The organism is Paenibacillus sp. 23TSA30-6 (assembly GCF_014858585.1).
In the GTDB taxonomy this organism is placed as follows: Bacteria; Bacillota; Bacilli; order Paenibacillales; family Paenibacillaceae; genus Paenibacillus.
On the sequence record NZ_SLTL01000023.1, the window covers coordinates 1 to 57,671 of the forward strand.

47 protein-coding genes, 5 pseudogenes and 1 riboswitch (1 of these 53 running past the window's edge) are annotated in these 57,671 nt (G+C 44.0%); of the genes and pseudogenes, 15 read left to right on the top strand and 37 right to left on the bottom strand.

What is annotated here, in order from left to right; genetic code table 11:
* Positions 1-1,443: 1,443 nt before the first annotated feature.
* From E0698_RS19040 to E0698_RS19085, 10 genes are all read right to left on the bottom strand, one after another.
* Complete coding sequence (locus E0698_RS19040) at positions 1,444-5,445, bottom strand: GH32 C-terminal domain-containing protein (protein WP_192512581.1); 4,002 nt, start codon at positions 5,443-5,445, stop codon at positions 1,444-1,446.
* Between the two features lie 190 nt (positions 5,446-5,635).
* A complete protein-coding gene (locus E0698_RS19045; RefSeq protein WP_192512582.1) occupies positions 5,636-7,909 on the bottom strand; it encodes a GH32 C-terminal domain-containing protein in 2,274 nt (757 codons plus the stop codon).
* The gene (locus E0698_RS19050; protein ID WP_192512583.1) at positions 7,906-10,374 is read right to left on the bottom strand and encodes a PfkB family carbohydrate kinase; all 2,469 of its coding nucleotides are present in this window, start codon (positions 10,372-10,374) and stop codon (positions 7,906-7,908) included. The genes E0698_RS19045 and E0698_RS19050 overlap by 4 nt, the downstream gene beginning before the upstream one ends.
* Positions 10,375-10,398: 24 nt before the next feature.
* The gene (locus E0698_RS19055) at positions 10,399-12,024 is read right to left on the bottom strand and encodes an ABC transporter substrate-binding protein (RefSeq protein WP_192512584.1); all 1,626 of its coding nucleotides are present in this window, start codon (positions 12,022-12,024) and stop codon (positions 10,399-10,401) included.
* Between the two features lie 125 nt (positions 12,025-12,149).
* The gene (locus tag E0698_RS19060; protein WP_192512585.1) at positions 12,150-13,046 is read right to left on the bottom strand and encodes a carbohydrate ABC transporter permease; all 897 of its coding nucleotides are present in this window, start codon (positions 13,044-13,046) and stop codon (positions 12,150-12,152) included.
* A 13-nt stretch (positions 13,047-13,059) separates the two neighbouring features.
* A complete protein-coding gene (locus tag E0698_RS19065) occupies positions 13,060-14,013 on the bottom strand; it encodes an ABC transporter permease (RefSeq protein WP_220027953.1) in 954 nt (317 codons plus the stop codon).
* 305 nt (positions 14,014-14,318) lie between these two features.
* A complete protein-coding gene (locus tag E0698_RS19070; RefSeq protein ID WP_192512586.1) occupies positions 14,319-15,287 on the bottom strand; it encodes a LacI family DNA-binding transcriptional regulator in 969 nt (322 codons plus the stop codon).
* 284 nt (positions 15,288-15,571) lie between these two features.
* The gene (locus E0698_RS19075; protein WP_192512587.1) at positions 15,572-16,069 is read right to left on the bottom strand and encodes an SDR family NAD(P)-dependent oxidoreductase; all 498 of its coding nucleotides are present in this window, start codon (positions 16,067-16,069) and stop codon (positions 15,572-15,574) included.
* Positions 16,070-16,202: 133 nt separating this feature from the next.
* Positions 16,203-16,400 (bottom strand): SCP2 sterol-binding domain-containing protein, encoded by a 198-nt coding sequence (locus E0698_RS27715; protein WP_192512631.1) that lies wholly within the window; start codon positions 16,398-16,400, stop codon positions 16,203-16,205.
* Complete coding sequence (locus E0698_RS19085) at positions 16,310-16,873, bottom strand: hypothetical protein (protein WP_192512588.1); 564 nt, start codon at positions 16,871-16,873, stop codon at positions 16,310-16,312. Before E0698_RS19085 ends, E0698_RS27715 begins: the two co-directional genes overlap by 91 nt.
* Between E0698_RS19085 and E0698_RS19090 the strand changes: the two are divergent.
* Positions 16,767-17,089 (top strand): annotated as a pseudogene (locus tag E0698_RS19090) (IS66 family transposase); the annotation flags it as partial. The gene E0698_RS19085 and the pseudogene E0698_RS19090 overlap by 107 nt on opposite strands.
* 130 nt (positions 17,090-17,219) lie before the next feature.
* Here E0698_RS19090 and E0698_RS19095 read toward each other — a convergent pair.
* Positions 17,220-18,359, bottom strand: a complete 1,140-nt coding sequence (locus tag E0698_RS19095; RefSeq protein WP_192512589.1) for an epoxide hydrolase family protein — start codon at positions 18,357-18,359, stop codon at positions 17,220-17,222.
* A 488-nt stretch (positions 18,360-18,847) separates the two neighbouring features.
* On the opposite strand from E0698_RS19095, the gene E0698_RS19100 reads away from it, so the two are divergent.
* The 3 genes and pseudogenes from E0698_RS19100 (at position 18,848) to E0698_RS19110 (ending at position 23,607) form a co-directional block, all read left to right on the top strand.
* A complete protein-coding gene (locus tag E0698_RS19100) occupies positions 18,848-19,753 on the top strand; it encodes a LysR family transcriptional regulator (protein WP_192512590.1) in 906 nt (301 codons plus the stop codon).
* Positions 19,754-20,107: 354 nt separating this feature from the next.
* Positions 20,108-22,270: an amidase gene (locus E0698_RS19105; RefSeq protein ID WP_192512591.1), complete on the top strand. Its 2,163-nt coding sequence runs from the start codon at positions 20,108-20,110 to the stop codon at positions 22,268-22,270.
* Between the two features lie 205 nt (positions 22,271-22,475).
* Positions 22,476-23,607: pseudogene (locus tag E0698_RS19110) on the top strand (LLM class flavin-dependent oxidoreductase).
* A 415-nt stretch (positions 23,608-24,022) separates the two neighbouring features.
* Here the strand turns inward: E0698_RS19110 and ppsA are convergent.
* Both ppsA and E0698_RS19120 read right to left on the bottom strand, forming a co-directional pair.
* Entirely contained in the window at positions 24,023-26,635 is a 2,613-nt protein-coding gene (ppsA, locus tag E0698_RS19115) for a phosphoenolpyruvate synthase (RefSeq protein WP_192512592.1), read from the bottom strand.
* A 303-nt stretch (positions 26,636-26,938) separates the two neighbouring features.
* Positions 26,939-27,211, bottom strand: a pseudogene (locus E0698_RS19120) (transposase); the annotation flags it as partial.
* Between the two features lie 35 nt (positions 27,212-27,246).
* Here E0698_RS19120 and E0698_RS19125 point away from each other — a divergent pair.
* On the top strand, positions 27,247-27,387 hold the full coding sequence (locus E0698_RS19125) for a hypothetical protein (protein ID WP_262384639.1): 141 nt from the start codon (positions 27,247-27,249) through the stop codon (positions 27,385-27,387).
* 22 nt (positions 27,388-27,409) lie between these two features.
* A pseudogene (locus E0698_RS19130) lies at positions 27,410-27,661 on the top strand (PfkB family carbohydrate kinase); the annotation flags it as partial.
* Between the two features lie 323 nt (positions 27,662-27,984).
* On the opposite strand, the gene E0698_RS19135 reads toward E0698_RS19130, so the two are convergent.
* The 3 genes from E0698_RS19135 to E0698_RS19145 are packed head-to-tail and all read right to left on the bottom strand — an operon-like array spanning position 27,985 to position 30,954.
* Positions 27,985-28,215, bottom strand: a complete 231-nt coding sequence (locus tag E0698_RS19135; RefSeq protein ID WP_023988612.1) for a hypothetical protein — start codon at positions 28,213-28,215, stop codon at positions 27,985-27,987.
* A gap of 5 nt (positions 28,216-28,220) precedes the next feature.
* Positions 28,221-29,444 (bottom strand): Ger(x)C family spore germination protein, encoded by a 1,224-nt coding sequence (locus tag E0698_RS19140; RefSeq protein ID WP_149093972.1) that lies wholly within the window; start codon positions 29,442-29,444, stop codon positions 28,221-28,223.
* Entirely contained in the window at positions 29,425-30,954 is a 1,530-nt protein-coding gene (locus tag E0698_RS19145) for a spore germination protein (protein WP_192512593.1), read from the bottom strand. The genes E0698_RS19140 and E0698_RS19145 overlap by 20 nt, the downstream gene beginning before the upstream one ends.
* A 120-nt stretch (positions 30,955-31,074) precedes the next feature.
* On the opposite strand from E0698_RS19145, the gene E0698_RS19150 reads away from it, so the two are divergent.
* The gene (locus E0698_RS19150; RefSeq protein WP_223264124.1) at positions 31,075-32,244 is read left to right on the top strand and encodes a GerAB/ArcD/ProY family transporter; all 1,170 of its coding nucleotides are present in this window, start codon (positions 31,075-31,077) and stop codon (positions 32,242-32,244) included.
* A 124-nt stretch (positions 32,245-32,368) separates the two neighbouring features.
* Here the strand turns inward: E0698_RS19150 and E0698_RS19155 are convergent, their stop codons facing one another.
* From E0698_RS19155 to E0698_RS19165, 4 genes are all read right to left on the bottom strand, one after another.
* Positions 32,369-32,854, bottom strand: a complete 486-nt coding sequence (locus tag E0698_RS19155; RefSeq protein ID WP_238354073.1) for a hypothetical protein — start codon at positions 32,852-32,854, stop codon at positions 32,369-32,371.
* Between the two features lie 79 nt (positions 32,855-32,933).
* Entirely contained in the window at positions 32,934-33,098 is a 165-nt protein-coding gene (locus E0698_RS27045) for a hypothetical protein (protein WP_238354068.1), read from the bottom strand.
* A 351-nt stretch (positions 33,099-33,449) separates the two neighbouring features.
* Positions 33,450-33,782: a chaperone CsaA gene (gene csaA, locus E0698_RS19160; protein WP_134914086.1), complete on the bottom strand. Its 333-nt coding sequence runs from the start codon at positions 33,780-33,782 to the stop codon at positions 33,450-33,452.
* A 57-nt stretch (positions 33,783-33,839) separates the two neighbouring features.
* Positions 33,840-34,745 (bottom strand): EamA family transporter, encoded by a 906-nt coding sequence (locus E0698_RS19165; protein ID WP_192512594.1) that lies wholly within the window; start codon positions 34,743-34,745, stop codon positions 33,840-33,842.
* A 155-nt stretch (positions 34,746-34,900) separates the two neighbouring features.
* Between E0698_RS19165 and E0698_RS19170 the strand changes: the two genes are divergently transcribed.
* Entirely contained in the window at positions 34,901-35,797 is an 897-nt protein-coding gene (locus tag E0698_RS19170) for an AraC family transcriptional regulator (RefSeq protein ID WP_192512595.1), read from the top strand.
* A 794-nt stretch (positions 35,798-36,591) separates the two neighbouring features.
* On the opposite strand, the gene E0698_RS19175 is transcribed toward E0698_RS19170, so the two are convergent.
* From E0698_RS19175 to E0698_RS19205, 7 genes are all read right to left on the bottom strand, one after another.
* Entirely contained in the window at positions 36,592-37,713 is a 1,122-nt protein-coding gene (locus E0698_RS19175; RefSeq protein ID WP_192512596.1) for an acyltransferase family protein, read from the bottom strand.
* A gap of 78 nt (positions 37,714-37,791) precedes the next feature.
* Positions 37,792-38,412, bottom strand: coding sequence for a malonate decarboxylase holo-ACP synthase (locus E0698_RS19180; RefSeq protein WP_192512597.1), 621 nt, complete (start codon positions 38,410-38,412; stop codon positions 37,792-37,794).
* Complete coding sequence (gene mdcD / locus E0698_RS19185; protein ID WP_192512598.1) at positions 38,406-40,079, bottom strand: biotin-independent malonate decarboxylase subunit beta; 1,674 nt, start codon at positions 40,077-40,079, stop codon at positions 38,406-38,408. The genes E0698_RS19180 and mdcD overlap by 7 nt, the downstream gene beginning before the upstream one ends.
* Positions 40,069-40,368, bottom strand: a complete 300-nt coding sequence (locus E0698_RS19190; RefSeq protein WP_192512599.1) for a malonate decarboxylase subunit delta — start codon at positions 40,366-40,368, stop codon at positions 40,069-40,071. Before E0698_RS19190 ends, mdcD begins: the two co-directional genes overlap by 11 nt.
* Positions 40,369-40,396: 28 nt before the next feature.
* Positions 40,397-41,221 (bottom strand): triphosphoribosyl-dephospho-CoA synthase, encoded by an 825-nt coding sequence (locus tag E0698_RS19195; RefSeq protein ID WP_192512632.1) that lies wholly within the window; start codon positions 41,219-41,221, stop codon positions 40,397-40,399.
* Between the two features lie 4 nt (positions 41,222-41,225).
* Entirely contained in the window at positions 41,226-42,872 is a 1,647-nt protein-coding gene (gene mdcA, locus E0698_RS19200; RefSeq protein WP_192512600.1) for a malonate decarboxylase subunit alpha, read from the bottom strand.
* Complete coding sequence (locus tag E0698_RS19205; protein WP_337916353.1) at positions 42,869-43,783, bottom strand: ACP S-malonyltransferase; 915 nt, start codon at positions 43,781-43,783, stop codon at positions 42,869-42,871. Before E0698_RS19205 ends, mdcA begins: the two co-directional genes overlap by 4 nt.
* Positions 43,784-43,908: 125 nt before the next feature.
* On the opposite strand from E0698_RS19205, the gene E0698_RS19210 reads away from it, so the two are divergent.
* Positions 43,909-44,775 carry a LysR family transcriptional regulator gene (locus tag E0698_RS19210; RefSeq protein WP_192512602.1) on the top strand — a complete coding sequence of 289 codons (867 nt, stop codon included), beginning with the start codon at positions 43,909-43,911 and terminating at the stop codon, positions 44,773-44,775.
* A 437-nt stretch (positions 44,776-45,212) separates the two neighbouring features.
* Here the strand turns inward: E0698_RS19210 and E0698_RS19215 are convergent, their stop codons facing one another.
* Complete coding sequence (locus tag E0698_RS19215) at positions 45,213-46,253, bottom strand: NAD(P)-dependent alcohol dehydrogenase (RefSeq protein WP_192512603.1); 1,041 nt, start codon at positions 46,251-46,253, stop codon at positions 45,213-45,215.
* Between the two features lie 304 nt (positions 46,254-46,557).
* Here E0698_RS19215 and E0698_RS19220 point away from each other — a divergent pair, with 304 nt between their 5' ends.
* Positions 46,558-46,971 carry a MerR family transcriptional regulator gene (locus E0698_RS19220; protein WP_192512604.1) on the top strand — a complete coding sequence of 138 codons (414 nt, stop codon included), beginning with the start codon at positions 46,558-46,560 and terminating at the stop codon, positions 46,969-46,971.
* A 326-nt stretch (positions 46,972-47,297) separates the two neighbouring features.
* Positions 47,298-47,399: pseudogene (locus E0698_RS27050) on the top strand (IS30 family transposase); the annotation flags it as partial.
* 33 nt (positions 47,400-47,432) lie between these two features.
* Here the strand turns inward: E0698_RS27050 and E0698_RS19225 are convergent.
* Both E0698_RS19225 and E0698_RS19230 read right to left on the bottom strand, forming a co-directional pair.
* Positions 47,433-47,639, bottom strand: a complete 207-nt coding sequence (locus tag E0698_RS19225; protein ID WP_192512633.1) for a hypothetical protein — start codon at positions 47,637-47,639, stop codon at positions 47,433-47,435.
* Positions 47,603-47,818 carry a hypothetical protein gene (locus tag E0698_RS19230; protein ID WP_192512634.1) on the bottom strand — a complete coding sequence of 72 codons (216 nt, stop codon included), beginning with the start codon at positions 47,816-47,818 and terminating at the stop codon, positions 47,603-47,605. The genes E0698_RS19225 and E0698_RS19230 overlap by 37 nt, the downstream gene beginning before the upstream one ends.
* A gap of 9 nt (positions 47,819-47,827) precedes the next feature.
* On the opposite strand from E0698_RS19230, the gene E0698_RS19235 reads away from it, so the two are divergent.
* The gene (locus E0698_RS19235) at positions 47,828-48,100 is read left to right on the top strand and encodes a hypothetical protein (RefSeq protein WP_192512635.1); all 273 of its coding nucleotides are present in this window, start codon (positions 47,828-47,830) and stop codon (positions 48,098-48,100) included.
* A gap of 101 nt (positions 48,101-48,201) precedes the next feature.
* Here E0698_RS19235 and E0698_RS19240 read toward each other — a convergent pair whose 3' ends face one another.
* The 4 genes from E0698_RS19240 to E0698_RS19255 form a co-directional block, all read right to left on the bottom strand.
* Positions 48,202-48,516 (bottom strand): DMT family transporter, encoded by a 315-nt coding sequence (locus tag E0698_RS19240; RefSeq protein WP_192512605.1) that lies wholly within the window; start codon positions 48,514-48,516, stop codon positions 48,202-48,204.
* 3 nt (positions 48,517-48,519) lie between these two features.
* Positions 48,520-48,861: a DMT family transporter gene (locus E0698_RS19245; protein WP_192512606.1), complete on the bottom strand. Its 342-nt coding sequence runs from the start codon at positions 48,859-48,861 to the stop codon at positions 48,520-48,522.
* 93 nt (positions 48,862-48,954) lie between these two features.
* Positions 48,955-49,053, bottom strand: a riboswitch (guanidine-I (ykkC/yxkD leader).
* Positions 49,054-49,136: 83 nt separating this feature from the next.
* The gene (locus E0698_RS19250; RefSeq protein WP_192512607.1) at positions 49,137-49,655 is read right to left on the bottom strand and encodes a GNAT family N-acetyltransferase; all 519 of its coding nucleotides are present in this window, start codon (positions 49,653-49,655) and stop codon (positions 49,137-49,139) included.
* 26 nt (positions 49,656-49,681) lie between these two features.
* Complete coding sequence (locus tag E0698_RS19255) at positions 49,682-50,134, bottom strand: MarR family winged helix-turn-helix transcriptional regulator (RefSeq protein ID WP_192512608.1); 453 nt, start codon at positions 50,132-50,134, stop codon at positions 49,682-49,684.
* A 114-nt stretch (positions 50,135-50,248) separates the two neighbouring features.
* Here E0698_RS19255 and E0698_RS19260 point away from each other — a divergent pair, with 114 nt between their 5' ends.
* A complete protein-coding gene (locus E0698_RS19260; RefSeq protein WP_192512609.1) occupies positions 50,249-50,893 on the top strand; it encodes a YitT family protein in 645 nt (214 codons plus the stop codon).
* Between the two features lie 92 nt (positions 50,894-50,985).
* Here E0698_RS19260 and E0698_RS19265 read toward each other — a convergent pair.
* Positions 50,986-52,346 (bottom strand): IS1182 family transposase gene (locus tag E0698_RS19265; protein WP_192512610.1). Its coding sequence is split into 2 segments (ribosomal slippage): positions 50,986-51,779 and positions 51,779-52,346, totalling 1,362 coding nucleotides; the frame shifts between segments, so codons are not numbered across the junction.
* A 438-nt stretch (positions 52,347-52,784) separates the two neighbouring features.
* Between E0698_RS19265 and E0698_RS19270 the strand changes: the two genes are divergently transcribed.
* Both E0698_RS19270 and E0698_RS19275 read left to right on the top strand, forming a co-directional pair.
* On the top strand, positions 52,785-53,699 hold the full coding sequence (locus E0698_RS19270; RefSeq protein ID WP_192512611.1) for a dihydrodipicolinate synthase family protein: 915 nt from the start codon (positions 52,785-52,787) through the stop codon (positions 53,697-53,699).
* A 74-nt stretch (positions 53,700-53,773) separates the two neighbouring features.
* The gene (locus tag E0698_RS19275; protein WP_238354069.1) at positions 53,774-54,298 is read left to right on the top strand and encodes an EamA family transporter; all 525 of its coding nucleotides are present in this window, start codon (positions 53,774-53,776) and stop codon (positions 54,296-54,298) included.
* Positions 54,299-54,799: 501 nt separating this feature from the next.
* On the opposite strand, the gene E0698_RS19280 is transcribed toward E0698_RS19275, so the two are convergent.
* Both E0698_RS19280 and E0698_RS19285 read right to left on the bottom strand, forming a co-directional pair.
* The gene (locus E0698_RS19280) at positions 54,800-56,665 is read right to left on the bottom strand and encodes a beta-glucoside-specific PTS transporter subunit IIABC (protein WP_192512612.1); all 1,866 of its coding nucleotides are present in this window, start codon (positions 56,663-56,665) and stop codon (positions 54,800-54,802) included.
* A gap of 106 nt (positions 56,666-56,771) precedes the next feature.
* Positions 56,772-57,671 carry the 3' portion of a glycoside hydrolase family 1 protein gene (locus E0698_RS19285; RefSeq protein ID WP_238354070.1) on the bottom strand. Its footprint extends 561 nt past the window's final position, so the window shows 900 of its 1,461 coding nt (coding positions 562-1,461); its start codon lies beyond the right edge, outside the window; it ends in the stop codon at positions 56,772-56,774.

Consider the following 57,671-nt stretch of genomic DNA (forward strand, 5'->3'; position numbering starts at 1 on the left):
AATCAGTATGAACGGTTGTACCGAAAACCCGCTTGAAATTCTCGACTTTGGGTGTCCATTCTATTGACAGTAGTCCAGATATGGATAAGGTAAACTTAATAGTCTCATGGCAGCCTCAATTCACATAAGTTGAACAGATTTCTTAAGTACTGTTATCTTTTCCGCTCAGAAATAAAAGCAATTGAGCGTGTATGGGGTATGACTTGTCAATATTATTCTTTAATAATCCACCATCTTTTATATAAGCTTGAACATACTTCTTATTTAGATCGTCACGAACGTAAACCACTCTCATATCCGAACCAAATCGAAAACTTGATCCAGATGGCTATCATTCAGAAATTAGTAAAGCCATCAAAGACGTTAAAAACAGGAGTCAAAGGGAACGAAATCAATATCATGACGAAATGGAAGAACACTGTAAATTGCAGAGAAAGGAAGTCAGACAACAAGTATTACGCTTGAAGAAATAATTCCCTTTTTAGTCTGCAATTAAAGCTCGGATGATAAAAATAACATTAACAATGCTTCTTGAAATAAATAAGGGCTACCTTTCATAGGGAATAGTCCCTTTACTAAATAGATTTAATTATTTAAATGGATATACCGAAACCGAAACTTCTTCTTTTCGATGTTTAAGCGTATGGTTACTATCCTAGTTACATGGATCGCTATTTTGCAGAACATAACATCAATCAATCAATCTGTGCAAGAAGGGATATCGAAATACTTATGGCAGGGGCAGTGTGCTTTGTCAGCTTCACTTACTACATGTCCATGATTTCAAGTGCGGAGCCCGAACATCTTGAAAAGACTGCCACAACCTGGTGAGAGGATTAAATAACCCGTATCTATAAAGCCCCGAACTGGGGATGGCAAAGCCGATCGGCATACCTGTAATAAAGCTACCAAGCACTCCTCCTGCTACTGCTAGGTAAACAGTCGTCATAATAATGAGAGGTATGGAACCGAGTAAAACTGCATGATGATCAAGATCAGAATGAGAAAAACAACGATGTTATGTGTTTAGAACTTCACGTAAAATCTCATGCTTTACCTGGAACGAACCTTCTTCTTGATTAGCAAAAAAGGCATACCCTTCAGCTGAATATTAAACAATATCATGAAACCTTTCTCTGACTAAGGTTAGAAGTCATTATTTCTTCATTAATGTGCGCTCACCAAGCTATAATCCCTTGGCTCCGCCAAGGGATTATAGGCTTTTGTTGATTGTTTGTTTTAATCCCAGAGTTATAAAGCACGTCATTTGCTACACCGAATCATTAAATTAAATACATTTTTATCTCCCATCCAAATAAAATTGATTTAGCTTCGTTTTACAAGTACCTGCGTCTCCTTTGCCATTTCGAATGACAAGCTGCTCTGACTATTCGGTTTGCTTGGGGTGACTGTAGGACTCACGGGTGTTCTGTATTGACAAGGTCAGTTGTTGGTCTTCTTCTTTACCTGAACAGGTACGTTGAAATCATCGACGTTAATATGTCCAAACCCGCCTTTGGAGAGGTCAACCACCTTAATGTAAAGCTCCTCTCCGATATAATCCGACGCATCCCAAATTTTCCGTTGATATTCTTCATAATTGGTCGCTGTCTCTTTAAATAATTCTTTGCTATCCGACGCCCGAACCAGCGCAACATACAGATGGTCTATATCCCGACCGCCGCTGATAAGGAAGTTCATCTTACCGTTCCCACCAAGGACGAAATTTTGAGATCTTAGTGTTCCTGTCAAGCTGTCGCCGCCGGCTTGCTCGTTGAAGCCCCACAAATGGTAGCCGCCCGGAATTTTATGCGACGGGTTGAAGTAAATGGTGTCCCAGAAGAACTGGGTATTGGTCACATGGACATTCTGGAAGGCGTCTCCTTCCGTCATCCATCCTGTTAAGTCGCCTGTAGCAAAATCATGGTTAGGCAGCTCTGTAATATCCTTATACACGGAGTTATCCCAGTTATCGGGCACATAGACCGGAGCAGCCGGTTTACCCGTTAAGGCATTCATATCCCATACTTGCATAGACTTGACAGTGATATCGCCATCGGCCCAGATCTGCAAGCCCAAGGAGTCGTATCTGCCTACATAGACACGAGTTGTCAGCTTCTTCTTGTAATTTGCAAAGGCTTCAATGACCGAGCGATCGAGAAAGATATGGAGTTTCAAGTTCTCTCCGTCAAGATCTACATATCCTCCTTGAATGCCGTCCACACGCACATCCGGATCAATGCTGCTCTTGGTTCGATCCACATTGAATGTCCCGTTCTTCTTGTCGTAGTAAATGAGCGTCTCTTCTTGGCCTTTTTCCGAGCGTCGCACCTTGAGACCGAATTTCTGGGCCTCACGCGGATCAATCTCCATCACAATCTCTAGCATGTCGCCTTTGACATTTTTAATCAATTGATTGGCACTCTCCAAATTTTTGTCCGAAAAATCAACCCATTTTTTCCCTCGAAGGCTCTGCAGTTCTTTAATCGGTTCGACATGCAATTTATCATGCTTATCGAGGCTTAGGGAAAACGGCAAAGATAAATTATGAGCCCATCCGGATTGATATTCGGCTTGCGGTGTTCTTACATTTTGCACCATGGAGAATACGACCGTTCTTCCGTCAGGTGTAACCAGACCGCTCTCTGCGGTTAAATAGCCGTCACCTACATCCATTTTGGAGGGTGCCTCCTGATCAGGAATAAATTTAAAGTTATCCCGGTCCCAGGTCCCGATCCAGTAAAAGACCTCAACATCTCTTTGCACATCGTTCGCTGGAGGAACATGCTCCGGCTTTTCATGGGGATTAATCATGAAAATATATTTTTGCTTGCCCGTACTATCCGTGCCTAACGGCAATAACACTGGCAGCTCCCATACCGTACCCAACTCCGGATAACGGCTTCTGTCACTAACGTATAATGGCCCCTTATATTCCCAATTGTACATATCGTCGGATACATACACCAAAGCTGTGCCGCTGCTGAAGTCTGGAAGGCCAGACGTCACTAACTGATACCACTTGTCCACCTCTTTGTCGTACCATACAAACGGATCACGGAACTCGTTATGGATTCCTTTCCCGTTCTGCTCCGTTACCGGCTTAGGATATTTCACCCATTTTTCCAAATAGGGATCGGACAAATCCGCCGGAGTTGCCAGCCCTGTTCTTTGGTTCGGCGACAGGGAGTCGTTGCCGGCGGTATAGAACAGGACAGGATTCCCATTTCGATCATACGCTGCACTGCCTGACCACGTGCCGTCCGGATCAAGGGTGCCCGCTTCGGGCGCAAGAGCAGGTCTTACATTTTCCCAGTTCACCATATCGTCACTCACCCAATGCCCCCAGTGGATTTGATGCCAGTATGGACCTTGCGGGTTATGTTGATAAAATAAATGGTATTTGCCGTTATAATAAATTGGTGCATGTGCTTCATTCATCCAATTTTGCGGAGCCATCGCGTGGTACTGGGGACGGTGCTGATCTCCGTCAAACACACTGGGATCCTCATCAATGTCCGCATTCGGAATTTTCGGAATCGAACCTCCATGAAGCGCCTTCACGCTCTCATATCCAGCAAGTATCTCCTGGTTCGTAAGGGCTTTATTATGCAGCTTCACTTCATCTAGGAGTCCGCTGAACATATTGAAGGAGAACAACCCTGCCAACTCTACAGGTTTATTATTTTTCCCGATGATCAGGCTTTCGGTAGATGGTGTGATCGGAACGTTGACGGGGGTTGCTTGGGAAGCCACTTCCTCACCGTTTAGATATAACTTAATCTTTCCATCTTCTTTACTGAAAGTAGCGGCCACATAATTCCACTTGTATTTTTCCAACGGGTGATCCTTTACCCATACCTGAATCCACTGGCCGCCAATGCCTACCTGCATCGACCATGTACCGTGCCGATACATTCCAAGAGAAAAGCCTTCCGCTTTATCCTGATCGGATTGGTTTACGATCGCAGACAGCTTGTTTCCGTCTCCCCATTCATAGCTGCGCGGTGCAACCCAAGCTTCGATGGTTAACGCGTCGCTTACAGGCACAGTATCCTTTTCATTGACCTCAATATAATTCGAGTATCCATCAAACAATAAGGCGCCGCCTTTTATTCCGCGCGGAGTCCATCTCGGATCCTTCGATGCCATATACCTGGCGGTGCTAAATACATAGTTCACATCGTGCTTAAGATTGTGTACTTTCTCCAACGCTTTCTTTCCTGCGCCTTCATCAAGATTTAAGTAGAAAATGGTACCCCTACCACTTGCTTGGAAACTATCAACGGCAATGCTGGCTTCATTGGAATGATCGACAACCTTTACATAGAGCTTCTTGTTGTAGTGTTCTTGCACTTTCCATGAGATTTTCTCGTTCGCGCTGACATTCCCGGTTTTCATAAGCAATGTGTTGCTGTTCGCATCGTAAAGTGCGACATATGCGTTTTCCGGTTTGAGGATATCCAAAATAGTGAAGTTAATTGTTCCGGTTCCCTGAAGCGTGAAAGTATTGGAGGTGATGGAGCCCTTTCCTTGCACGGAGGATTTGGCATAGAAGTTCCCTTCTTTGCTCGCATGAGCTTCATCGGTCACTTCAAAAGCATCTCCCTCAACCGTCCAGCCATCAAGATTTCCGGTTTCAAAGCTTGGATTATCGATTTCATAGCGTTTGGAATCTGGCTTGATATCCGTAGCAACAATTCCTTCAGCTGGCTCCGATTCATGGTACATGGAGAAAGCGTCCGCAAAAATTATTCCCCAATCCGAGGTTGCATTATCGACGACCTCCACATACAGTTTCTTGCCCAAATATGTGGAAAGATCCGCCTTGTATTGCACCATATTGGCAAGCCGCATGCCCAGCGCGGGATCCGGGAAGCCAACGTCGGCGAATGCGCTATTTCCGTATCGGGCAATAACTTGTCCCGTATCGACTTCCACAATATTTATAAATACCTTGTCTGGGTTCTTCGCACCGCCAAGCCTGAAGCTGATCCAGCCGCTGCCGCCCAGCTCGAAAGTGCTGGAACGAAGTACACCTGTCGCAGATTCGTCATACTTCCAGCCGTTTAAATGATAAGCGCCTTCCTGGTTATACGGTATTTTTTCCGCCCACCAAGTCGTTTCGTCGGTTACGCTATTCGGACCGAACGCATTGCCTTTGACAACAGTCCATCCCGTCAAATCTCCTGTTTCAAATCCAGGATTCCGGATTTGATAGACCGAATCCGTAACTGACAATCCCACGTCATTCTTAGGAATATTTTTGATTTGATAAACCGCATCCGTAACCGATGATCTCACATCATTCTTAGGAATGGGCGTTTCTCCAGCAACAGTTCTAGATTCGGATGCGGCAGAGATTCCCGGAACAACAAGCTGGAGAACCATAGCCCATATAACCATTCCCGATATCCAAGATTTTCTTCTTTTGGTTTTCCTCATTCTCGAGCCTCCTTCGAAACTTGTTATACTTGCGAACATCGATACCTCATTTCGAAATGCTCTCCTTGTACAAAGTGAATAGTCATGAAGAAGGGAGAATATGAATGAAACGTTTCCAATCGGAGGAATGCAAAGTTACTTGATCATTTGCTGCATGACCCGATTGGTAAGGAGCGCCTAAGCAATCGTCTTACCAAATGGACTGCATATCCCATATATCCAAGGATTTAACAAACGCTTCTCCATCTCCCCAAATCTCGAGTCCCAAAGCATCCATACGGCTCGGGTACACCCGGGTTGTCAGGCTTTTCAATCCGTTTGCATAGGCTTCGACCATGGAGCGGTCCAAATAAATATGAAGCTTCAGATTCTCCCCAAGTAGCTCCAGCTTACCGCCCTGAACCCCTCTGCACTTTTCTCCCGGATGCAGCGTCGTTTTCGACCGGTCAACCACGAGCATCGCTTGATTCCAATCATAATACAGCAGAGTTTCTTCCTCTCCGTCCGGCGTACAACGGACCTTGATTCCAAATTGTTTGGCGCTGCCGGGCTCCAATTCCAATTGAATCTCAAGCATGTCACCATGAACATCCCTGAGCTGTACATTAGTTTCAGCCAATGACTGGTCCCGAAGTGATAGCCGCTTGGCGCCACGCAGCGATTGAAGCTCCTGAATCGGCTCTATTCCCAGACGTCCGTCATCCCTCAAATACACGCTTAACGGCAAGCCGCCGTTATGAGCCCAGCCCGACTTATATTCCATCTCGGACGTCCGGTCGCCTTGGGCTATCGTAAAGACGATATTTCTGCCGGTCTTCGGATCAACCATTCCGCTCGGTCCGGTAAAATGGAAATCCCCGACGTCAATCAATTGAGGCTCTTCTTGAACGGGGATGAACGAAAGATTTTGCTTGTCAAGTTGCCCGATCCAATAGAACACCTCGACATCCGCTCCCTTCCCCACAGGGCTGACAAGCAGGAGATGTTTGTTCACCCCCTGCTTGTCACTGCCAAGGGGAAGAAGCACAGGGAGCTCCCAGATGGGTCCAAGGTAAGGAAACTTCTGAATATCTGCTTTAAAAAACGGCCCTTTATACGTCCAATTCAGCATATCCTGTGACGCAAATGCCAGTGCTGCTCCGCCTTCGATTCCGGACCCGACCAGAGCATACCAGCCGTCATCGTCCTTCCATACGAACGGATCCCGGAAATCCCCAAATGCGCCCATTCCCTTCTTCTGCACGATCAACGGCTCCGGATGTTTGACCCAGTGAACCAGATCCGGGTTTCCGTCAAGGGTATAGGTGCTTCGGGCAAGCGCCACGCTCTGATTCGGCGAAGCGCTGTCATTACCTGCCGTAAAGAACAGGACAGGCAGGCCGTCTGCATCATAGGTCGCGCTTCCCGACCAGATCCCGTCCGGTGCGAGCTGATCCTTTTCGGGCGCCAGGGCCACGGGTAGATCACGCCAATGCACCAAATCCTGACTTACCCAATGTCCCCAATGGATCTGATGAAAGAACGGCCCATGCGGGTTATGCTGATAGAACAAATGATATTGCCCGTCAAAATAGATCGGTGCATGGGGTTCGTTCATCCAATGGGCTGGCGGGCTAACATGATATTGCGGTCTGTGCCGATCAAGCAGCAGTGGCGTCCGGTCCAGCTTGATCTCGTCATAGTTTAATTGCGGCCGGATACCTTCGTGAAAGGTATCCAGCACATGCCGATAAGAAGCGGTCACTTCTTCCGCGCTCAGAGCCCGATTATAAATCTTGAGTTCATCAACGATACCGCTAAACATGTGCAGGCTGAACACTTCCGCCAGCAGGCTGCTATGGTTATTCTTGCCGATAAGAAGATCCGAGTCCGTCGCCTCAGCCAGGCGGGAACCACGAGGCAAGGCTGCCGAAGCAATTTCACTGCCGTTCAAATACAGCTTGATTTCCCCTTGGTTCCCATCGAACACAGCATTCACGTATGACCATTCATTCTTGGGCAGTTCATGGCCGTCCGGCGACCAAAGTTCCTTCCAGTCCCCTCCTTCCAGCCCGACTTGGAAGGACCAGGAACCGTGACGGAACATGCCGAGCAGATAACCCTGCTTGCGATCCAGGTTGTAGCGGTTCACAATGGCGGACAATTTGCCATCATCCCCCCATTCATAGGAGCGTGGGGCTATCCATACTCCAATGCTTAGCGCTGATCGATACTCTGGCTCGGTGTTCTGACTTCCCTCATCGAACGAATGCGCAATGTAAGTCGAATAACCATCGAACAGGAGCCCATTTCCAATTACTCCCTGTCTCCACCGTGGAGGGCAAGGTTTAGTAAACTCCGCTTGGTTAAATACGTACTGGATATTATCCTGGACTTGGGATACGCTCTCCAGAGCGCTTGTACCGGTTTCTTCATTGAATGCCCAATACATGATCAATCCCCGATTATCGGTTGCATGGCTCATACCTCAACCCTCCTTGATGTCTGCTCCGTTGGACCATTGGGAATATGAATGGAGTTAAGAGCATGCATATGAAACGAGTTCAGTACAACTTCCCCTGATTTCGTACTTATCTCAATACGATCCATCGGAGCATCAGGGAATATTTGATCCGTCAGTGCAACCAAACCCTCATTCGCGTACACTTCAACCGCGTTGCGATCCAGCCAGATATGCAGCTTGATCTTTCCATTCTCCGGAACCATTCTAGCACCGTGCTTGCACGCAAACGACGGGTGGAAGTCAGTCAGGCCCGATTTCGAACGGTCGATGAATAGCCATTGGCGCACAGGGTCATATCCGATAATAGTCTCACTTTGCCCAGAGGACTTCATTTTGATATGAACCTCATCCCCGGAACGAATGTCGATATCCGCTTCAATCTCAAGCAGAACATCATTCATTTTTTGCGTAAACGGCACCGCTGGCGTAACCTTGACCTCATTCCAGCAGAGCGTTCCTTTTCGCAGCTGCTCTATTTCCCGGACAGGCATTTGAGTCAGAACTACGCCCTCGTCTCGGCTGGTCAATGATAAGACGCGAGGTAGAGTCATTGCGCCTCTCCAGGCTCCGGTAGGCGTTTGGTTGGCATATTTCCAGTTGCTCATCCATCCGATGATCACGCGCCGTCCGTCTTGCTCAGCTATATCCGACCAAGTGACCCCCGCATAATTGTCCCGGCCATAATCCAGCCACAGGATATGATCGGCCGGATTGTCATTGATGAACGTATTTCCGTCGAACTCTCCGATAAAGTATTGCGTGCGTGAGCCTTCCGGACAGTTGGGATTATCCCCGATGCTTATGATAAGTACCCATTTGGAACGCCCGCTGTCATCAATCGGCAATTCAAAGAGATCAGGGCATTCCCAAACTCCGTCATGCGAGCCTTCATTCTTTCCGAATTCGCCTGACAACGACCATTCACGCAAATTGTCCGAACGATAAAACCGAACGTGGTCTCCCGCGACAAGAGCCATAATCCACCGCTCACTTGGCGAATGCCAGAACACCTTGGGGTCCCGGAAGTCAACCATATCATACTCGGCGAGTATTGGATTCCCCTCATATTTGTGCCAAGTTCGTCCTTTATCGCTACTGTAAGCCAGGCTTTGCCGCTGGCGAGGTTGTCCGGTCTCCGGACAGATGTCTGCATGAGTGAAGAGCGCGATCAATCCATGGGAACCATCGAACAGTCCGCTGCTATTATTCCAGTCAACCACACAGCAACCGGAAAAAATTGCGCCATGCTCATCCGGGAACAGAGCGATAGGCATATGCTCCCAATGAACCAAGTCTGGGCTTACGGCATGACCCCAGTGCATCGGTCCCCATTGATTGCTATAAGGATGGTGCTGATAAAACAGATGATAGACTCCCTCGTAATAGACTAATCCATTCGGATCATTCAACCAATGGGAGTGAGGTGAAAAATGAAAACCCGGCCTTAATATATCATCATCGTGCTGTTTATTTGTCTCGATCATCTGTTTAATCTCATCTGTCGTCGGCATAGATTGAAGAGCCCCTTTCCGTGTGGTTACTAATGCACCGCCGGCATTAGCAAAAGTTAGCATGCTGATGATTTGCTGTTTGGTCAACTGATTCAAAGAAACACCGGCTTCCAGTATCTTATATAACAAGCAGCCCAGAAAAGCGTCGCCGGCTCCTGTCGTATCGATGGCCTTCACTTGAAAACCTGGCACATATCCGTCATGACCAGCCAACCGGTAATAGCAGCCTTTTTCCGCTAAAGTTACGACGATCCAGGCGATGCCGAATTGTTGTTGCAGCTCTAAGGAGCCTTTTTCCACATCAGTTGTACCAGTTATAAAGCGGAGCTCATCTTCCGATATTTTCAGGATGTCGGCATACTTCATCCCCCAAAGGATATTCTGTTTCGCTTCCTCTTTACTCTCCCATAAAGCAAACCGGATATTCGGATCGAATGAAAGCAGGACTCCTGCCTCTTTAGCCTTCACAACTGCCGCTCTTGTTGCCGTAAGGGCCGGCTCATGGGTCATCGACAAAGAACCAAAGTGCAGTGCATGGCAGTTTTCAATCCTATCAAACGGGACATCCTGCGTGCGCAAGTATGTATCCGCTCCTGGCTTCCGGTAGAAGCTGAACGATCGGTCTCCGTTGTCATCCAGATGGACAAATGCCAGCGTTGTATTGGCTTCATCTGTAAACGAAAGCGCAGACACGTCGATGCCGCCGTTCATCAAGGTATCGTGTAGCAAGGAACCGAATCGATCATCCCCAACTTTGCTAATCAACGTCGCTCTAGCTCCTAAACGGGATAGAGCAGCTGCTACGTTAGCCGGAGCCCCTCCAGGATTGCATTCAAACTGCTCGTTGCCTCCCGCTGTACGACCTGATGGAGTAAAGTCTATCAATACTTCCCCAATGGTTATTACATCAAGCACAGTTTCTCCCCACCTATCCTTTGATTATTTATTTTTTAAATTTGCATTATAACGGTCCATCCCTTTTTGATAGATCTCCATCAATTCGTTCAGACCCATCTTCTCCAGTGTCTTTAGATAACTATCCCACTGTTCATCCACGCCGCCATCAACGATGAACTTGCCTCTTTGGGTATTTACATATCTAATAAGTTCTGGCTCAATCCGATTGATTTTATCTAGTTCATCCGGCTCAAAAAAGATACTCGGATAGTTTTCATTTTTCATATAAGGTTTGTAATATTTATCTAAATAGTCAGCACGCTTCTGAGCCCGGGGTTCCATATCAACAACTTTTCCGAAGTCATCGATAGTAATAACGCCCGGTCCACCTGTACCTGGAGCTACTTTTTGACGGAATTCACCTGCAGAGGTTCCATCAGGAAGCGGCAGGTTCACCAGTTTTCCTTTTTTATCCTCCTTGAATACGATATCCAACGGACCCCAGTGAATTTGAGTCGCCATGTAAGGATCATATTGTTGATCGATCCAACGCATCGTCAATGCCGGATAACGGTTCTCCTTTGTGATCATGAAGGCGCCGCGTCCCGGACCGCCACCGTTGCTGCGGCCGATCATTTGATCTCCATTCGGACCTTTAAGCGGGGGAAGCAGAACATAATCCTTACTGCGCTCCGGTCCAACAACTTCTTCCACTTCCCACCAGACGTAGGAGCCAAGCGTTTCATCTGGTGTTTTGCCTTTTGCTAAATATTGAGCTGCGTCCTGGGTGAACGATTCAGGGTCTATCAGACCCTGCTTATACCAGTTATCATGGATATATTTTAATGCTTCCTTATATTGAGGTTGCGAAGCGGTAAAGATGACTTTGCCTTCGCGGACGATCCGATGTTCCAAATTATCCGGAAGACCGAAAGCTCCGAATATCCCGCCAATGTCACTACACCACTGCATGTGCATAAAGCTTAATGGGATTTCATCAGCCTTGCCATTGCCATTCGGATCCTTCGTTTTAAAAGAAATTAAAGCTTGCGTGTATTCATCCAGCGTCTGAGGTACTTTTAGGCCCAGCTTATCGAGCCAATTTTTATTTATGACGTGAAAGAAGGGGTTGATGTCGAGATTATTCTCCTCCCATGATGGGAGTCCGTAGATGTGTCCGTCTGGCGCTGTGATGGCTAATTTAATGTCAGGCCGACGATTGAGAAGCGCTTTCAAATTAGGCGCATATTTATCAATTAAATCCTCCAACGGAATGATGGTTCCGTCCTTTCCATAATTGATTAGATCGTAATCTGTGAATCCAGCTCCGTAAAATGCGTCTGGCAAATCTCCGCTGGCCAACAACAAATTTTTCTTCTCTGTGAAGTCAGTATCTGGAATGTTATTCCAATCAATTTTGACATTTGTTTGTTTTTCTAGCCGCTTGAAAATTTCCATTTTTGAGTAATCCGGCGCTAAAGCAGCTTTCGGGGAGACCATCTTTAAGGTCACCGGTTCTTTAACAATCGGAAGACCGGTTTTATTAAAATTCGCATCCTGATCCGGATTTACCATCTGATTTTTTGACTCGCCACCGCCTCCCGAACATCCGCTAAGCGCAAACACTCCGGCCAGCATTAGAATTCCAGCACTTTTGAATAATTTCATCGTACATAACCTCCTTTATGTCATTCCACAAGCTGAAAACTTCCCTTGCCCTTGTTATATATTTGTCTGAATGCTGGATCTATCGATTCTGTTGCACATTCCCCCTTTCAGGCACCATGACAATGTTAGCCTTTGATCGATCCGATCATCACGCCTTTAACAAAGTATTTTTGCAGGAAAGGATACAAAATCAGCAACGGTAGACTGGATACCATGATGACACCATATTTGATAAGCTCTGTAACGCGCATCTTCGCTGCGTAAGATTCCACGTCTATCATCATGCCCGAATTGGCCTGATTCTGGACAAGAATGTTGCGCAGAATCAGTTGCAACGGATACTTGTTTTCGTCGTTCAAGTAGATCAAAGCGTCAAAGAAACCATTCCAGAAGCCGACAACATGGTATAGTACCATTACGGCTATAACTGACTTAGACAAAGGCAATACAATGCTCCAAAAAAATCTGGTATTGGAACAACCATCGATCGAAGCTGCCTCCCACATTTCATCTGGGATGGTCGACTGAAAAAAAGTCCTTACGATAATGACATTGAACACACCTCCCGCTCCAGGAATAACAAGTGCCCAGATCGTATTCAGCATGTGAAGATCTTTGATCAGCAAATAGGTTGGGATCAGCCCTCCACTAAAAAACATGGAGATCAGTAAAAACCACATAATCGCCGATTTTCCCGCCAGTCCTTTACGAGCTAACGGGTAAGCTGCACATACGGTCACGGCTACTCCGATTAATGTTCCTAGACCCGCATATAAAATCGAGTTGGCATAACCAATCCATATAGATGAATCACTGAATATCCGCCCGTATCCATCCAGCGTAAAACCCTTTGGAAAAAACCATACTTCTCCTGAGTAGATGAGATTGGGGTCACTGAGTGAAGCAATCAACACAAAATACAACGGGAATAATACAAGCAGCATAACTATGGTCAACATGACGTAGTTGACGATGTCAAACCACATGTCTCCCTTGCTTTTTCTCTTTAATAATTGATTCAAAATGAACTCCCCCTTACCACAGGCTGGTTTCAGTCAACTTTTTGGCGATCCGGTTGACGGTGATTATCAGGATAATATTTACAACTGAATTAAACAGACCAATTGCCGTAGAAAAGCTGTATTGTGCCTTTTGAATCCCGATTTCATAAACATAGGTCGGAATGATATTGGAAGTGGCATAATTCAAATCGTTCTGCATAAGGAAAGCCTTTTCAAAACCGATGCCCATAATGTTACCGAGTGCGAGAATCAATAAGATGACGATCGTCGGCAAAATGCTTGGAATATCCACATGCATTACGCGCTTCCATTTGCTTGCTCCATCCATTATCGCGGCTTCATGCAATTCTGGATTGACCCCTGCCAGCGCAGCAAGGTAAATGATGGTAGCAAAACCTGTCTCTTGCCAAACCCCTGATAAAATATACAAAGGACGGAACCAACCTTCGTCGGCCAAAAACATAATGGGGTCTCCTCCGAACAAGGTGATGATGTGATTCACGATTCCGCTGTTTGGAGACAGAAAAACATTAAGCATACCGACGAGCACTACGGTAGATATAAAGTGTGGTGCGTAAATTACAGTTTGTACAATTTTCTTGTATCTTTTGGCCAGCATCTGATTCAACATAATCGCTATAATAATCGGAGCTGGGAAGCTAAACACAAGCGATAGAACACTGAGTGTAAGTGTATTCGTCATAATCGTCCAGAAGTTATAGGAATCGAAAAAATCAATAAAGTGCTTAAAGCCTACCCACTCGCTTCCCCAGATCCCCCGACTTGGTGAAAAATCCTTAAAAGCAATTTGTATTCCATACATCGGATAGTACTTAAATACGAGATAAATAATAATGATTGGCAGCAAAAACAGATACAGTTCATAGTCACGTTTGATCTGGTTCCATATTTTGCGATTTGGCTTGATCGTGGAATGATCCAACTCACTAGTTCTTGAATTCACCATTACACTCCCTTTCTTGTAAAAGGATATTTTCATTTTTGAAACGTTTCCAATTTATAATAAGAAAAACGTCAGTCGGTGATCCATACCATAAATCCACCGAATGAGCTGAAGTTTTTCCAATGTAAAAAAACTTGCCTAAGATAACGGGAGACGATACATTTGCTGATCCAAACTTATTCCTTCGATCTTTTAACAGAGTAGTCTGATTGTCAAATGAAACGCTTCCAATTTTCTATAAGAAAAAGTCAAGTTTGCATATCCAGACTGTGATCCGACTTTACGAGCTAATATTTTTACAATTAAAATCATGTAGTTTCGCCTTGCCTGAAGATAACGGGGAGACGATACACTTGCTGATCTAAAGTTTTACCTTCGATCTTTTGATACAGTAGTCTGATTGTCATACGTGCCATCTCCTCCACTGGCTGCCTGATTGTAGACAATATCGGATGAAAATAACGATGATCCTGAATGCCGTCGTAACCGATGACCTTTACATCTTTTGGAACACGAATACCCTGCCTACCCGCTCTTTCTATATATTTTGCGGCAAACATATCGGTAATAGCAAAAATGCCGTCCACATCCTGATGCTTAGATAGAAATTCGTCAAAATAGGCTTCGTCGTCCACAATAGGATCTGGTTTCTCGTATATAACATAGTCTACACCTAATTTTTTCGCCTCATCAATGAAACCTTTTCTTCGATTCATGGTTTCACTAAAAACGGAAGTTACACTTCCCATAAAAGCCGGTTTCTGGGCCCCTGCTTTAACAAGTTCCCTCAAAGCTAGACGGCCTCCCTCATAATTATCTGAGGTCACACAAGTGATTTTTTTGTTGAAATGTCTGTCAATACTTAGAATCGGAATGTCATTGCTTACGCTATTTTCTATATCATTGTAAGTAATGCCGACAATACCAGCCACTTTGTTTTGCCGTAGCATATCCAGGTAATACAGTTCCTTTTCTGGCTTGCCGCCGCTATTACATAATATGAGCTTAAAGCCTTCCCGATCCAACTCATCCTCAATGTAATAAGCCAGTTCAGAAAAAAAAGGATGCCAGATACTTGGAAGCAGCAAGGCTACCATCTTGGATTTCCTCATCTTAAAATTTCGAGCGACTTCATTAGGAAAATAATTCAGTTCTTGTATAGCTTTTTCCACTTTCCTTCGTGTATCTGGTTTTACAGAGCCCGAGTTGTTAATAACGCGGGACACCGTTCCCACAGCAACACCAGCTATCTTAGCTACATCTCTAATACTTGGCATTTAACCCCCCCATCTCTCTTATGGGAATTATAATAGCACGAAGTTGGAAACGTTTCAATAATTTTTGAAGCTACTATTACAACAAGTGTTGTTTTAGTAATTCAAGTGCATCCTTAATATCTTTGAGAGACAACCAACACTATGAGTGATTTGTTGGCATAAGCAAATTGAGACATGAGCATGGGCGATAAAGTAAAACAGATTCGTATGACCTGAACGAAGGAATCGATATTTGAGTCATTTGTTGAGCTGATGAATGAAAAAAAATTTGAAATTGCGTATTGTTAACTCTTGGTTTGAGTCAGCATAATGTCAACAGTTTTGCTCATCTGATTTAAAATAAACTGAGGTGCAACACGACTCATGAACTTCAGCAGACTGCTCTGGCCCGGCAGTATCTCAAAGCGATCCTTTTCCAAACTCTTGATTGCGTACTTAACCATCTTTCCGGCATCCATTGGCTTTACGCCTTTGATCTCATAGCCATCAAGAGCTTTAATCAAAGGGGTCTGAATAGTTGGAGGAGCCAATTCAAACACTTTAATATTAGTATTTTTTAGCTGCATTCGCAGTGATTGTGTAAATGAATGAATACCGGCTTTTGTCGCACAATATACCGGAGATACCGGATATGGAACAAATGCAAGTGCGGATGAGACATTCAAAATCGCAGCGGATTTCTTCGCCTTTAAATGCGATAAGAATTGTTTCACCATGCGGATCGAACCGCTGACCAAAACAGTTACGTTTACGTTATGGCGGCTTGTCAGTTCGTTCGCCAAAGCTTCCAGGAGATCTTTCCGGCAAAAGATTTGTCATTGGCTTTTACAAACCATTCCTACAATCAAGGAGATATACTTCCAACTTTGCCATCATTCAAATCCCCCTATGCATAATAGTGTATACACACTCTTATTAACTAAAACATCTCTCAAATTTCATCAACAATTTGGGGTTCCCTTTGATCCGCAGTTTTCTTGTCAGCAATGCCGCCACCACGTTTTTTTCCTTCGCTACGATTCCTATCCATGTTTTGCTGTCCACCGTAATCCGAATATCAGGCTTGCAGTGAAAACCGTCCCTAATCTGGAGCTTATTGTCCCGAATGTCGATTGTCTCGTTTCATCTCCGGTGAATGTAAAATGATAGGTGCAGTTTAAACCCGACGCCTGCTTCGGCTGGAATGCATGAGGCATACCGCCGATCAAAAGGCGAATCGTGCCGGGCCTGAGTCCATTCCCGACGCGTTTTGCCGTTTTATGGGGAAAACGTTTCATGACATACGCTTCCGCATCGGAGCCAGGAGTTACATACACCGTCTCCTCTTTGCCCTGCAACGGCTTTAATACATCATTCATGAACCCTTTACGGTCTTTCAGAAACGGCCCGATCACATCTTCGCCCGCCGGACAAACCGCCAAGCAATAAGAACATTTGTAGTTAGCCTCGAAACTCAAACTTTGCCACCAGGAAGTCGTCTGCTGGGCGCACGCGCGACGCAAGTATGACGAAGCGTTGAAGGCAGCGCCGCCGCAAACACGGGACGATCCCACCAGCATAGCGGCACAAGGGTTGGCCTGGTGCAATCGGTTGTTTGCGGTGGAGCAAAGCTGTTGGAAGCAACACCCGGAGAACGGTTGTCTGCACGCAAGGAACAAAGCCAGCCGATTCTGGATGGGTACGGGGCCTGGCTGCGCCAACAACGGTCGCGCACGATGCCGAAAAGCTTACTGGGTCAAGCGATTACGTACAGCTTGAACCAATGGGAGAAGCTGACGGTCTTTCTGGTTCAGGGCCAACTTTGTGTCATTTCCCTTTTAAGGGATAAATATATGTCTGGTAAAAAAAGCATCTAAAGAGTTGCATTCTGAAGACGGTAACCAATTGTACTGGTTGTTCATAACCCTCTCAAGGATAGAGACTATCAGATGCTTAATGAATGAAAAAATGATTTAGATGGTCGGCAAACAATTTAGGATTTTCCATAGCTGCGAAATGACCGCCTTTATTCGCTTTCTCCCAGTACGTAATATTATAGACGCGTTCTACCCAGCTTCGGGGAGGTGTAGGCAGCTCCTTGGGAAATAAGGAAACCCCTGTTGGAACAGTAACACGCTGACCTTCGGTGAAATGCAGTGGCATTTTGGTACCTTCAGTATATATTCGTATGGAAGAAGCTATCGAATTGGTAAACCAGTAAATCGATATGTTGGTGAGGATATGATCAAGTGAAAAAGACCTTTCCATATCTCCGTCACAGTCACTCCAACCTCGAAATTTTTCTACTATCCAGCTGGCAAGACCGGTTGGGGAATCACTTAGTGCAAAAGCCAGTGTTTCCGGCTTCGTTCTATGAAGAGCGCTATAAGCACCTTCTCGGTCCAACCACTCAGCTACGATGTCAAAGTAAGCTTGCTCTTCTTCGCTAACAGATGGTGTATTTTGAGTGAGGGGTGGCTTGTAGCTTCCAGGAATATAATTGAGATGAAGTCCCCTCACCCGTTCAGGGTACATGAATGCTAACCATGTTGAGACCCCTGCTCCAATATCCCCTCCCTGAACCAAATACCTTTCATAACCCAAACGATCCATAAGTTTTGCCCAAAGCGTGGCTACGTATTTGGACCCCACTCCCGGCCGTGAGGGTTTACTCGAAAATGCAAAGCCTGGCAAAGAGGGAATAATAACGTCAAATGCCTCTTCAGCATGTCCACCATATAGCGATGGGGCTGTTAGATAAGGTATTAGTTCTAACATCTCTACAAATGATCCTGGCCACCCATGAGTCAGCAACAGTGGTCGTTCGGATGTCCCTTCACCCCGAACGTGCACAAAGTGTATATCGAAGCCGTCCACATGTTCAATAAACTGTGGGAAACGGTTTAACCATGCTTCCTGTTCACGCCAGTTGTATTCCGAGCCCCAATAATCAACTAATCCCTTCAAAAAGGAATAGTCTGTCCCCAGAACCCATGGTTCTATAGAGAAACTTGAAGGCCATCGAACCTGTTTTAGTCTGAAAGATAGATCGTGCAATTGTTGCTCTGGAATTGAAATTTTGAACGGTTCCATTGATTGTTTCCTCCCTCTATTCGTGTTAAATAAAAATACGTATCGCTGAATATATCAATAATAAACACATAATCAATCGAAATGACTTATCGTGTATAGCAAAGAATGTTTTGAACATGGAGCCGAACCCTGACCATAAAAGTAATGCCAGACATCCGATTACAATGGATAAACTCAAATAAAAAACGATGGTTCCATACGAATGAGTAAATGGCAAAATAAAGGCACTCATGAACGTTAGAAAAACAAAATGCTTTTGACGTTGATGAGTTGAAGCATGAAATCGGATAAGAATGAGGATTGCGCCTCTCTATAATCCTTTCCTGAACTTTTATGCCAACCAATCTGCACTCATAGATTCCTCCCTTGTAGATTAATTTACGATCAGAAGGATTCTATTGTATGATGGATCTGTTCATTAATAAAATTGAAATATTCAAAATCATTATCATTTTTATCGATAGAAATTAAACCTAAGGAGAACCCCGATGGAAATTAGACACCTTATTACATTTCAGACGATTATCGAAATCGGAAGTTATATAGGGGCTGCATCGCAATTGGGATACACTCAGTCCACGATCACTGCCCATATGCAGTCGCTTGAAGAAGAGATTGGCGGGGAGCTTTTCACTTACGAAAGAAGGCATTTGAAACTTACTCAATTAGGGAGAGAATTAATACCTCTGGCAGAAGACCTACTGGCTACTCATGACCAGATTAGAAATATACGAAGCAACCAGGAGGTTAAAGGTGTTGTAAAGGTGGCTGCACCAGAGTCTTTAACGATTTCTAGATTAAGTCCGATTATAAGGGAATTCTCTTTGAAATATCCTCATGTCAAATTCATCCTTATCAACGGTACATGTGAACAAAACCAGGTTGACTTAATCAGTGGACGTGTAGATGTGGCTTTGATGGTCTACCCGGAAATACATCCGGAAAAATGCATTCATTATTCTTTGGTTGAGGAGAACATTGTCCTGGTGTGCAGCAATGACGGCCCAGACCATTTCGATGAATATAAGCGAGAGAACACCAACCATTTTTTTATTACGAATGAAGAAGGCTGTAGTTATCGGACCATGTTTGAAAGATATCTTGTAAAGCATGATATTCATCCATTTCAAACCATGGAGTTATGGAGTATAGAGGCGATTAAACAAACCGTTATGAGTGGGCTTGGATTTTCTTTTTTGCCTTATATTACAGTTAAAGAAGACGTGGATAGAGGAAAACTTAAAATTGTAAGCCATTCCGAAAAGTTCGATCCGATATACTCCCATATGCTGATTAAAAAGAAAAAGTGGCTATCTCCAACAGTGAAAGCTTTCTCTGAACTTGTCATAAAGTCGATCCGTAAAACGGATAACGAGATCGAAAGATCAAGATGACCACCATTTGTTGGATAATTGGTATTATCTACTCGGATCATAATATTCTTTTTGCCTTTGGCTGCATGAGATGTCGTATCAGGTAATGAAATGACCATGTATTTATCTTAGCCTAGCGAATGATTTATTTAGAACAATCACTTTATCGTATCTGAGATACATATGCTGTTCTCAAAGAGGACAAAAACTTCTTGTATCGTTAGCCGAACTTCCCCGCTTTTTTTCATTACAAAAATTGACATTTCACATGAAAATAAGTAGTATAATTAGAAACAATTATACTGTAAAAGAGGCCTTTTCTCATTCCCCTCTATTCAAATTCCTGATCCTACCTATTTAAGGAGTGAAAATGCTATGTGCGCACGAACGCTAAAAGCGAATACAAGGTATGTAATCGGTAACTATTGCAAATGGATCGCAGTTGGTATGATTTTAACTTTCACGGGATGCCCGCTTGCATCCGCCGCTCCTTCACCCTCATCCTCTAGTAAAACTAGTGAACCCACGTCCTCCCTAGTTACATTTCAATTGCAAGAGGCTACGATTGCTCAAATGCAGGAAGCGATGAAGTCAGGGGCACTGTCAAGTGTCGAGCTCACCGCCCTGTACCTTAACCGGGTATATGCCTATGATTCTAGTGGCATTCGGCTGAATTCCATCCCTGTTCTGAACCCCGACGTACTAAAAGAAGCTGCTCAGGCTGATCAACTAAGGGCACAAGGTATTAAGACCGGGCCTCTGCAAGGCATCCCCTACACGGTTAAAGACAGCTACAAGGTTAAGGGACTCACTGTCGCTTCTGGATCTCCGGCTTTCAAAAACCTAATGGCAAAGGACGATGCCTTTACAGTAGAGAAGATACGCAAATCCGGTGGGGTGCTCATTGGTAAAACCAACATGCCGCCAATGGCAGCAGGGGGAATGCAAAGAGGCGTTTATGGCCGTGCTGAAAGTCCGTACAATTCAGATTATTTGGCTGCAGCCTGGTACTCTGGCTCCTCTAACGGATCTGGCGTATCAACAGCCGCCAACCTCGCTGCCTTCGGTATGGGGGAAGAAACGGTATCTTCTGGAAGATCACCAGCATCTAACAATGGTTTAATTGCCTACACGCCATCGCGGGGCCTAATCTCCATTCGGGGGAATTGGCCGCTCTTCCCTATACGGGATGTCGTTGTCCCACATACGAGGACTGTCGAAGACATGCTCCGCTTGCTTGACGTGATCGTTGTAGAAGATAAGATCACCAAGGGCGATTTCTGGCGAGAACAGAAAGCCGTTCGGCTCCCTTCTGTCAACAGTGTCCGTCCCAAATCCTATTTAGAGCTGCGAGACATTCAAGCTTTGAAAGGCAAACGCATTGGCGTTCCGAAAATCTATATCGGTAAGGACCATGAAACCACAACTCCGATCAAATTCAGACCTTCGATACAGGCATTATGGGAAAAAGCTGTAAGGGATTTAACTGCTCTTGGAGCTGAGGTTGTGGAAGTTGACTTCCCCTTGCAGGCGAACAGCGAGAAGGACCGGGCAACAGCGAAAACACCTGAGGAACGTGGTTTGATGCCGGCAAAGTGGGTTGAAAAGGAATTCGGGCTGCTTAATCCTTATGCAGCTGAGGAATTCCTTAAAAGTGTGGGCGATCCGAATTTCCCGTCATGGGCTAATATCGACCCTGCAACCGTCTTCCCGAATCCGCCCGGTTCGGTAGATGCCAAACGTGGCAGAGACCTTGGCCACTATGACGTATTCATTGAAACCATAAAGAAAGGCGTCACCCCTTACGAACAAATTCCTCAGTTTTATGAAGGGCTGCGGGGGCTTGAAAATGTACGAAAGATTGATTTTGAAGATTGGATGAAGCAAAACAACCTTGATTTTATTGCATTCCCGGCAAATTCGAATATCGGCAAAGCTGACTCCGATGTGAATGAAACATCCTATGAGGAGGCTTGGGAGAATGGCAACTATTTCTCCAATACGAATTTCATTCTACGCGAGTACGGGATTCCAAGTGTATCTGTGAGTATGGGCGCTATGAAGGATACCGGTATGCCCGTTAATCTGACGATGGCAGGTGCCGCATACAGCGATAATGACCTGCTTCGTTACGCTTATTCCTATGAGCAGGCGACCAAAAACCGTCCTATTGCAGCACGCACGCCAGCGCTTGAGGATGAAACCTTTTCCTATAACCCGCAAACTGCTCTTCCACCCTCTAAACGTAAGGAAACAGGAGCCCCTGCACTTAAGTTGAATGCTTCGATCAAGGACGATGTTCTCGCTTTGGAAGGTTCAGTCACAGATCAAAGCGATATCGCACAGCTTAAAGTTTATGTCAATGGCATTCGTGCCGTTATTACAGAAGATAAAGCCAATTGGTCAGCAACGCTTCCAACTACTAAATACAAACAGGGTGGTGCCTCCCAAGCCGATACGCTGCATATTCTCGTGCTGGCCAAGGATATTTACGGAAATACCTCTGCTCAAGTCAAGTCTGTCACTTTACCCCAATGACGAAGGACATCATAGAACTCACTATAATTGCGGGTTCATTATTAATATATTCGAGAGGATCGCATTATGATCACCGAGCGCTTGTTGCCCTGGAAAGGCGTCGATGCTGGATATTAACTCGGTTGGCTTCGCCTACTTGAGCATGCACTGATCGGAATATTTCCTAGGCGTAACATTATTTTTCTATAGAGAAAGGTTGATAGAGTTGACTTCAAATAGTCAATTATGCATTGGATTATCCTTATCTGCAACTTGGATGAAAGGAGACGGTTGGCGGCGCCCAGACAGCGGTGTGGAAAAGATGGGGTCAATTGACTATTACATTGATTTGGCAAATATGGCGGAGAAGGCAAAGCTCGATTTTCTTTTCAAGGCGGATTATCTTTATGTTAGCCCGCAGATGCTGGGCGATTCCGCTAATTTTGGCAGTCCCGATCCTACAATGATTTTTGCGGCGATTGCTCGTGAAACCGAGCGGATTGGATTATTAGTGACAACGGTTTCCACTACTTTCAATTCGCCGTATGTGTCCAAATGAAGCCATTGTGATTGACCGCGAGTCAGGCATTTTTTCTGATAAGGATAAGGTTTCTTCAATTAATCATTCAGGTGATCTTTTCAGTGTCCAAGGACCGCTTACTTTGCCTGCCCATACATCGGGATCTATTCCTATATTTCAAGCAGGCGCGTCAGATACAGTACGAAATTTTGCCTCTTCAATAGCGGATGCTATTTTTGCGGCGATGCCAGACCTTGAATCCGGAGTGGAATTGCGAAATGATCTAAGAAAAAGAGCCAAAGAACATGGACGCCATCCGAACGCCATCAAAGTTTTGCCTGGATTATATTTTTTCTTGGCAGAAACTCGCGAGGAAGCGCATGAATTACATAAGTCAGCACATGCGCATTTGAGTATGGAGCGCAGACATGCACTGCTCAAGTCAGTGCTTGGCCTTGATTTAAGCAGCTTTGCTTTGGATCATCGCGTAACTGCCGATATGCTTCCCGATCCGAATCAGCCAGTCCGTAGCCGGACACATGCTGAACTTTTGCGCCGGTATATTATAAACCATCAGCCTACAGTGGAAGATATGTTGGCAAGGCCCGAGGTCGTCGGATCTGCTCATTGGGTTTCCGTTGGAACGGTTGAGGACGTATTGAACGATATTATTGAGCGGTTTGAGGCTGGGGCTATAGACGGATTTATAGCTCTTCCGGGCGGTTCAGAAGAATCTATGAAAATATTTTTTAAAAAACTGATACCGCAGTTGGTTGAAAGAGGCTTGTTCAGAAGCGAATATGCAGGTTCGACTCTGAGGGCACATTTGGGTATTTAACACCTGATACTGTCGAGGGACAAGAACATTAAAAGTCGCTATTTTAGCGGCCATTTTGTTTTAACGGTACAAGTTCTTGTCTCGAGTCGAGGACAAGAACTTGTACCTATCGCCGTAAAGGACAAGAGATTTAGATCGGATCGGCTATGTATAAATCATTGTGTTGTTTTGAGAATAATATTATTATGCTTCATTAAACTACATAGAATCGCAGCAAGGGAAACCGTCGATAACTCCTAAAGTCTCCTGATTATTGTTAAAGTACAGCCCCAAATTAAAATCATTTGGTTTTTTTGGGGTGCTTTGTGTCATGGGTAGATAAAAGGACGAACAGGGTAACCGCCCTTTTATCCATGACAGGTTGCATTTAATGCCGTCCATTATGATAAAGGCTCTTACTTGACGAATTCAGCCATTACAATATTTCGATATACCCTTCTGTTCCATGCACGCGAATTCGTTGCCCATCTTTTATCAGTTTGGTAGCATTCTCCACTCCGACAACTGCTGGTAAGCCATATTCACGTGCGATAACGGCTCCATGGGTCATCAGTCCACCAACTTCGGTGACTAGGCCTTTTATGGATACAAATAATGGTGTCCAGCTGGGGTCAGTAAAGGAGGTGACTAATATATCTCCAGCTTCTAGATCAGCATCGTCCATGTTTAAGATGACACGTGCTCGTCCTTCTATAAGTCCGGAAGAAACAGGTAGACCTACAATAGCTTCGGCTGGGAGATTTTCTCGTTTGTACTCACCTGCAATGATTTCACCATCAGACGTGATAACACGTGGTGGAGTTAGTTTTTCATACAATTTGTACTCGTCTTTTCGTTTGCTAATGATCTGGTAATCTAGTTTATTTGTGCGTACGACTTCGTGAAGTTCTTCAAAAGTGAGATAGTATATATCTTCTTTTTCATGAATAACGCCCGCTTGTACGAGTTGTTCGGCTTCTTTCAGTAAAGCCTGCTTATAAACAAAGTAGCGATTAACCATGCCGTATTTTGGATATTCCCGATAACCGATGAAATTTCGGATGAGGTCGATCATTCGTTTTGTTTCTTTGGCTTTTTGTTCACCATCCGGTAATTGCTTCAATCGATCTAATAACTCTTGTTCTTTTTTCAAAGCTTCCTGTCGCCCTTGCTCAAATTTCCGATGGCTAGCATTAGGCTCAAAGTTTTTGATATTACCAAGAATCATGGGGACAAGTGTAGTTGGTTTTTCGCTCCAACGAGTTCTCGAAATATCGATTTCACCGGCACATCGCATTCCGTATTTGTTGAGATAAGCATAGATAGCGTCTTGAGTTTCCTGTCCACCATCAAACTTAACCAGTTCATCCAAAAAATTATCATCTTTTACATGTTGTAAATAATCAATTACTTCCGGATAAGGACGAATCACATCTGCGACATCCAATAGCGCCAGACCCATTTCCGAAGTAATGTTGTTTGGTACAGATTGAGAAAGCGTATCTGCTGCGTTTTTTTCACCTAACCACTCGTACATTTTTTCATTGATCCATGACGAAGCATTCATAGCAGTCATAAAAACCTTTGAACTTTGTGGGTCAAATAAGATCTTCTTTAATTCCTGGAGATCTTCCAGAATAAAATCAAATAAATCTGCTCCTGATTTCGTTTGGATGTTTTGTTTTAATTCTTCTATCGATGTTTGACTGTTCTTAATCAAATCAGAAACGATTGCCGGATCGTTTTCGATTTGTGCTTGAAAACCTGCAGCCGACCTACCTTTACTGCTATTACCGGGACTCAGTTCTTTTCTATCATCTGGTAACGATTTTATAAAATCTCGCTCTATTAGGGTCATAAATGCATCTTTTATGAGCGGATCGGATTTTCCCAGGGTATTTAAGAAAGTTTCTCTGCTGACAGGTGAAGCCAGCATATGTGTAACATCAACAAACAACCTTCCACCGGCTTTACGCATGGGTGCAGGAGTTATTAACAGGTAAAAAGACAATCCCAATGGTTTTATCGGGTCAGTCATCATTTGTTGATGACCGACGGATACATAAACGTGATTTTCCTGATCATTTACTTCAGGGATCGGGTATAAAGTCGTGATTGGCCGACTCTGGACAATATAAAATGTATCATCAACCAAACACCATTCGATATCTTGCGGGTAACCAAAATAAGCTTCGATCTGTCTTCCGATGCGTGCCAGTTGCAAAATTTGTTGTTCAGTAAGTGTTTGAGTCTTTTGCTGATCAGGATCGATCTGCTTTGTCTCTGTTCCGCCTTCTTTTCGTCCGTAGATAGCTATTTTTTTGGTTGCTATCCTCTTATCGACAATTTCCCCATCCTGTACTCTATAACAATCGGCAGATACCAAGCCAGAGACCAGCGCTTCTCCAAGTCCAAAACTGGCATCAATTGATAGCAGCTTTCGGTTGGAAGTAATCGGATCAGCGCTAAATAAAATCCCCGAAGCCTGTGGGAAAACCATCCTTTGAACGATAACGGACAAATAAACCTGACTGTGGTCAAATCCATTTTGCATACGGTAGATTACCGCACGGTCCGTAAATAGGGAAGCCCAACATTTGCTAATATGCTGCAAGATCGCTTCTTTGCCAATGATATTTAAATAGGTGTCTTGTTGACCGGCAAATGACGCATGCGGCAAATCTTCAGCAGTCGCACTAGAACGCACTGCATAAGCATGTTCCTCGCCAAACCGGGAAAGATAGTGAGTCACTGCTTTCACAACATCGGAAGGAATTTCTACTTCCATAATGATTTGTCGAATCTTCCTGCTAATTTCACCAATTTGATCTCGATCTTCTACTTTTAGCATTGTTAGTCGATCCAACAAAGTATGATACGTTTCGTTTTGTTCGATGGCTTTTTGATATCCCACTGTTGTAACACAAAATCCTTCTGGTACTTGTATTCCTTCAATTTTTGATAATTCCCCTAAATTTAATCCTTTTCCGCCAACGAGCAAAAGCTGCGTTTTTTCCATTTCCTGAAAACCGAGAACCAAAGAACTCATTCAATATCTCTCCTAACCATTAAATTGAGAAAAAACATTTGACAAGAGTTTACCGGCATGGTACACTTAAAGTGTAAGATGTAATAATTATATCAATTTAAAATGTAAAAATCGTATTCTGATTATATCATCGTGTCTGTTTATATGCAATATAAAAGAACCTGATAAAACTACGAGGCCACTGAAAAACTTCTGTTTTTCTGGTGAGTAACCATAAAGGACAAAACAAAAGACGACCCTTATCCAGATATTTGGATAAAAGGTCGTTTTTTGCTGTTCCAGAAGGTCTATGGATCCGTTATTTTATTTCATCAGTTTCAATATTCTCTTTAGGTTTACAGTGAAAATGGCCATGGTACCTTGTAACTCCATGCCAACTAGACCCGAGGAAGACGCTACGTCATACCCGTGTCTGTGTTTAAGCTCGCTGTTCTTCGCTTCGATTTTGTAGCGTTCTTTGGCTTTCTCCTTGAAGTACTCGCTTTCTTGAAATGCCATTTGTTCGGTATGCTCGGCAGATTTAATACTCACGGAATAGGTTTTGCTTTTTGCTCCTTCTTTGTAGCACTGATGCTTCGGAATCCCGGGTTGTCGAGCCCCATCTTACAACCGTGCATATTTACAGTAGTCAGATGGGTATTATTTCAGCCGAAATGTTATTGTCCAGAATCAAAGACAATACCATGCCATACCGAGTGACCCATGTTGCAACGGATATCGTATACCGGGACTCGACGCCCGTTCTAAACTAAATCTGCCAAGAGGTGAATCAAAGTGAAAAATGTCGGAACGGTTCTTTGTGTGGGCGAGCTGCTCATTGATTTTTTTTGCACGGATATTGATGTTAATCTTGCCAAGGGTCAGCATTTCTCCAAGCAGGCCGGCGGCGCTCCAGCGAATGTAAGCGCAGCCGTAGCCAAGCTCGGAGGAAAAGCGTCATTCTTGGGGAAAGTCGGAGCCGATCCCTTCGGTATGTACCTGAAGCAAACGTTGGATGAGCAGCATGTGGATACGTCCATGCTCCTTTTTATGATAGAGTTGCAAATTTCTTCGATTCGACGAAAAATTTCGCTTGAAGTTTCTGTGTCCATAGGATCATTCATCCAAGCCTTGTGAAAACAAATTCTTTAACGAATTCACTTTTAAAGAAATGATGAATCATCTATACAATTAAACCTGCACGTTTAGCAATGAATTCAATCTTCGCACAGCTGTTGCCTTTCCAAACTCTTCCTTCTCCGCATCGAGTATTTCACCCAATTTTTCATAGAGTTTCAACTCAGAAGCAACTCGGGAAATCTTCTCTCAATTACAGTATTCATTATAAACGGCTGTGATTCCCTTACAACCTAATAAAACCAGGATGTAAACAGATTGTTAACCGGTTTATAGATCATCATGACCAGAAGCAATGGGCTCGGCACATTGATCTTGTACAAGGAGCAGACCACCACACCAATGCCCGTGATCCAGAACAAGCCCCAGACCAGAAGGTCGCGGCGCCTGCTTCCTCGTGTCAGCAAAGGCACATCGATGACCGCACAAACCGCCGCTGTTGCCAGAAAAAGCAGTAACACCATTGCGCTCACTCCTTGATATCTTCAATAAAAGATTTGTCTGTAATGCCAATTCGGTTAATCGACACGCTGGCTTGGTAATGGATAGGTAGCGATTTTAGGTAATTGTCCCCTTTTTCCTGTTGTAGCCTAGCCCAAGCTTGGGGGTTGGCACGGTAGATCAACTGTCCAAAGCCCATAATATCAACATTATAGCGCTCACTAATTTGCTTAACTGCAGTTTTCATCCGCAAGATAATTCGTTCTTCCGATTTCCTTTCCAGCTCTGTAATCACGCGCTCTGCCTCCAGATTATCTTTGCTCATTACCTCTTCCACATTACACAAGGCCTTTACATGGATGTAAATATGGGGTTCGCCGTCAATCATCTTGACTTTACGTTTGGTCTCTGTATGTAGTGCTTCAATGACGATGGGCCGTCCGTCGTCTCCTGTTACAGGACCTGAGCTTTTGACAACGTTATTGGTGATATAATTGTAGCCGATCGTCTCGTTATCGCTTAACCACCCGATCATCTTATCCTTCCGAAATACGGCTACATTACTGTAATGTAATCTGGCTGTGGGCGAGCTATCTTCCACATTGCCCTTATTTTCGCCCTCACTAACACTGCCGGACATCTTCACTCCGGTCAACACCGGGTTAATCCCCTCGTACAGCAAATCTTCAATAAATTTGTTCAAAGAAACAGCGACTGTTTTTGCTGATGACTTATATGATTTGTCCAGGGAATTATACAATTTACTTGCCGGCAATCTCTCTAGCGGGGTAAGGACCTTCAGGACATCTTCGGCAGTGGTGTCTTTGGCGACCATAGCGTAGAAGTCATTACGCGGCTCTCGGCTCCGCTTCAGCATATCAAGTGCCTCGCCAATTCCGGCCCGGGCAAGCTCCTCTCCGATCACCAGTATACGTATATGTCCATAGTAGCCAGCTCTCGCACTCTCGAGACTGTACTTGCGCTGGGCTTCATAAATCGTGGGGACCGTGAAGGTAGATACAATCACCGGCACCCCGGGCCCTCCCGTCCCTCCTGCCGCCTGCGAGGCAATTGCTGAAGGAATAACTACCTGCAGTGTAACCTTATAGCCAGATTCAGCCTTATCTAGCCCCATTCCCAGCACAAAGGCCATTTCATTTAACTCCTGTCTTTCCCAGCACCCGCTGAGCAGCATAGGGACCAAAAGGGCAAGCAGCAGTCGCGGAACAGTTTTACGGTTTTTTGGGCTCATCTGCCGACTCCTTTCGCCTGTTTGTGCTTTGACGGTCAAGGTTTTGAATCATACTATCTGCTGGCCTTGTCTTTAAAAGCGGCCAAGGAAAACGGAAGATGGAATCCTTCAGATCATTTGAACGGTATGGCCCGATCGGGCTCATATAGGGCATGCCGAAAGAACGCAGACCCGCTAAATGCAGCACAATCAAAAAGACACCGAATAGTATTCCGTATAGTCCAATAAAGCCAGCTAGCCCGATAAGAACAAAGCGAATGATTCTTGCAGCGATCGACATGCCTGTCTCTGGTATGACAAAACTGGATATGGCCGTAATAGATACAATGATAACCATTGCTGATGAGATAAAGCCCGCTGCAACCGCCGCCTGGCCTATTACAAGTGTTCCAACAATGGATATCGCCTGTCCTATATTTTTCGGAATCCTCACTCCCGCCTCCCGCAGAATCTCATACGTTAATTCCATGAGCATCGCCTCCACAAATGCGGGAAAAGGAACGTTTTCCCTCTGTGCAGCAAGGCTAATAACCAGATTGGTAGGGATCATCTCCTGATGATAAGTCGTAACCGCCACATAAAAAGAAGGGGCAAGCAACGTAATGAAAAAGGAAAGAAAACGGATAAACCGCAGCAAGGTGGCAATATCGGCCCGCTGATAATAATCTTCGGCAGATTGAAAAAAGGCGACAAAAAAGGTAGGCACCAACAGGACAAATGGTGTTCCATCCACAAGAATCGCCACTTTGCCTTCTAGGATTCCCGCTGCGATGGTATCCGGCCGGTCGCTGTTATAGATCGTGGGGAACGGCGTAGCAGCCGTATCTTGAATAAACTCCTCAATATATCCGCTCTCCAGGATACTGTCCGTATCTATTTTGGCCAATCTGCGCTTCACCTCCTGCACCAGGTCAGGATTTGCGATGTTGGCGAGATACATAATGGATACACTGGTTTGAGTCACCTTACCAATTTGGAAGGTTTCTAGCCATAGCTGGCTATCTTTAATTTTCCTCCGGATCAGCGCCGTGTTTGTCCGCATATTTTCCGTGAACCCTTCCATCGGCCCACGTACAACTGATTGTGAGCTTGGTTCGCCTACATTGCGGTCCTCCCATCCAGGCAGTCCGATCCGTAGGGCGCTGGATGTTCCGTCAACTAGCACCATGATATTACCGGATAACAGCTCATGAACAAATTGCCCAAGGTCACGGGTGACAGACAGATCCCCCGCAATCAGCATACGTTTTTGCAAAAGTTCAATCTTCTGATTGGCATCAAGATCTCTCATCTGATCAGGGGTACAGCGTTCCTGAAGCGAAAATAATATGGAGTTATGCAGAACCTGTGTATCCACTAGACCATCAATATAAAGCAAAGCGATATGCGTAGACTCATCCAATTCCAGCTTTTTAGTGATAAAGTCCGTGCTTGTCCCGAGCAGTTGAACCAACTGTACCAAATTGTCCTCCAAGCGGTGTGATAATGTGCCAGTAATTGTATCCTTCATGTCACAACCTCCGCATTCCGTGAGCAAACTAAAAATAGTATGACATTAGAAGTTGATAATTATCCCCTTACCATTCCTTTTCGACTATCAATTATAATTATGTTATAAAATCACATACTAATGGAAATGACAAAAGAAAACTTGAGGGGCAGTTTGCAGCAGATTTGGAGGAATCTCATGAATCTTGAAAAAGACCGGATCAGTACGGCTCAAATGATAATGCTTGGGTTTTTCTCGCTCATCGGGGAAATGGCACTTGTTTATCCTGCGGCAATGACAACAGGAGCCCACGAGGACGCGTGGATTGCCGCCTTGATTAGTATTCCACTAGGACTTGCATGCGTAAAGCTGATGGTATCTACATCAAATATTGATCCAACTAAAACGATTATTGAGCTTTCATTACAAATATTAGGAAAATGGGTGGGTGGAGCTGTAGCGTTGAGTTATTTATTCTTTTTCCTGATCGCAGCCTCCACCTATGTCAGAGAAATGGAAGATTTCATGTGCACACAGATTTACGAAGGGACACCCGGCGGGGTCATTCGCTTCATGGCGATTTTTCTGCTGGTGTATGGCTTGCGGCTGGGTCTTGAAACGCTGGGCAGAGCAGCCCAGATTTTTTTTCCTTTCTTTGCGTTTTTTCTGATTTGCCTAATCGTTCTCCTGTTCCCCGATGTCCAGATAGAGCGTATCTATCCTATTTTGAATACACCGTTCCCTGACATGCTACACACCATTATGTTCGGCGTATTTTATCCCTTTGGAGAAATGTGCGTGTTCTTCATGGTGTATCCCTATGTCCAAAAACAAAGCAATACGAGCCGCAATATATTCATCTCCCTGTTGATCGGGGCTGTTGGACTCAACCTCATTTTGTTTCTCTCCCTAACAGTACTCGGGGCATATTTCTCAGAACACGAATTTTACGCTGCCTATATTCTTGCCCAGAGAATCAACATTGCTAATTTTCTGCAGCGGATTGAGGCTTTAATGGCCACCACGTGGATCATTAGCACGTATTTCAAAACAGCGCTTTTCTTTTACGCATTTGTTTTGGGGACAGCTCAGCTACTAAAGCTAAAATCCTATCGGCCATTGATCTTTCCAGTGGCGTTTCTGATTTACGGACTGTCGCATCTGATTGCAAAAAATATTATTTTCTACGTCAAGGAGATCCCAACCTACTGGGTAGATTGGGATCTCACCCATGCCTTCGCTTTCCCTCTAATTCTGCTCGTTGTTTATCATATCAGGAAACGTATCAGTCACAACAACCAGCTAACGTAACCCTCGGGGCAAAGAAGAAATGCCGTTAAAACAAAGCAGGTCTTAAGAAATTTCAACGAAAAATGAGGAAGACAACTGAAAATAATCCTTCATTGGCGTGAAGGATTATGGATAATTGTGGGAATTAAATGTGGTAGGGTTGGTCTTTATTAAGGATGGCGTAAACGTGATGGAGTAGCTTGTTGGCGCAAGCAATCACAACCACCTTGTAGGGCTTGCCCTCTTTTCTTTTCATATCATAATCCACTTCCGGTAATGTCGCGGAAATTTCCTCCATGGTTTCTTCCAGCCTACTTAATTGCTTCTGGAACTCAAGTAGGAGGGATACCATCCCCACAAGGGCCATGCTTTGCGTTATGCTCCTTTTATTATTGGCCCATTCAAGTAATGCTTGTCTCAACTGATTTGCCTTCTCTCCTACCCCATCTTTCGAATGAGACTTCCCGGTTTGTTCCTGAATGATAGATTCTACCTTTTCAAACTCGTCGTTCAGACAACTCTGCAGCACTCTAAGTGCAGTAGCTGAGAAGAGATTACTGAACACCTTCTCAAACGCGGGAAATACCTGATCCAGTAAAGCTCTCGAGTTTAGCTTTGCCTGAACATACATCGAGGTTATAAACTCATGTTGTCTTGTCACATGCTGTAGCTCGGTGTACAACTCGTCCCATGTACGATGTGGCGTTACATCACCCCGAGAGTACCTTCAATTCATCAAGCAATTCTCCCAATCGTTCAAAACCGCTCTCCTCGTGCGTAATACTCTCCAATATTCCGTAAGGTTCATTCCTTCCTAGAAAAGCCTGAACGACGCTGGCTCCTTTAGCTACATCTAATCCTACAACCGGCTCCATAACACACTCCCTAATTTTAAAGTTGCCGTCACTCCCACGATGGTTCCAAACCCATAGCTTCGCTTGTGATACGAGATCCCTGTCTCAACCAGCTCAAACATGGTCATTGGGGGCAGTGAGAGAACTGTTTTCACGACGGGGTTGACCCCAATAAAGTCCACGTTCTCTCGGCTACCGCCATCATATGACGCCTAAGAAAAAAGGCCAACCAGAAATCTCTGGTTGACCTAATAATACGAAATAAAGTCCTAGACTGCCGCTGTTTTATTGAACTATCGTTTCTCTTAGTTTCAATGTCTTGCCTTTGGTGAAGTTGTATATTTTTACGCTAATTAAAACAGGAACGATGTATCACCCAATTGGTGTTCCATCAGGTAGTTTAATATCTGGTTTCAATAGAACCACATCTCCCTTTTCGGGTATTCCTCCAAGGACTAATACCTCTGAATTAAAGCCTGCTATCCGTCGAGGAGGAAAGTTGACTACACCTATTATTTGTTTGCCTATAATATCTTCAGCCACATATCTTTTTGTAATTTGTGCACTCGAAGTTTTTATTCCGATATCTTGTCCAAAATCAATTTCAAGTTTAATAGCAGGTACTTTTGCTTCTGCAAAAAACTCAGCTTTAATTATTGTTCCAACACGAATATCGAGTTTCAAAAAATCATCAATCGTTGCCATTTAAACATTCTCCTCATCTATTGTTATCTTAAATTTCGCGAATAATCAGTTACAATGTTAATATTTTGCAACTGTAGTATACTTTAAAGATTTTGCCCAAAAATACATCCCCATACCGAATAAAGTCATGATTCCACCTATGAATTGAAATGCAGAAATTATTTCTCCCAAGAATAAGTAGGCGAGAATTATGGCAAGAACAGGCTCTCCAATAATACCAACTGAGACAGTAGTTGCACCCATTGATTTCAACAACAGATTAAAAATATATTGTCCAAAAATAGTTGGGATTACTGCAAGTAACAAGAAATACATCCAATCCGACGAGTCATATTCGATCAAGGAATAATTATTCAACAAATTGTAGACCAGCATGACGCTGCCACCAATAAAAAAAACAATAACACTATATAAATTTGCATTTATTTTGTGGCTTACTTTCTGTCCTGCCAACATATATGCTGAAACCAAGATTGTTCCTAATAAAGATAATCCATCTCCGATTAATGCCTCTCTCGAAATCCCTATGTCTCCCCAAGCTATAATGATTGAACCGACAAGAGCGGCGATCAAACAAAGAATGGTCAATATGTTTGCTCGTTCTCTGAACATAAAGTATGAACCCATCATTACAAATAAAGGCTGTAAGGATAAGATGACCATAGAGCTCGCAACTGAGGTATATACTAATGATTCCATCCAGAATAAGAAATATAACCCGAGAAAAAGACCAGCTATGAAAACGGTACTCCAATCTTTTTTGTTCATTTCTAAGGAACGGAACATTTTCCAAGGTACAAAAGGAAGCATTATTAGTACTGACATATACAATCTGTACATCCCAGCCACAGAGGTTGGAGTATCTGAGGATTTTATCATGATGGATGAGATAGAAACAGACAGTATGCTGATTAAAAGTAAAATATACGGATGAAACGGTAACGACGATTGATTTATTTTCACATGTACGCCTCCAAGATGTCTTATCCATCGCCTGTGCACAGGATTGTAATGATAAGCCGAAGATCTGGTATAATAATATCACCACTTTTATTTTATTTGTGTAACTATATCTTTAATTATATAGAAATATCGTCATCAGAAAGGACCTCGCTAAAATGGAAAAACAATTGCACGAGACCATTCTATATCCCGATGTTTCATTTCCATACATCATGTACACCCATACTATTCATGCAAGTAGTCCTGAAGGTAGAGGATTCAACGATTTACATTGGCATGAGGAACTACAAATCACTTTGGTTACCAAAGGAAAGCTAGTGATACAAGTTAACGGGATTGATCATGAATTAGAAACAGGTCAGGCCATTTTAATTAATAAAGGTGTTCTTCACGTTACTACACACCTTACACATAACGGTCAATATGTCAGTTTTAATTTCCCTGAGAAGCTGCTGGCCTTTTATGCAGATAGTGCGATGGAAAAAAACTATGTACTGCCTTATACAAACTCTCTCTTATTGTCATTAGTAATCAAAGGAGATGTTGAATGGCAAATTCAAATACTGCAAATGCTTTGGGATATGAAACAGAAATTTGATATGAAAAAAAAATGGGGCTGGGAATATGAGGTTTCCATCAAAACGGCACAATTATGGTTAGTCTTAATATCTAATATTTCGCTTTCTTCTGAGGAAGCACCTAAATACATGAAATTGCAACAAGAGAGGCTTCAATTGATGCTCAGCTTTATCCATCAAAACTACTCAAACAATATAACACTGCAAGAAATTGCTGATGTAGTACATCTGAGTGTGTCAGAGTGCAATCGTAGTTTTAAGAGAACAATCCATATGACACCTTACGATTATTTGATTAAATACCGCATCAAGAAAAGCAGTGAATTATTAATCTCAACACATTATACAATAACTGAAATAGCCTACAGAGTGGGCTTCAATAGTACAAATCACTTCATTCAATCTTTTAAAAAACATCATAAAAAAACACCTAAAGAATTCCGAAAATTTAGAAATGATGAAGTCATTGAATAAGGAATGAAGTAGCCGATGGAATGTTGGCACTTCGTTCAAAAAGGCAGCCGGTTTAACTGACCGGCCGCCTTCTCTAAAACCTCACCCTTAGTTTTCTATAACAAGCTCTACCCTCGTTAAACTATCCTGTACGTTCGTATTATGAGGTAACCATTTCATTCTGGTTGATCCTTTTTGCATTTGCTTTGAGGATTAAGTACAGTTAAATTGCAGGTGAAGATCGGCTCTTCTTTATCCAGTCTTGTCTGGACATTTACGGCCGTTCTGTGTTCGCTTACCATATTGGCTTGCGATGTGAGGAGCAAAGACGTCATTCGCACGCTTCAAATGGCCTTTTTTAAGCGACACGGGCTATTTTTAACCTGTGATTTGCTCTAACAATGGCCCTCAGTTTATTTCTCATGGGTTTGAAACTGCCTGTGAAATCTTCTGGTAATACCTTTATTTGCGAAGATTGCTCTTGAGCTGATTGCTGCTGATGGGTCTTCTTCATTCGTTGGATCATTGATCAACAAACAGATTTCTATGGAATTATACTTCCTGAAAAATATGCATACACAATTGTTAAAAATATAAAATTCTCTCGACCGAGCCTGAACCAGGGTCCGCGAAAGTGTATGTTCGTTCCGTATGAACACATTCAATATGAAATGGGAGGAACACAAAAAAGGTATCTCTTCAATCATCGAGATACCCTTTATGGTTGCCGTCTTATATATCAATAACTTAGATACACCCAAATTATAGCGTCATATACACGATGTTACGTGAATTATTTGTATTAAGCACCTATCTTAGTGATTAATGCTGTGTGCTCCTTTTTGTTTTAAGAATAACCGCTCACCCCATACCTTTAGCTGCGCAAAAGCATAAACGACGCCGAACGAGCATGCTAAAGTCGAAAGATAAACCAAGAGCAGCGCCACGAAGAAAGGAAGCTGGCCTATCAAATTACCGAACAAGCGCAGCACGATGACCAGAATGAACACGTTCGCTGTAAAGGCCCGATACGCGTAAGTAGAGAGCCATTTATAGTATGGAAGTGAACGGGAATTCAGGTTGATCAAATGTCTGGCCAGCATGTATATCAGGAAGATCACTAACAGACTGTACAAGGTCATGGACGGCTTCAGATAAATCAGATTTCCGAAGGACATATCCTCAAATCCAAAACTGAAAAACTCGCGATTTGTCCAAATGAGAATAAGCAGCATTACCGGAATGAGTATGAACTGAATCCGGCGAATCACTCCGTCAAACTGTTCCTTATATACCCAAGCGATTCCACCTAGTAAAGCATAAATAAAATAACTGACGAAAAAGCGGTCAAGGTAACGCAGACTAATCGCATATGCTCCTTGGAATACGAAGGTATCGTACATCCATAGCCACGCTCCGAAGATCACGAAGCTCACAATAAGCAGCGGAATGACCCGCTTAGGCTTAGCCAGGTATTTGTAGCAGATGAAAATAAGGACTGGCATCAGCAATTGAAATTGCAGCATCATCACGGTGTACCAATACTGTGATGATGCATTACCGAGCACAAATGACTCGATGAGCGTCCAGAATGATGTAACGTGCTGATTAGCCTGAATTTCGGGGAAGAAGATTAAGCCAGCCGATGCCCACAGTAAATAAGGAATCACGAGCTCACCGAATTTTTCCTTATAAAAATGGGATACCTTAGTATGCTGATTATTTTTCACCATCCCATATACGATGGCAAAAATAAAGACTGGTGCAGTATACTTCACTATATTGAAAATAACGCCTAATAAGGCTAGATCATCATTAGTGTGTGCATGCTTCAGAAACATTCCCAGAACGCTTTGCAAGACCGCTCCGCTGACGGCAAACACCTTTAAGATATCGCTCTCATTAATATTAATATTCCGCTCTTCAGTGTTTTCCATAATACGCACTTCCCCTTTGACAGCTTGCCTGAAGCCAAATGGTCGTGCATTCCTCCCTTTTGCCGTTGATTATAGCTCCTATTGCCAAGGATTACGGACGAGCTTGGGGCCCGAAGAAGTTCGCAGCACCACAGTGCTGGCCCGTCTCTCAAAAATTTCGTGCAGGACGTAGGCACCGTCTCTTGTCTCCAATTGAATATCAATTCGAACATCCAGATGCTCCAACTTGTGCACAAGTCTTTCAGCTGCAGCATAATCAATAACCTCCGAACCATCTAAAACAAGGTCAAGATCACTCGTTTCCTTCACAGTGTGGTCTTGCGTCACTATTTCGAACCCCGCACTTCCCACTGGTCCCCAGCGCCAATCCAGCATGAGTTCCGCTAATAAATCCATCACCTGCAGGACAGGCTGTTGCCGTCTTGTTGTAGATAAAGAGCTCCACATCTGACGCTCCGCTATCGCATAAGGAGACACGAGCTGGCATACGCCCTCCGGGTCAAGGAAGGCCGCTTCCCGTTGATTCCGCTCTGGCCCACGTATTCCGACGGGAATACAACCATTCGCTAACAGTTCAGCCCTACGAACGACTACAAAGGGGGCCCGCCTCAGCGAGGCGGTTACCCACTCCTTGTCTTCGTAGAAGGAGAGATATTTCAAATTGGACACTTCAATCAGATCATGTGGCCGAATTACCATTGCTCCAAAAGCGCTTTTCGAACGTTCCGAGTTGCCGTACGTCCGCCTGCCAGAGCTTCCTTCGTCTGTAAGCGGAAGCTAAGGTCACGAGGCGCTCCTTTCGTACTCTCAATGGCCTCGAAAATGGTCCGTTCCACAATGGCTACATCACTGTTCTGTGGATCGTCCGCATGGATCCCGCTCAGCAGCTGATATAGTGCTCCCAGAGTACTGTAGCTGCGCACATCGTAGGCCATGGCTGGGACTTTCTTGGTAGCTTCATCCAGCTCTGCAATCGTCCGCTTGGTGATTCGGGCAGCAGAAGCCTTGGACATGGCCTGGATGTTGACCTTGCTGTCATCCAGTGCGATCAAGCGATTCGATTGCAATCCATGTGCAAGGAACCCTCCAGAAATCGCGTTGCCAACGATTACACCGATGACTGGATGTCCTTCTAATCTAGCGGTTGCATAAGCGTCTGCGCTTGCTGCGAGAGCAAGACTAATACCGACCAATTCCTCCTTATAGCCATAGGCTTGACTCGGTACGTCGATGATAGCGATGATCGGACGTTTGATGGCTTGATGCTCATCCTGACGAATAGCGTCTCTGACGATTTGGGCCACTGTCCAAGCTTCGCGCATACCGACCTCGCCATTTCTGACACGCGGAAAACGGTTAGAGGCATCTGGAACAATCGCAATATATCTACACAATTGTCCATTCTTCTCCACATCAGTCGCTAGCACAGAAGGAACATCACTGATGGGGTGATTTATGCCCGTCAAATGTGAGAACCAGTAGTAACCTCTGCTATCCGAAGCGTCAGATGTACCTTCTCTTGCCAGCGGAACAGGCTGCTGTACTGGCTGGATCTGCTTGTAAAATTCACGATAGCGCTCAGGTGTCCAAAACTCTGTAGGATCAAGGTCGCTTAGCAGGGTCAGATAGAAATCGATTTGTTCGGTTCTAGCAGGCTTCGTAGGTGCCTTAAGTGCGTTATCAATCGCTTCGATAACTGCATCCGTCGTATCTTCCACCACTTCGTCAATCAATCCGGTATGGAAGCGCTGGTTGGCTCCGATTGTGTTCCAAATCAAGGCCTTATCGCTGGAATCGAACTCCATGACCCCTGCTTCCTGTTCGATTACCTCCGGCCCATTGAGGCCAAGACGCGCCTTCTTCGTAGCAAGCAAAGTGGTGAACAACTCAGCAGTAATGGACATTCCCCCGAATGCCCCTACGCGGCCTGGGATCAGCCCGATAACCGGAACGTATTTACGCAGACCGACGATCTGTGTCGCAATCTCCGAAATCGACAACAACCCATAGTTCGCTTCCTGTAGCCGAACACCCCCTGTATCGAAGATCATGATGGGATATAGTTTGTTTCCGCTCTTATTCGCCTCCAGTGCTAGTTCGAGCGCTCCGGAAATTTTGGCCCCGCTGACTTCTCCAATGCCCCCTCCTTGAAAAGCGCCTTCCATCGAAATGATCAAGACTTTCTGCTTGCGTATTTCGCCAAAAGCCAGAATGATTCCGTCATCGCTCTGAGGAACAATACCTTGCGGTTCAAGGTGCGGGGATTGGATTTTGTCTAACGGCCCAAGCAACTCCCTGAAAGTCCCCTCGTCCAGTAGCGCCCTGGCTCTCTCGCGTCCATTCAGCTCCACAAAACTATTCTGCATAGTCAAGCACCTCCAGCACTTGCGTAAATCTAAGCATTACTACCCCCGGAGTGGCTCCGAAGTCATGAACCGTAATATTGGCAGTAATCGGATAACGGGTAAAAAAACGTGTCAGCACATTCTCCCATACTTGTCCAAACCCTTCACTGCCTGTTAAAATGCTGACGTTGGTGGTCTGGCCCTCCACAGGCTCTACAATAATCTCCAAATCCCCCGAACCGACGACACCGATATGTGCCGGCTTACGGATGGGCTTCGTCGTTTGATATTGAAACTGTAATTTTTCCATCCTTCAGGAACACCTCCAAGTAAAAGTATCAATCGATGAGAAACAATGTGGCGGCTAGCAAGTCGGCGCTGCCTCCAGGTGAGAGCCGTCTAAATTTACAATGCTCGGACAATCGGTAAAACAGCTTTCTGCCCGACTGGGTTCTGAATCCGTCTGCAGCAAGGAAGGCACCGGACATTCGCTTGATCGTTATCAGGTCTGACCAATGGCCGCGATGTAGGATGCAGGTATCGTCCACACTTGCCATCAAAGCCAATAATGCCTCGATGCGTGCTTCCTCCTCCGTCTTGCCACAAGCTCTGGCGTGCAGCAAAGTGGGCAGGGCATTATCACGGATGTGCGGAAAACCGAGCCTCGCCTCTTCCTCTGCTCCCATTACCGCGTATCTCTTCTTCACCGATTGTCCATTCGTCTGCTGCACAGGGCGATACCGGTCATGGAACGACGCGATTCTTCCTGCAATGCTCATAATTTGTAATGGGTCCTGTTCTTCGGGCAAGGCTGCCCGTGCACTCACTAGAAGGCCAAGGGCCCAAATGCCCCCCTTATGTGTATTCACTCCATTGGTTGCACGGAGCATCACTTTCTCGCCATCTCTCCCGATTTGAGCAATTTTCTCGCGCAATGTCTGGTTCACCGGATGTTGGTAGGACACATTGGCTATTTCCCGAAATGTATTCTCCAATGATCTCGCGGATCCAAGCATCAAATCAATGGACATGTCGCTATGAGAGCCATTGTCCCTGGCATCCACAAGCCCAGGCTTGGGCGTAAGCAAAGCCTCTTCCATCAGTGCCTTTACAGCCTTGGCAGCCAGGGAAACCGCAAGAGCTGTATGTTTGGTCGCGAGCATGGCTTTAAGACCAGCTCCGGAATTTAGCAGGCGGATCATATAACCCCTCTGACCAATCCACGAGATCGTTAATCGTCTGCGCAGCCAGCAGCGAGCGCTTAGCTTGTCTACGCATGATCCCAAGATCCTCAGGGTAGGCCACAATTCCTCTGTCACGCAGCAAGCTTACATCGCTCTCATGGCTTTCCATACCCAATGGCGTTACGCCTGCTATCGCCGCTAGTGCCTTCGTTCTCTCCTCAATGCTGTCTGTTTTGTAGAGATATGCAATACCTTCCTCTGTGAGGACGTGGGTGACATCATCCCCATAAATCATGACTGGAGTAGTGGCGAGGCCAGATTCATCCTTCACCTTGATGGCATCGAGCGAATCGACGAATACTGGCTTTTTGTTGGCACCATAGGTTTCAACCATCTGCACGACCAGCTTGCGTCCTTTGGAGAGTTCCGTCGGACGCTCAATCATGTCAAGCCAGGCAGGAGTCGCATGTCGCCGACCACGGGGATCATGTCCCATATTCGGCGCTCCTCCAAAGCCGGACAGTCTGCCGGAAGTAACAGTAGACGAATTGCCTTCGCCGTCCATCTGTAACGTCGATCCGATAAACATGTCCACTGCAAATTGGCCAGCAACCTGACACATCGCCCGGTTGGAGCGCATAGACCCATCCTTGCCGACGAAGAACACATCCGAGCGAGCGGCAATGTATTTCTCCATGCCAACCTCGCCTCCAAAGCTATGAATGCTTTCAACCCAACCGGATTCAATCGCCGGAATCAAGGTTGGATGCGGATTTAGGGCCCAATGCTTGGCAATTTTCCCTTTCAAGCCGAGCTGCTCGCCATAGGTCGGCAGCAAAAGCTCAATCGCTGCAGTATTAAAGCCGATACCATGATTAAGCGACTGAACCTGATGCTTTCCATAAATGCCCTTGATCGCCATCATGCCCATCAGGATTTGCAGCTCTGTAATGTTTTGCGGATCGCGGGTAAAGAGTGCTTCCAGCGCATAAGGTCTGTCAGCTTGTACGATCACGTCAACCCAGGACGCCGGAATATCCGTTCTCGGCAGCACGTCCACAATTTCGTTGACCTGTACGATTACAATGCCATCCTTAAAAGCCGCCGCCTCAACGATCGTTGGAGTTTCTTCTGTGTTGTTTCCTGTATACAGATTGCCCTCACGATCCGATTTGTCCGCCGCTACAAGCACTACATCTGGTATAAGGTCAATGAAGAGACGACCGAATAATTCCAAATACGTATGGATGTCGCCGAGCTTCAGCGTTCCGTCATCAATCATTTGTGCGACACGCAAGCTCTGGGAGCCACTATAGGAAAAATCCAACTTCCCGGCAATGCCTCTCTCGAAAATATCCAAATGCTCAGGTCTTGAAATGCTGGACATAATCATGTGCAGGTCATGCACCTTGCCTGGATCGACCTCCAGCAGCTTTTGGGACAGATAGGACGCCTGCTTCTGGTTATCCCCCTCCAAGACGACCTTCGCACCTGGCGCGATCAATGTCTCCAGCAGATCGACGATCCGGGATGAGTCAACGTATTTTCCATCCAGCCATTTGCTCACCTTTTCTAGCTTTTCCCGTTTTTTGTCACGATTCTGTGACCAGGAACGCAGCACCTTATTCATTCTTCTTGCTCCTTCCATTTTCTAATCAGATACTGGGTCGCTTCCAGACCAATCTCGTCCACGGCTATTTGCCGGGTATCCTTGTGGGCCTGCTTGACGAGTACAGAAAGAGTCTGACCCGGAGGCATCTCGATGAAACAGTCAGCTCCCGATTCTACACAGACAGCCGCCATATCCATCCACAGGACGGGATAAGCTACGTTTAGGGCAAGGTCCTTCACAATTTTTTCCCTGGCTGTCGTCTTTCTGCCCGTATGATTCACCAAATATGGAATCTGGGCATCCTGCAAAGGAAAAGTGTGTATTTGCTCCAATAGTTTCTTGGCTACCTCTGACATCAGCGGGGAGTGTGAAGGAATCGGAACCTTTAGAAGCACTGTCTTAGCGGCCCCAAACTCCTTCACATGCATAAAAGCTTTATTTATCCCTTCCAATGAACCGGATACGACGATTTGCTGCTCTGCGTTCATATTCGAGAGGTAGACAGGCGTCGCCTCGCTATGAGAAAGATCCACGACTTGTTGAACCTCTGTCTTCGTAAGTCCGATAATCGCACCCATTCCATAGCCCTCAGGGAAAGCTTCTTCCATCAACCGGGCACGGAGCCACACGATCCGAAGCGCATCCTCGAACGAAAGAACTCCCGCGATGACCGCCGCAGGAAATGCACCAATGGAATGCCCTGCCACGAATTGGGGCCGGATACCCTGCTCGATCAACCGATAGGCTATTGCCGTCTCCTTAACGAAGAGTGCAATCTGAATCCAGACCGTTGAGCCCATAGCCTCCTCATCATCACGCAGTTCAGTTTCGATGATACTTGTTGCCTTTTTCACATACTCGGGCACATCTTGGAGCATTCCAGGAACCTGTGACCCCTGGCCGGGAAATGTAAAAACGATGTTCAGAATCTCACCACCTTTAGCGGATTCATTTTCTTTACATTGTCAATTGTAATAAGTGAGCAAATACCTGTAAAATATATATATTCACATATGATCGATAACTTAATGGTTATAAAGGGGATTACTTCACTATGGATTATTTGCAGCTTAGGTATTTTCAAGTCACCTCCAAGTATGAGCATGTCACACGTGCCGCGAACGAGCTGTTTATCTCACAGCCTGCCTTAAGTAAAATGATTAGAAACCTGGAGACGGAATTGGGTGTGCAGCTATTTGACCGCGAAGGAAAACATATCGTGCTGAATGAATATGGGAAAAAATTCCTAAAGAGAGTAAACCAGTCGCTATCAGCGCTAGAGCAAGGCATATCCGAAGTCAAAGAAATGAAAAATGAAAAGGTAGAGGTCATCACGTTATACGTAGCCGTCGGCTCTATGCTATTGCCCAAGATTGTCGGTAAGTTTCGCGATCTCTACCCTCAAATTAGATTCAACCTGACCCAGCACCCTGCGAAGATGAAGAAAGGACTAGCGTACGATTTTGCGATTACGTCCGAAGAGTTGACGGACAACGAGCATGCGATCCTGCTGGAGGAGGAAATTTTGCTTGGCGTACCCACATCTCACCCTCTGAGTTTTCAGGACACCGTATTCCTGAAAGATCTAGAGCATGAGAAGTTTATCAGCCTTACACCTGGCAATTCGCTTAGGAAGACAACAGACCGCTTTTTTACTCACATCCCTTATGAACCGGACATCGTCTTTGAAAGTGATGATCCGGCTACGGTAAGAGGGTTGATTCAGACAGGACTTGGCATCTCCTTTATTCCTTCTATCCTGTGGAGGAACGTCGTAACCGAAGGCATCAAACTGCTTCCAATCAGCGAGCCTCGATGTATGCGAACGATCTATCTGTCCTGGCCTACTGGGGAACTGCACACCGATATAGAGAAATCGTTCTTCGAGTTCATCATTAGATTTTTCCGAGATATTGCTTAGCATTGACAGTGACGTTTAACCAAGTGGATAGTCTGTAGCTTACGTTTATTTCATAACTTAGTCATAACCACCACGATGGTTCCAAACCCGTAGCTTGGCTTGTGATGCGGGGCCACCAGCCCCTACCAGCTGAAATATGGTCTTTTGGAGGGTTGTAGGAGAACTGTTTTTGTTACGGGATCACTGCCCCTAAAGCCACCACGTTTTCTCGGCACCCTATCGTAAAACGACGATAAAAAAGGCCAACCAGAAGATTCTGGCTAACCCGATAATACGAGAAGACACTAAATTAATGACTTTCAATGGTACCATGATTTTGTCCCTCAACAGCATCAAAGATTTGATAAGATCATAGATAGAATAAAGTGAAGTTGTCTCAAAAACTTTTGTTTTGAGACAACTTCACTAAAATCAATTATAGAACTTATCAACACAACTCATATTGTGCTAGTGTCAATCACGAATCTGTACTTCACATCTGAAGCTAACACGCGTTTGTAGGCTTCGTCAATTTGGTCAGCTGAAATGACTTCGATCTGAGGAACGATGCTATGTTTTGCACAGAATTCCAGCATTTCCTGAGTCTCACGGATGCCTCCGATCATTGAACCTGCAAACGAACGACGGTGACCGATGAGAGACATCACGTTTACTGACAACGGCTCCCCAGGAGCACCCACGTTAACCAGAGTGCCATCCAGAGTGAGCAGTGCGAAATATGCATTGATGTCGATATTCGCACTTACTGTGTTAATAATCAAATCAAAGGACCCAGCGAGTTTTTCGAAAGTTTCTGGTTCGCTTGTAGCGTAGTAGTTATCTGCCCCGAATTGAAAGCCATCATCCTTTTTCTTCAATGACTGTGACAGAACAGTTACCTCTGCACCCATTGCATGTGCAATTTTGACAGCCATGTGACCAAGACCACCCATACCCACAACCGCTACTTTCTTACCTGGTTCAGCTCCCCAATGATTTAGCGGCGAGTATGTTGTAATACCTGCGCAAAGTAGAGGTGCAGCGACATCAAGCTCGATGTTGTCAGGAATTCGGACGATGAAGTCTTCCGTTACGACAATGTGGGTGGAATACCCGCCTTGCGTAGGTTCGCCGTACTTGTCAACACCCGCGTAGGTAGGAATATTTCCTTTGAGACAGTACTGCTCTTCTCCTTGGCGGCAGTTTTCACATTCGCCACAGGAGTCAACCATGCATCCGACTCCTACTCGGTCACCAACCTTGTACTTTGAAACTTCGGCTCCTACATCTGTGACAATTCCTGCGATCTCATGTCCAGGTACGAGGGGATAGTTTACTGGGCCCCATTCGCCGTGAGCAGTATGGATGTCAGAGTGGCATATGCCAGCATATTTAATTTCGATCAGGACATCATACGAATCAAGATCACGTCGTTTAATCTCAGTCGCCCGGAACGATTGGTCCGGACCGTCAACAGCTCGTGCTTTAGCAGTTATCATAATAAAACCTCCTAAGGTTATCATTTTCCAAGAGAATTACGCTCATAGGGTACAAGTGCAAGACTCGACTTGAATTTCATTGAATTCATCCCTACTTTTTCTCTTGTAAAACCATCTTAATCCCTCTAGTTAACTCTAGGTCAAATATCTTTGGAAAATTGATGTTCTTAAGAAGCTTAAAAATGAAACGTCTATATTGCAACATGTTTATGTTAACTTTGACATCCCGCATACAGCATGGTAGAATTCCCACATATCCTAGAGTTAACTCGAAGTCTATGCCAATAAGAAAAGGGGAAAATGAATGTCGTATTCTATCAGCGAAGTTGCAAAGGAACTGGATCTCACAGTGTATACCTTGCGTTACTACGACAAGGAAGGACTCATTCCTTTTGTAGAACGTACCCCTAGCGGAACTCGAATATTTAAAGAATCAGATATCGACTTTTTAAAGATCATTCAATGCCTGAAATCTACCGGGATGCCGATCAAGGATATCAAAGATTTCATTGAGTGGTGTTCCGAGGGCGATTCCACCTTACAGGAAAGATATGACATGTTTACAGAACGTAAAGCTAGTGTAGAAGCACAAATGGAAGAACTAAAAAAGACCATGGAAGTCATTGAACACAAACGTTCCTATTACAAGACTGCCCTTGATGCTGGTACGGAAAAAATTCATAAAAACAATAGAATCGGGAAATTTATTACTAGTTAATAACATCATACTAACACTCATAAAAAAGCTTAAGTCTGTAGACTTTAGGATTTTGGTCAAGTGGTTATTCAACTATTGTTTTTATCACTTTTGCAGGTACATTTTTTGTACTAACGCTCCTGCCGTTATAATGGAATTCTCACCGACTGTTACAGCCGGTATGATGGTTGCCTTAACCAATTTATGCTCTTTTTTAATGACAATAGGATTTGAAACGATCAATCTTCTTTTTGAGGGGTGACTGAATGATTAATCGTCATGAGATTGACTTTGGGAGCAATCAAAACATGATCTTCACCTCGATCCATGAAGGTGTAACCCTCGGATTAGAGCGTTCGCTTCCTTTAATCAACTATCGCCCCCGAAAATGTCTGGGTTGGAATACCGCTCATGAATCTTTCTCAAGGGAACTCTCTCACTTGGTTTAGCAATCCGTCATATAAAAAGTGATTAGGCAATCATCAAATCGGCAATAGTACCAAGTTCTTGTCCTTTACGGCAAAGGTGGACTTGTCATTACAAGATATGGACGGTGTAATCAGACAAGTAAAACGGATGCGTTCATGTACCCGACTTTGAATGGGACCATGTTTTAGTCTCCTGACCAGTGCCGTGGTCGCTTCATCGCGGATCAGGTTCTCAGAAACATGCGGGCGATCACCAGCCACTGCCTTTGTCCGCCGGACAGCTTCACGCCCTGCTCGCCGATCATATTCATGTCGTTCGTCAGACAGCGACCAGATGCTGGTTTTCGTGTTGTAAAAAAACGGAACGACAGCTTTGGAATATGTGAAAACAGCTTACAGTGCATATCCGTTTCGATGTTGATGCCCAGTATGTTCCCCAATAATTAACGATGCATATCTTGGTTCCGCTCAAGAAATACAGAGCGATCGGACCAAACGAAACCCAAATCAGCGTTCTTGCCGATATCAGGCGCAAATTGATACGAACCTCCATATGGGACAACGCTCAATCCGACCCAACTCCGCATCCAATCGGCGATCCGCTGTGTAAGAAGAAAGAGATGACAGGGAGTAAGCTCCATCAGTTCTGCGCATTATTGTTAATTCTTTTATTAATTCATCTTTCTCATATTCCAGAATTATTCCAGAAGGATCTGAAGTGATTTCTAGCGACCCTACAGCAAACCATGTCGTTGCAGTCCATGAGCATTCAGATAGTTCGCTGCTATTCTGAAATGACCAATTTATCTAATACCATCATTATTCAGCTTACCAGCTTTAAACCAACTGCTGAACCGAGTACCATCACGATGAACAGAATTCTCGCGGTATTACGCGGTTCACCGTAAAAGATCATGCCCAATATGGCCCCGCCCGAAGCTCCAATACCGGTCCAGACAGCGTAGGCCGTTCCCATTGGTAGTGTTTCCATGGCCAGGGTTAGAAACAAAAAGCTCAATCCAAAGCCTCCAAGCAAGTAGCAAGTGGACAGGAAATTCCGGTCTTTATGGAGCTTATTAATCATGAGAACTCCCATCATCTCAAATACGCCTGCCAAAATTAGAAATACCCAGTTCATACGTCAGTGCACCTCTTTTCCTTGTTTCTTCTCTTTGCTCTGTATTTTGAGCCCTATAACTCCGAGCAGAAGCACCCCGATCAGCATCAATTTAGATCCCTGTACCTCGGCACCAAACAACAAAATTTCTCCCAATACAGTGCCGGCCGTTCCCAAACCGACAAACACTGCATAGACTGTTCCTACCGGAATCGTACGGGAAGCCATAATCATGAGTATGAAACTTACTAAAATGGCAACTAAAGTGCCTCCCCACTCTAACCATCCACTGGCATGTTTCAGGCCGATGACCCATCCAACTTCAAATAATGCCGCAATTACAACAGATAACCATGTCTTGTTCATTCTGTGCTTCCTCCTTTTTGATAATGCTGCTATATAGTATGGATTTAAAGCAGCAATAAAAAAAGCCTGAGAGAATACTGCATACAGCAGTTTTTCTCCCAGGCTTTTATCCCTCCGTGGCACAGTACGACGACTGTGAGTTTTCTCTCGGACCAGCCGATATTACATCGCGGAACCCTAGAAAACATTTTTGAATTCATTATAGTTAATATTATACACATTCGTTAATAAATTACAATATAAAAATTAATAAGGATTCGTATATCATCCTAAACTTATATCATTGTTTTGGTCATTATGAAATCAATTTGTTCTTCATCACCCATATAAAAAGAGTGTGCGCCAGTTTGAACAAATCCCATTTTCTTATAAAAAGCAATGGCGTTTTCATTTTTTTCCCATACGCCAAGCCAGATTATCTTTTTATTATGTTCCATCGCAATTTCCATAGCTTTATTTAGCAGATGTTTACCAAGCCCATGTTTTTGAGATTTGTTTTTTATATAAATCCTCTCTATTTCGAGCGACTCATCACCCATTTTTTCGGATTGGGCCTCATTCATATTTACCTTTAAATATCCAGCAAGTTCTTCATTGAAATAAATGAAAAAGATTTCTGAAGAATCGTTGGACAATTCCTCCTCCAACTGTTTAAAGTTAAATGCTCTTTCTAGATAAGCTTTCATATTTTCAGGTGAATTCTGATCTTTAAAAGTATCGTTGAATGTTTCAATACTTATTTCTTGGAGTATTTGTAAATCTTCACGGCTGCACTTTATTATTTTTACAGTCACTCTAATGTATCGCTCCTTCATGTGAATCAATAATTTCTCTTGTTCCCCTTTTTTACAAGTTCCCAGTCTTCCCCTATATTTTCTCTTACTCTTTGAAGAAGATTGAAAATGGTTTCTACTTCTCTTTCCGAAAATCCCTCTAATGCAACGTTATTGGAATAATCATTTTCTCTTTTTATAAAAGGATAAACATTGTTCCCTTTCTCTGTTGGAAAGAGTTTTTTAATTTTTTGGTTATGATTATCTTCTTTCTTTTCAATAAAGCCATTAATTACAAGTTTTTTTATAGCACGAGATGCAGTTGTTCGATCTACTTTTATCATCTCAGCTAACTTTTCTTGAATGATTCCTGGGTTTTCACATATTCGCACAAGGTACAAATACTGCCCTTTTGTAAGATCATATTCTTTAAATTCTATATTACTTATAGAATCTAATGCCCTTGCGATCATTCCAATTTCACGAAGTACTTTCTTCATAGTTAACTCCTTTGCACCTATTTTGTTGCAAATGCAATAAAAATGGTATATATTAAATTTACCCTAATTTTGTTGCATTTGCAATATGAAATTATGATAAAGAGGTCGAGTAAAGTGAAATATGTTTTTTTTGTGTTAGGAATTTTTATATTATCCCTTGGTATTTCGTTCACTATACAATCAGACCTTGGGACTTCACCTTTTGATGCACTTTTGGTAGGACTGTCCATAAATGTGGGGCTTACTGTGGGAAGTTGGGAAATCATAATAGCTATAATATTGATATGTTGTAATTCACTTTTAAAAAGACAAAGACCAGAATTTTTAGGGTTGTTAACAGCATTTATAACGGGTATTGGTATTGATATGTGGCTTTTTTTATTGCAAAATTTGATAACACCTGAACTATGGTACAGCAAAGTTGTTTGTTTTGGAATTGGTTTAGTTGTTGTAGGATTAGGAACTGCAACATATTTACAGACAAATTTTGCACCCATTCCAGTTGACCGGTTAACATTAATCATACAAGAATTAACTAGAACAAATCTATTTTTTTCGAGAACATTCATCTACCTTATATTCTTGATCATAGCAGCCATTTTAAATGGACCCATTGGCATTGGAACTTTGTTAACCGTTTGTTTAGGGGGGCTAATACTCAATTACTTTATGCCACTTACTGAAAAAGTACTTGACCGCATATTAACACACTCTGATACATCACCAAATCATGAGAAAGATAAAAAGCATTCTATATAGAATGCTCAGAGTGTCGAGAAACCCACGTCTTTGAGACGTTGGGTTTCTCTCTTTTCCATTCGTAGTTGCTTGAAAACCCAAAAGGGAGGGGATTACCCCCTCGTTTCCAGGCGATCCAGGTGGATCGCCATCTTCTTCATGTTCTGCACGGCGGCCGTCATCAGTGCTTGTTCCTTGACGTTAGCCAATCCGCGCAAACGGCAATAGCGAAACCCATGGAGCTCTTTGACATCCGCGAAGCTTCGCTCAATTGTTTCTTTTCGTTTTCGGTACAGCTGCTTGCCATCCCGGCTTAGCCGGTTGTTCCGCACCCAATCTTTGCAGTCTTCCCAGACATGCCGGGTCAAAACCTTTCGGTGGTTCTTGGAATGGGTGCATTGCGCGAGCATTGGGCAAGTCCTGCAATGCTCTGGGTCTGATGCATATTGTCGGTAACCTTTCCGGTCGGTTGTCCGGTACGTCAGACGGTGTTTCTCCGGACAGATATAGGAGTTACTCTCGGCGTCGTATGTAAACTTCCACTTGGCAAACAAACCTTGCTTAGGGTGAAATCTCGGGTGAGCAATAACGGCAAATATCTTTCGTTTTTGTAAACCTCGGCAAATCGGTGTTGTTAAGTAACCGGAATCCAGGGCAACAGCTTCAACCTTAAATCCAAAACGTTCTCTTTGACGGTCTAATCGGGACAAATACGGTACCGAATCATGGACATTTCCCGGTGTGACGTGGACATCGGTAATTAGATTGTATTTAAGATCTACCGTCCGGTGATCGAGATAAAAAAATCCCTCCGGTTTGCCGTCACGAATCATATAGCCGCTATCCGGGTCGGTGGTGCTCACTTTAATTTCCTTGGTTTCACTCACATCCTCTCGTGCTTTCAGGACTTTTTTCCATGCGCTTTTCGGTCCTCCGCCACAGCTTCATTGAGTTCGTCAATGTAGTCCTTGGTGTTCTGCAAGACTTCCTGTTTCGTATAGTGGTGCTTGTTAGCATTGGCTTTTACGTGGGTCGAATCCGTAATGAGTACGCGCCCGCCCACCATTTTGTGTGAAATCGCTTGGAGGACAATTCCGTCAAAAATGTCTTGAAAAATGTCGGTATCCTTAAACCGAGTCCGCCGGTTCCAGCTAATTGTAGAATGATCTGGGACTTTATCCGTTAGACCAAGACCTAAAAACCAGCGGTAAGCCAAATTGGTTTGAATCTCGCGCTCCAACTGGCGTTCCGAGCGAATGCCGTAAAAATAACCGAGAAAAATCATCTTAAACAGAACGACCGGATGAATAGCCGGACGCCCGTGATCTGAGCAATATAAAGGACGAACCTTATCTTCAATAAAGGAGAAGTCAATATACTTGTCCACCTTCCGCAACAAATGATCTTGCGGAACCAACTCTTCGATGGACACAAACTCGTAGCTTTGCTGTTTTTCTCGGTTAGATCTCAGCATTCAAAACACCATCCGTTATAAGTAGTTATTTATAGTATACAACATTAACGTGGTGTCGTTTTGAAATATGTGAACATAAAGAAGGCTGTCGAGACTTTCTCGACAGCCTGAGCATTCTATATAGAATGCTTTTTATCTTTCTTGTTCAACTAACCTGATCCGTTAAAAGATGTAATATTATAACGTTGATTTCGATACAGAATTGTACTTTGTACTTAGTTCCAGACCTACGGCAGAGGAAATTTCCTGTGTATTGAACCTCATTTTTTTCCAAGTTGACACTGAAGCTTGATGCTCATATTTCTTTATTTCGATCTTAAGTTTCTCTAGAAGAATTGGTACTATTATTTATCTCTCAATTGGTACTTTAATTGTGTCTAATTCATTTTTATAATGTGTTTGTATTTTGAAGGTCAATTAATAAAGGAGTGTAGCTTTATGTTCCATGGATTATCTGCTTTTCCACTCACCCCAGTTAACGAGACAGGTATTAACGAAAAAGCATTTGTGACACTGATTCAACGATTAGTTGCAGCTGGTGTAGACTCAATTGGTGCATTGGGTTCAACTGGAAATTATGCATATTTTAATCGAGAAGAACGTTTACGTGTGCTTCGACTTGCTGTCCGTTCAGCTGAGGGGATTCCCGTAATGACAAGTATAAGTGCGATTCGTACTTCTGAAGTACTTCGATTAGCGGAAGATGCACAAAGAGCAGGAGCAAGCGCAGTGTTGCTAGCCCCTGTCTCCTATCAAACACTAACGAATGAAGAAGTATTTTCACTCTATGAACAGGTGACCAGTTCACTCTCCATTCCACTTTGTGTATATGATAATCCGAGTACCTCGCATTTTCATTTCAGTGATGAGTTGCACGGTCGGATTGCTGAGCTGCCTAACGTTCGTTCTATCAAGATTCCTGGAGTACCTTCTGATCCTGAAGCAGCCAAGGCACGCATTAGAAAACTACGAACGGCCATTCCTCCACATGTAACTATAGGGGTAAGTGGAGATTCATTTGCAGTTACTGGCTTGAATGCAGGCTGTGAAGCATGGTACTCAGTTCTCGGTGGTTTGTTTCCAAATGCGTGCCTAAAAATGACCCGTTTGGCCCAGGCCGGTTTTGCTGACAAAGCGAAACGACTCTCGGCGCTACTTGAACCGATTTGGACGTTATTTCATCAATATGGTAGCCTTCGTGTCGTTTCAGCAGCAGCAGAAATAAGTGGCTTGATCTCAAGTCCCAGTCTTCCTTTGCCCTTACAACCATTGAATCAATCGGCTAGAGAACACTTGGAATTTATACTAAAGGATATTCAGTCTACAGAAACATCCTGTTCCCCATTCGGCTAATACCTTTTCGAAGGGGAGACTACTAAGCACGTTTGCTGTAAAATTTTTCGTTATGAGTGTTGGAGGAACAACAGATGTGGTTCACATTTGCAATTGGCGCTGCTTTTTTCTTTGGCTTACGCGGCATCCTCTATCAATGGACGTCTCAACGGTCTATTGATCGGAATCTGCTGTTTGTTGGGGTGTATGTATCCAGTACAATTCTAGCGTTAATAATGAATCTGTACGCAAATCAAACTTGGAGTTGTGAGGCCTGGCTCGGTTTATTAATGGGTATTTTCTCTTTTATGGCCAATACGTTCCTATACAAAGGTTATGCTGTTGGTCGAGCTTCAGTCATAGCATTTTTTTCGGGACTAACGCCTGTGCTTGTTGTCCTGCTAGCTGCTTTGCTTTGGGAAGAGACGCTTACTTTAGTGCAGCTAGTCGGATTCTGCAACAGTATCCTCTCTCTTATCGTCGTTAGATACAAGCAATATCTGCAAGTAGGACAGTATCAAGGCTGGCAATGGGGCATACTGGCCATCTTGTTTATAGTTTCACAGACCTTTCCTCGAAACAAGCTTTACTTTACGGAGTATCCATTTTGCCTGTTTTGACAATTATGTTCATGACAAGTAGCATGTTATTTGCTGGAGCATACTTTGTAATTAAGATTAGACAAGATCCTTCTTCAACAGATGTAACTTTTCCGATTAAAGGTGTAAACCAGGCTCTACCACGGCTTTGAGGCATGTCTCCTACATTGTTGGCACGCTGTTCATTTACAGATGAAAAGTTCCCGTTTGATTGATTTCCCTGTTCCCACAAGGCCTGATACAATTGTGGGTTTCTTTTTTGTTCTGGATCAACGTGTTCCAAGAGGCTTTGAATTACATTGTCCTGGAAGCAGACTCATTACCTCTAGAAGTCGATAAGGCTATTTCGAGACTTTATTGTCCAATACTTTACTGAACTACCCAAGCATTCGTAATATCTCAATCCTTTTCTTTGTTAGCAACAGAACTATCTACTAGAAAAACAACCAGCTATAATAGCTATAGCTGGTTGTTATACGTTTTTTCAATTTACTTTCAAAATCAAATCCATGCTGTCTTGTGTTAAACTGGATTCGAAGACGAATTCCCAGGTTCTGCAGGAATCACATGTAATAACTGTTTTGAATTTGGATCCTCCAGATTCACATGCACTTGATCATAATTAAATGAATTCGTAACAATAACCATTACCGTAGGATCATAACCTGCAGCCTTGATTTGCTCTAAGTCAAACTCAACTAATTTGTCACCAATTGTAATTCTGTCATTTTCCTTAACCAAGGGTTTGAAGTGTTGTCCCTTTAATTTCACGGTATTAATACCGATATGGATCAAAAGTTCCACACCGGAATCAGATACAATGCCGATCGCATGCCCGGTTTTGTACACGCTGCTTACCGTTCCGTTTACCGGAGCTGTAACAATTCCGCTTATTGGAATAATCCCTGCTCCTTTACCCATCGCTTCAGAAGCAAACACCTCATCGCTTACACTGCTTAAAGGAACAATTTGGCCATCCACAGGTACCACAACGTCGTTTGGATTTGCTTGAACGCTTATGGAATTCGTCCCAGACTTGTTAGATACACCGAAGAAATACGTTAAAATGACTGCTCCAAAGAATGCAATAATCAATCCGATGACTTCTCCAATAAAACCTTGTCCTAAATACGTTGGAATTGCCAACAAGCTAGGAAATGTGAAAGTGGATGCATGTACTTCAAACGACCCAATGACAGCGCCTCCAATACCGGCAGCGATCATTGCACAGTAGAATGGACGCTTTAACTTAAGGGTTACGCCGTAAATTGCCGGTTCAGTGATACCAAAAATGGCTGTGATCGCTGCAGAACCCGATAGGCCTTTGATTTTGGCATCCTTGGTTTTCAAAAATACGCCTAGAGCAGCACCAGCTTGGGAAAGTACGGCTGCACATACGATAGGTAGCCATTGGTCGTATCCTTGATTAGCAACATTGTTTATCATTAGCGTAATCAACGCCCAATGGATTCCGAAAATAACGATCGATTGATGGAAAGCCCCTAACACTAACCCAGCGAATAACGGCGAAAAACCGTATATTGCTAACAATACCATGGCGAACAGATCACTGATCTTTGTGCCTACAGGCCCAATTACAGCCAAAGTTAAAGGCAACATAATCATTAGCGAAACCAGAGGGGTTAACATGTTACGAATTGATTCCGGAAAGAATTTATTCAGCACAGGTTCCAGGTAAGAGAGGCCCCAAATCGATAACAGAATAGGAAATACAGACGCCGTATACGTAATTGGAACAATCGGAATACCGAAGAAATCAATCGTTTGTGAATTGGATACGATCTCTACTAAAGATGGATGAATGAGTGCACCAGCTAACGAAACGGCTACGAATTGATTGACTTTCAGCTTCTTGGCCGCAGTAAATGCCAAGAAAATCGGCAAATAGTAGAAAATGGCATCACTTGCTGCGTTCCATATTTTATATGCACCACTGTTGGTCGATATCCAGTTCATTGTTATAAATAAAGCCAGAATACCTTTTAAAATTCCGGCTCCAGCCAAGGCTCCCAGAAATGGCGTGAACACGGCCGAAACAAAATCCATCAACTGACTGACAGGATTAAATTTCCCAACTCTTTTTTCTGAAGCGCTTTCATTGTTGGTAGAAGCATGTAATGTCATCCCAGGTAATGATGTTAGTGCATCATAGACTTGAGCAACAGAATTACCAACAACCACCTGATACTGTCCGGCACTATTGACGACGGTAATGACCCCATCTGTGTTTTCAATCTTTTTGGTATCTGCAGTACTCACATCATTTAATTTAAATCTCAATCTAGTGGCACAATGCCACACCGCATTGACATTCTCTTTTCCTCCTACGCCATCCAGAATATCCTTTGCCAATTTTTGATAACTCATCGTTATCCCCCCCATTTTAAATGCCCGGATCATTCTTCCAGATACCGTTAGCCGGTACGATATAAAATGATCCGGGGATGCCTTATTCAATTAGTCAGTTCTCATCTTAATCGCTGGTGGTTACATGAATATTCTCGCCGTTTGTATCAATGACTTGTTTATACCAGTAAAAGCTATCTTTATAATGGAATTGTCCAGTTCCGTTACCTTCATCATCATAGTCCACATAAATAAAGCCATATCTTTTGCTCATTTCTGCAGTACCTGCACTGATGATGTCAAAAGGGGCCCAACTGCAGTAGGCAAAAACATCTGCCCCTTCACGTATTGCCTCTTTCAGCGCAGCAATATGTTCCTGGTGGTATTCGATACGATAATCGTCATGAACTTTGTTGTCAGATGTTAAAACATCTTTAAATCCAAGACCATTCTCGGCCACCATCATGGGAACATGATACCTGTCCCAATACTTGGACATGCAGAGATATAATCCTGACGCATTGATGGACCAGCCCCAACGATTCGCTTTCAAATGGGGGTTTTTGACAGTAGAATTAGGGTCCATCGTATTCTCGCTAGCTTTAACAGTATTTGACCAGTAATAAGAGACTGCAATGAAATCTGCTGTGTTGTTTCGAAGCAGCTCCTTCTCTGCTTCCGTAATTTCCAGCTGGATGTCATGGTCTTCGAAATACGTCAATGCATATTCTGGATACTCTCCTCGAATCAGAACATCGCTGTAGAAATATTGCATTCGATTCCTTCTGAAATTCAGTTCGACATCTGCAGGTTCACATGAATAAGGGGCGGTTAACGTATCGGCCAACATCATTCCCATTTGAAGGGATGGATTTAGCTTGTGGCCAAACTCAGTGATCTTTGCAGAAGCAACGAATTGGTGATGAACCGCTTGAAACTGAGACTGCTCGTAATGATCAACTTTATCTTTCAGTATGCCTAGGGAAGCAAACGCCTCTTTGTGCACAAGATTAATCTGATTGATAAT

What these genes read in the sequence shown, in the direction of transcription:
- E0698_RS19040 (WP_192512581.1), bottom strand. Translation starts at nt 5,445, where the DNA reads ATGAGGAAAACCAAAAGAAGAAAATCTTGGATATCGGGAATGGTTATA.
- E0698_RS19045 (WP_192512582.1), bottom strand. Translation starts at nt 7,909, where the DNA reads ATGAGCCATGCAACCGATAATCGGGGATTGATCATGTATTGGGCATTC.
- E0698_RS19055 (WP_192512584.1), bottom strand. Translation starts at nt 12,024, where the DNA reads ATGAAATTATTCAAAAGTGCTGGAATTCTAATGCTGGCCGGAGTGTTT.
- E0698_RS19065 (WP_220027953.1), bottom strand. Translation starts at nt 14,013, where the DNA reads ATGGTGAATTCAAGAACTAGTGAGTTGGATCATTCCACGATCAAGCCA.
- E0698_RS19070 (WP_192512586.1), bottom strand. Translation starts at nt 15,287, where the DNA reads ATGCCAAGTATTAGAGATGTAGCTAAGATAGCTGGTGTTGCTGTGGGA.
- E0698_RS19095 (WP_192512589.1), bottom strand. Translation starts at nt 18,359, where the DNA reads ATGGAACCGTTCAAAATTTCAATTCCAGAGCAACAATTGCACGATCTA.
- E0698_RS19100 (WP_192512590.1), top strand. Translation starts at nt 18,848, where the DNA reads ATGGAAATTAGACACCTTATTACATTTCAGACGATTATCGAAATCGGA.
- E0698_RS19105 (WP_192512591.1), top strand. Translation starts at nt 20,108, where the DNA reads ATGTGCGCACGAACGCTAAAAGCGAATACAAGGTATGTAATCGGTAAC.
- ppsA (WP_192512592.1), bottom strand. Translation starts at nt 26,635, where the DNA reads ATGAGTTCTTTGGTTCTCGGTTTTCAGGAAATGGAAAAAACGCAGCTT.
- E0698_RS19135 (WP_023988612.1), bottom strand. Translation starts at nt 28,215, where the DNA reads ATGGTGTTACTGCTTTTTCTGGCAACAGCGGCGGTTTGTGCGGTCATC.
- E0698_RS19140 (WP_149093972.1), bottom strand. Translation starts at nt 29,444, where the DNA reads ATGAGCCCAAAAAACCGTAAAACTGTTCCGCGACTGCTGCTTGCCCTT.
- E0698_RS19145 (WP_192512593.1), bottom strand. Translation starts at nt 30,954, where the DNA reads ATGAAGGATACAATTACTGGCACATTATCACACCGCTTGGAGGACAAT.
- E0698_RS19150 (WP_223264124.1), top strand. Translation starts at nt 31,075, where the DNA reads ATGGAAATGACAAAAGAAAACTTGAGGGGCAGTTTGCAGCAGATTTGG.
- E0698_RS19155 (WP_238354073.1), bottom strand. Translation starts at nt 32,854, where the DNA reads ATGTATGTTCAGGCAAAGCTAAACTCGAGAGCTTTACTGGATCAGGTA.
- E0698_RS27045 (WP_238354068.1), bottom strand. Translation starts at nt 33,098, where the DNA reads ATGGAGCCGGTTGTAGGATTAGATGTAGCTAAAGGAGCCAGCGTCGTT.
- csaA (WP_134914086.1), bottom strand. Translation starts at nt 33,782, where the DNA reads ATGGCAACGATTGATGATTTTTTGAAACTCGATATTCGTGTTGGAACA.
- E0698_RS19170 (WP_192512595.1), top strand. Translation starts at nt 34,901, where the DNA reads ATGGAAAAACAATTGCACGAGACCATTCTATATCCCGATGTTTCATTT.
- E0698_RS19175 (WP_192512596.1), bottom strand. Translation starts at nt 37,713, where the DNA reads ATGGAAAACACTGAAGAGCGGAATATTAATATTAATGAGAGCGATATC.
- E0698_RS19180 (WP_192512597.1), bottom strand. Translation starts at nt 38,412, where the DNA reads ATGGTAATTCGGCCACATGATCTGATTGAAGTGTCCAATTTGAAATAT.
- mdcD (WP_192512598.1), bottom strand. Translation starts at nt 40,079, where the DNA reads ATGCAGAATAGTTTTGTGGAGCTGAATGGACGCGAGAGAGCCAGGGCG.
- E0698_RS19190 (WP_192512599.1), bottom strand. Translation starts at nt 40,368, where the DNA reads ATGGAAAAATTACAGTTTCAATATCAAACGACGAAGCCCATCCGTAAG.
- E0698_RS19195 (WP_192512632.1), bottom strand. Translation starts at nt 41,221, where the DNA reads ATGCTCGCGACCAAACATACAGCTCTTGCGGTTTCCCTGGCTGCCAAG.
- mdcA (WP_192512600.1), bottom strand. Translation starts at nt 42,872, where the DNA reads ATGAATAAGGTGCTGCGTTCCTGGTCACAGAATCGTGACAAAAAACGG.
- E0698_RS19210 (WP_192512602.1), top strand. Translation starts at nt 43,909, where the DNA reads ATGGATTATTTGCAGCTTAGGTATTTTCAAGTCACCTCCAAGTATGAG.
- E0698_RS19215 (WP_192512603.1), bottom strand. Translation starts at nt 46,253, where the DNA reads ATGATAACTGCTAAAGCACGAGCTGTTGACGGTCCGGACCAATCGTTC.
- E0698_RS19220 (WP_192512604.1), top strand. Translation starts at nt 46,558, where the DNA reads ATGTCGTATTCTATCAGCGAAGTTGCAAAGGAACTGGATCTCACAGTG.
- E0698_RS19235 (WP_192512635.1), top strand. Translation starts at nt 47,828, where the DNA reads ATGCATATCTTGGTTCCGCTCAAGAAATACAGAGCGATCGGACCAAAC.
- E0698_RS19240 (WP_192512605.1), bottom strand. Translation starts at nt 48,516, where the DNA reads ATGAACTGGGTATTTCTAATTTTGGCAGGCGTATTTGAGATGATGGGA.
- E0698_RS19245 (WP_192512606.1), bottom strand. Translation starts at nt 48,861, where the DNA reads ATGAACAAGACATGGTTATCTGTTGTAATTGCGGCATTATTTGAAGTT.
- E0698_RS19255 (WP_192512608.1), bottom strand. Translation starts at nt 50,134, where the DNA reads ATGAAGAAAGTACTTCGTGAAATTGGAATGATCGCAAGGGCATTAGAT.
- E0698_RS19270 (WP_192512611.1), top strand. Translation starts at nt 52,785, where the DNA reads ATGTTCCATGGATTATCTGCTTTTCCACTCACCCCAGTTAACGAGACA.
- E0698_RS19275 (WP_238354069.1), top strand. Translation starts at nt 53,774, where the DNA reads ATGTGGTTCACATTTGCAATTGGCGCTGCTTTTTTCTTTGGCTTACGC.
- E0698_RS19280 (WP_192512612.1), bottom strand. Translation starts at nt 56,665, where the DNA reads ATGAGTTATCAAAAATTGGCAAAGGATATTCTGGATGGCGTAGGAGGA.